General features: G+C 72.7%; 44 protein-coding genes (1 of these 44 only partly in view). 23 read left to right on the top strand and 21 right to left on the bottom strand.

Features of this window, described 5'->3' with window-relative positions:
• The 3 genes from ACWDRR_RS27715 to ACWDRR_RS27705 form a co-directional block, all read right to left on the bottom strand.
• Positions 1-228 (bottom strand): hypothetical protein (locus ACWDRR_RS27715; RefSeq protein ID WP_449774953.1); only part of this gene is annotated, 228 nt, incomplete at its 3' end.
• The gene (locus ACWDRR_RS27710; RefSeq protein WP_449774952.1) at positions 216-473 is read right to left on the bottom strand and encodes a hypothetical protein; all 258 of its coding nucleotides are present in this window, start codon (positions 471-473) and stop codon (positions 216-218) included. The genes ACWDRR_RS27710 and ACWDRR_RS27715, both read right to left, overlap by 13 nt.
• Positions 470-850, bottom strand: coding sequence for an ATP-binding protein (locus ACWDRR_RS27705; protein ID WP_449774951.1), 381 nt, complete (start codon positions 848-850; stop codon positions 470-472). The genes ACWDRR_RS27710 and ACWDRR_RS27705 overlap by 4 nt, the downstream gene beginning before the upstream one ends.
• A 331-nt stretch (positions 851-1,181) precedes the next feature.
• Here ACWDRR_RS27705 and ACWDRR_RS27700 point away from each other — a divergent pair, with 331 nt between their 5' ends.
• The 12 genes from ACWDRR_RS27700 to ACWDRR_RS27645 all read left to right on the top strand — a co-directional run bounded on the left by ACWDRR_RS27700 (position 1,182) and on the right by ACWDRR_RS27645 (position 9,309).
• The gene (locus ACWDRR_RS27700; RefSeq protein ID WP_449774950.1) at positions 1,182-2,045 is read left to right on the top strand and encodes a helix-turn-helix domain-containing protein; all 864 of its coding nucleotides are present in this window, start codon (positions 1,182-1,184) and stop codon (positions 2,043-2,045) included.
• Entirely contained in the window at positions 2,038-2,232 is a 195-nt protein-coding gene (locus ACWDRR_RS27695) for a DUF397 domain-containing protein (RefSeq protein ID WP_449774949.1), read from the top strand. Before ACWDRR_RS27700 ends, ACWDRR_RS27695 begins: the two co-directional genes overlap by 8 nt.
• 40 nt (positions 2,233-2,272) lie before the next feature.
• A complete protein-coding gene (locus ACWDRR_RS27690) occupies positions 2,273-2,467 on the top strand; it encodes a DUF397 domain-containing protein (RefSeq protein ID WP_449774948.1) in 195 nt (64 codons plus the stop codon).
• Between the two features lie 40 nt (positions 2,468-2,507).
• The gene (locus ACWDRR_RS27685) at positions 2,508-2,702 is read left to right on the top strand and encodes a DUF397 domain-containing protein (RefSeq protein WP_449774947.1); all 195 of its coding nucleotides are present in this window, start codon (positions 2,508-2,510) and stop codon (positions 2,700-2,702) included.
• 272 nt (positions 2,703-2,974) lie between these two features.
• Positions 2,975-3,166: a hypothetical protein gene (locus ACWDRR_RS27680; protein WP_449774946.1), complete on the top strand. Its 192-nt coding sequence runs from the start codon at positions 2,975-2,977 to the stop codon at positions 3,164-3,166.
• Positions 3,150-3,677, top strand: coding sequence for a DUF6879 family protein (locus ACWDRR_RS27675; RefSeq protein WP_449774945.1), 528 nt, complete (start codon positions 3,150-3,152; stop codon positions 3,675-3,677). The genes ACWDRR_RS27680 and ACWDRR_RS27675 overlap by 17 nt, the downstream gene beginning before the upstream one ends.
• A complete protein-coding gene (locus ACWDRR_RS27670; protein WP_449774944.1) occupies positions 3,674-4,507 on the top strand; it encodes a helix-turn-helix domain-containing protein in 834 nt (277 codons plus the stop codon). The genes ACWDRR_RS27675 and ACWDRR_RS27670 overlap by 4 nt, the downstream gene beginning before the upstream one ends.
• Before the next feature lie 92 nt (positions 4,508-4,599).
• Positions 4,600-5,502 (top strand): phosphotransferase, encoded by a 903-nt coding sequence (locus tag ACWDRR_RS27665; RefSeq protein WP_449774943.1) that lies wholly within the window; start codon positions 4,600-4,602, stop codon positions 5,500-5,502.
• Positions 5,503-5,536: 34 nt separating this feature from the next.
• On the top strand, positions 5,537-6,532 hold the full coding sequence (locus ACWDRR_RS27660; protein WP_449774942.1) for a nucleotidyltransferase domain-containing protein: 996 nt from the start codon (positions 5,537-5,539) through the stop codon (positions 6,530-6,532).
• 10 nt (positions 6,533-6,542) lie between these two features.
• Complete coding sequence (locus tag ACWDRR_RS27655; RefSeq protein ID WP_449774941.1) at positions 6,543-7,214, top strand: histidine phosphatase family protein; 672 nt, start codon at positions 6,543-6,545, stop codon at positions 7,212-7,214.
• 9 nt (positions 7,215-7,223) lie between these two features.
• On the top strand, positions 7,224-8,369 hold the full coding sequence (locus tag ACWDRR_RS27650) for a hypothetical protein (protein WP_449774940.1): 1,146 nt from the start codon (positions 7,224-7,226) through the stop codon (positions 8,367-8,369).
• Positions 8,370-8,454: 85 nt separating this feature from the next.
• Entirely contained in the window at positions 8,455-9,309 is an 855-nt protein-coding gene (locus ACWDRR_RS27645; protein WP_449774939.1) for a hypothetical protein, read from the top strand.
• Between the two features lie 106 nt (positions 9,310-9,415).
• Here ACWDRR_RS27645 and ACWDRR_RS27640 read toward each other — a convergent pair whose 3' ends face one another.
• From ACWDRR_RS27640 to ACWDRR_RS27625, 4 genes are all read right to left on the bottom strand, one after another.
• Entirely contained in the window at positions 9,416-10,789 is a 1,374-nt protein-coding gene (locus ACWDRR_RS27640) for an FAD-dependent oxidoreductase (RefSeq protein ID WP_449774938.1), read from the bottom strand.
• Between the two features lie 120 nt (positions 10,790-10,909).
• A complete protein-coding gene (locus ACWDRR_RS27635) occupies positions 10,910-12,412 on the bottom strand; it encodes a protein kinase domain-containing protein (RefSeq protein WP_449774937.1) in 1,503 nt (500 codons plus the stop codon).
• Between the two features lie 571 nt (positions 12,413-12,983).
• The gene (locus ACWDRR_RS27630) at positions 12,984-14,102 is read right to left on the bottom strand and encodes a hypothetical protein (RefSeq protein ID WP_449774936.1); all 1,119 of its coding nucleotides are present in this window, start codon (positions 14,100-14,102) and stop codon (positions 12,984-12,986) included.
• A complete protein-coding gene (locus ACWDRR_RS27625; protein WP_449774959.1) occupies positions 14,099-14,899 on the bottom strand; it encodes an RNA polymerase sigma factor in 801 nt (266 codons plus the stop codon). Before ACWDRR_RS27625 ends, ACWDRR_RS27630 begins: the two co-directional genes overlap by 4 nt.
• Positions 14,900-15,476: 577 nt before the next feature.
• Here ACWDRR_RS27625 and ACWDRR_RS27620 point away from each other — a divergent pair.
• From ACWDRR_RS27620 to ACWDRR_RS27610, 3 genes are all read left to right on the top strand, one after another.
• Positions 15,477-16,250, top strand: a complete 774-nt coding sequence (locus ACWDRR_RS27620; protein WP_449774935.1) for a hypothetical protein — start codon at positions 15,477-15,479, stop codon at positions 16,248-16,250.
• 161 nt (positions 16,251-16,411) lie between these two features.
• A complete protein-coding gene (locus ACWDRR_RS27615) occupies positions 16,412-17,155 on the top strand; it encodes a VC0807 family protein (protein WP_449774934.1) in 744 nt (247 codons plus the stop codon).
• Positions 17,156-17,351: 196 nt separating this feature from the next.
• Positions 17,352-18,122: a tyrosine-protein phosphatase gene (locus tag ACWDRR_RS27610; RefSeq protein ID WP_449774933.1), complete on the top strand. Its 771-nt coding sequence runs from the start codon at positions 17,352-17,354 to the stop codon at positions 18,120-18,122.
• A gap of 115 nt (positions 18,123-18,237) precedes the next feature.
• On the opposite strand, the gene ACWDRR_RS27605 is transcribed toward ACWDRR_RS27610, so the two are convergent.
• On the bottom strand, positions 18,238-18,810 hold the full coding sequence (locus ACWDRR_RS27605; RefSeq protein ID WP_449774932.1) for a GNAT family N-acetyltransferase: 573 nt from the start codon (positions 18,808-18,810) through the stop codon (positions 18,238-18,240).
• Between the two features lie 44 nt (positions 18,811-18,854).
• On the opposite strand from ACWDRR_RS27605, the gene ACWDRR_RS27600 reads away from it, so the two are divergent.
• The 3 genes from ACWDRR_RS27600 (at position 18,855) to ACWDRR_RS27590 (ending at position 20,928) form a co-directional block, all read left to right on the top strand.
• The gene (locus tag ACWDRR_RS27600; RefSeq protein ID WP_449774931.1) at positions 18,855-19,301 is read left to right on the top strand and encodes an N-acetyltransferase family protein; all 447 of its coding nucleotides are present in this window, start codon (positions 18,855-18,857) and stop codon (positions 19,299-19,301) included.
• Positions 19,302-19,379: 78 nt separating this feature from the next.
• A complete protein-coding gene (locus tag ACWDRR_RS27595) occupies positions 19,380-20,087 on the top strand; it encodes a class I SAM-dependent DNA methyltransferase (RefSeq protein ID WP_449774930.1) in 708 nt (235 codons plus the stop codon).
• Between the two features lie 91 nt (positions 20,088-20,178).
• Positions 20,179-20,928 carry a Clp protease N-terminal domain-containing protein gene (locus tag ACWDRR_RS27590; RefSeq protein WP_449774929.1) on the top strand — a complete coding sequence of 250 codons (750 nt, stop codon included), beginning with the start codon at positions 20,179-20,181 and terminating at the stop codon, positions 20,926-20,928.
• Positions 20,929-20,998: 70 nt separating this feature from the next.
• Here the strand turns inward: ACWDRR_RS27590 and ACWDRR_RS27585 are convergent, their stop codons facing one another.
• Together ACWDRR_RS27585 and ACWDRR_RS27580 are read right to left on the bottom strand one after the other, a co-directional pair.
• Complete coding sequence (locus ACWDRR_RS27585) at positions 20,999-21,490, bottom strand: NUDIX domain-containing protein (RefSeq protein WP_449774928.1); 492 nt, start codon at positions 21,488-21,490, stop codon at positions 20,999-21,001.
• A 145-nt stretch (positions 21,491-21,635) separates the two neighbouring features.
• Positions 21,636-22,073, bottom strand: a complete 438-nt coding sequence (locus ACWDRR_RS27580) for an SRPBCC family protein (RefSeq protein ID WP_449774927.1) — start codon at positions 22,071-22,073, stop codon at positions 21,636-21,638.
• 221 nt (positions 22,074-22,294) lie between these two features.
• Here ACWDRR_RS27580 and ACWDRR_RS27575 point away from each other — a divergent pair, with 221 nt between their 5' ends.
• Positions 22,295-22,624 (top strand): STAS domain-containing protein, encoded by a 330-nt coding sequence (locus ACWDRR_RS27575; protein ID WP_449774926.1) that lies wholly within the window; start codon positions 22,295-22,297, stop codon positions 22,622-22,624.
• Here ACWDRR_RS27575 and ACWDRR_RS27570 read toward each other — a convergent pair.
• The 5 genes from ACWDRR_RS27570 to ACWDRR_RS27550 form a co-directional block, all read right to left on the bottom strand.
• Entirely contained in the window at positions 22,535-23,509 is a 975-nt protein-coding gene (locus ACWDRR_RS27570) for a sigma-70 family RNA polymerase sigma factor (RefSeq protein ID WP_449774925.1), read from the bottom strand. The genes ACWDRR_RS27575 and ACWDRR_RS27570 overlap by 90 nt on opposite strands.
• Positions 23,510-23,634: 125 nt before the next feature.
• On the bottom strand, positions 23,635-24,876 hold the full coding sequence (locus ACWDRR_RS27565; RefSeq protein WP_449774924.1) for a serine hydrolase domain-containing protein: 1,242 nt from the start codon (positions 24,874-24,876) through the stop codon (positions 23,635-23,637).
• 244 nt (positions 24,877-25,120) lie between these two features.
• Positions 25,121-25,393 (bottom strand): hypothetical protein, encoded by a 273-nt coding sequence (locus ACWDRR_RS27560; RefSeq protein ID WP_449774923.1) that lies wholly within the window; start codon positions 25,391-25,393, stop codon positions 25,121-25,123.
• A gap of 147 nt (positions 25,394-25,540) precedes the next feature.
• Positions 25,541-25,807 carry a UBP-type zinc finger domain-containing protein gene (locus tag ACWDRR_RS27555; RefSeq protein ID WP_449774922.1) on the bottom strand — a complete coding sequence of 89 codons (267 nt, stop codon included), beginning with the start codon at positions 25,805-25,807 and terminating at the stop codon, positions 25,541-25,543.
• Between the two features lie 99 nt (positions 25,808-25,906).
• Positions 25,907-26,749: a helix-turn-helix transcriptional regulator gene (locus ACWDRR_RS27550; RefSeq protein WP_449774921.1), complete on the bottom strand. Its 843-nt coding sequence runs from the start codon at positions 26,747-26,749 to the stop codon at positions 25,907-25,909.
• 185 nt (positions 26,750-26,934) lie between these two features.
• Between ACWDRR_RS27550 and ACWDRR_RS27545 the strand changes: the two genes are divergently transcribed.
• Together ACWDRR_RS27545 and ACWDRR_RS27540 are read left to right on the top strand one after the other, a co-directional pair.
• Complete coding sequence (locus ACWDRR_RS27545) at positions 26,935-27,696, top strand: SDR family oxidoreductase (RefSeq protein WP_449774920.1); 762 nt, start codon at positions 26,935-26,937, stop codon at positions 27,694-27,696.
• 64 nt (positions 27,697-27,760) lie between these two features.
• On the top strand, positions 27,761-30,451 hold the full coding sequence (locus tag ACWDRR_RS27540; protein ID WP_449774919.1) for a lysylphosphatidylglycerol synthase domain-containing protein: 2,691 nt from the start codon (positions 27,761-27,763) through the stop codon (positions 30,449-30,451).
• A 99-nt stretch (positions 30,452-30,550) separates the two neighbouring features.
• On the opposite strand, the gene ACWDRR_RS27535 is transcribed toward ACWDRR_RS27540, so the two are convergent.
• Positions 30,551-30,745 carry a hypothetical protein gene (locus tag ACWDRR_RS27535; RefSeq protein ID WP_449774918.1) on the bottom strand — a complete coding sequence of 65 codons (195 nt, stop codon included), beginning with the start codon at positions 30,743-30,745 and terminating at the stop codon, positions 30,551-30,553.
• Positions 30,746-31,014: 269 nt separating this feature from the next.
• Here ACWDRR_RS27535 and ACWDRR_RS27530 point away from each other — a divergent pair, with 269 nt between their 5' ends.
• Positions 31,015-31,656, top strand: a complete 642-nt coding sequence (locus tag ACWDRR_RS27530; RefSeq protein WP_449774917.1) for a class I SAM-dependent methyltransferase — start codon at positions 31,015-31,017, stop codon at positions 31,654-31,656.
• A complete protein-coding gene (locus tag ACWDRR_RS27525; protein WP_449774916.1) occupies positions 31,653-32,234 on the top strand; it encodes a TrmH family RNA methyltransferase in 582 nt (193 codons plus the stop codon). Before ACWDRR_RS27530 ends, ACWDRR_RS27525 begins: the two co-directional genes overlap by 4 nt.
• 76 nt (positions 32,235-32,310) lie before the next feature.
• On the opposite strand, the gene ACWDRR_RS27520 is transcribed toward ACWDRR_RS27525, so the two are convergent.
• From ACWDRR_RS27520 to ACWDRR_RS27500, 5 genes are all read right to left on the bottom strand, one after another.
• Entirely contained in the window at positions 32,311-33,369 is a 1,059-nt protein-coding gene (locus ACWDRR_RS27520) for an MDR family NADP-dependent oxidoreductase (protein WP_449774915.1), read from the bottom strand.
• A complete protein-coding gene (locus ACWDRR_RS27515) occupies positions 33,366-35,075 on the bottom strand; it encodes a phytoene desaturase family protein (RefSeq protein ID WP_449774914.1) in 1,710 nt (569 codons plus the stop codon). The genes ACWDRR_RS27520 and ACWDRR_RS27515 overlap by 4 nt, the downstream gene beginning before the upstream one ends.
• Positions 35,076-35,128: 53 nt before the next feature.
• Complete coding sequence (locus tag ACWDRR_RS27510) at positions 35,129-35,272, bottom strand: hypothetical protein (protein WP_449774913.1); 144 nt, start codon at positions 35,270-35,272, stop codon at positions 35,129-35,131.
• The gene (locus ACWDRR_RS27505; RefSeq protein WP_449774912.1) at positions 35,269-36,459 is read right to left on the bottom strand and encodes a cytochrome P450; all 1,191 of its coding nucleotides are present in this window, start codon (positions 36,457-36,459) and stop codon (positions 35,269-35,271) included. The genes ACWDRR_RS27510 and ACWDRR_RS27505 overlap by 4 nt, the downstream gene beginning before the upstream one ends.
• A gap of 127 nt (positions 36,460-36,586) precedes the next feature.
• Positions 36,587-41,303: the 3' portion of a non-ribosomal peptide synthetase/type I polyketide synthase gene (locus ACWDRR_RS27500; RefSeq protein ID WP_449774911.1), read on the bottom strand. It continues 4,883 nt past the right edge of the window; only the last 4,717 of its 9,600 coding nucleotides appear in the window; its start codon lies off the right edge, out of view; it ends in the stop codon at positions 36,587-36,589.

Genomic DNA, 41,303 nt, shown 5'->3' with positions numbered 1-41,303 from the left:
TCCGATGACGCGGTGGCCGAGGTGGGCGGCGAGGGTGTGGAGGAGTTCGTGGGCCTGGTCGTGGGTGAGGGGGAGGGCGAGCTGTTCGCCGGGGCGGGTGTGGATGTCGAGGTCGACGGCGAGGCGGAGCTGGACGGTGGCGTCGGGGGTGTGTTCGACGGTGAGGTAGGCGACGGTGGTGCGCTCGGTGTGGATCGCGTCGGTGATCAGGGGGATCAGGACTCCCACGGCTCGTTCCTCTCGGTGTCGCGGAGCAGGTGGAGGAGGTTGAGGAGGGTGGCGACGGGGGCGTTGCCGAAGTCGATGAGGATGCGGCCGTCGACGGTGCCGCCCAGGGTGGTGGCGGAGCCCCAGGCGATGCCGAACCGGGTTCCTCGGGTGTGGAGTTCGGTGAGGAGGGCGGTGATCTGGGCGTGGGTGTAGTCGCGCATGCGGGGGTCGTCGGGCGCGATCGGGGTGCGGTTGACGGTCACGCGGCGGCGTCCAGCTCGAACCAGACGGTCTTGCCGCCGCGCTTGCGGGGTTCGGTGCCGAAGCGGTGGGTGAGGGAGCGGACGAGGTGCAGTCCCCGGCCGGAGAGCTCGTAGGGGTCGGCGGAGGTGCGGGGTTCGGGCAGGACGGGGCTGTCGTCGGCGACGGAGACGCGCAGGGTGCGGCCGGCGTGGAGGACGACCACGACGGTGGGGGCGGGGGTGGCGCCGTGACGCCAGGCGTTGATGTAGAGCTCGCAGAGGGCGAGTTCGGCGTCGTGGATGAGGTCGTCCGGCCAGGCGGCGAGGGCGAGGGCGTCGCGCAGCTCCTCGCGGGCGGCGGACCAGTCGGGCGGTTCGGGCATGGTGAAGGCACACATCAGGGACCTCCGGACAGAGGAAGCGGTGGGTTCGTCGACCGGTGAGGGAGTCGTCGCCGTGAGCCAGGCCAGAACGGGACCGGGATGCCACGCGTGGCTGCTCTGCGGTGCGGGGGCAGCAGGCGCCTACTGCCCTGGAAACAGGCGTTACTGACGATCCATCGGATCGATGTGAGAACGACGATAGCGCACACCGCCACAAATTTAAGCTAGGTACCGAAGGGTTCCCCCTCAAGTGGGACAGCAGCCCGCGAGGTGGCTCGCCGAACCCGGATGGACCCCTTCGCAAGCTGCGCGGCACACTGGCCTCAGCACCCGCAGAGAGGACGCCATGGCCCTTCGTCCCAACCCAACCCTTCGGCAGCGCCGCCTCGGCGCCGAACTGCGAAGGATGCGCGAACAAGCCGGATTCGGAGGCAGCCAGCTCGCCCGCACACTCGGGGTGACTCCTGCCCAGGTGACCCAGATGGAGAACGGGAAGACGGGCGTAAGCGTGGAGCGCCTGCGCGCAATCGCGGCAGCCTGCATGTGCGGCAACGAAGCCCTGGTTAACGCACTCGCCGACATCATCGGAGAACGAGGGAAGGGCTGGTGGGATGAGTACCGCCCCAGCTTGACCACAGACCTACTCGACGTGGCCGAGATCGAGGGCTACGCCGAGAGGATCTCCACCTACACGATCACCTTCATTCCCGGACTGCTCCAGACGCCTGCCTACGCAGCTTCGGTATTCGCTCGCGCGATCCCGCCGCTGCCGCGCTCTGATATCGACCTCAGGATGGCCTTCCGTCTGCAGAGGCAGCACATCGTCCGATCGGGCACGACGCCCTACACGGCCTTCGTCCATGAGGCTGCACTCCGCATGCAGTTCAGCGGACCAAAGGTTCTTGCTGAGCAACTCGGCGCCCTCATCCGGGACTCCGAGAGCCTCGGGATCTCAGTCCGAGTCGTACCGTTCGATGTCGAGTCACTGCCGGGCCCCAGCGAGAACTTCACCTACACCCAAGGACCGGTCCCTGAGCTGGACACCGTACAGATCGACATCAGCTTCGGCTGCCCACTCTTTGATGCCCCTGCCCAACTGGCCAGTTACCGCGAGATCCTCGCCCGCATGGCGTCTGTAGCGCTCTCGGAAGAAGACTCACGAGACTTCATCCGATCCATCCAGAAGGAGATAGAGAGCAAGCATGGATAGCCCTGCATGGCAGAAGTCCAGTTACTCCGGCTCAAGCAATGCATGCGTCGAGGTTCGAACCGTGGACGGTCTGGTCGAACTCCGCGAGTCCGACGACGGCGACATCATCGTCCGCACCACCCCCACTAAGTTCGCCACCTTCCTCCAAGGCATCAAGGCCGGCGAGTTCGACCACCTCACCACCTGACCCGACATACACAGGAAGCCTCGTCACCTCGGGAGCCGCCATGTCCAGCACCAACTGGCAGAAGTCCAGCTACTCCGGCGCGAGCGACAACTGTGTCGAGGCGCGCGTGGTAAACGGGCTAGTCGAACTCCGCGAGTCTGACGACGGCGACATCATCGTTCGCACCACCCAATCCAAGTTCGCCACCTTCCTCCAAGGCATCAAGGCCGGCGAGTTCGACCACCTCACCACCTGACCCGACATACACAGGAAGCCTCGTCACCTCGGGAGCCGCCATGTCCAGCACCAACTGGCAGAAGTCCAGCTACTGCGCAGCACACGACGACTGTGTCGAGGTACGCGTGGTAGGCGGACTGGTCGAGCTACGCGAGTCTCACGACGGCGACATCATCGTTCGCACCACCCCCACCAAGTTCGCCACGCTCCTCCGAGGCATCAAGGCCGGAGAGTTCGACCACCTCACCGCCTAACCTGATGTCGGCCCCTCGCTCGCCCGAGCGAGGGGCCGACGAACAACCCGGGCCGACGAAGCACCTCTCCCCAACGCAACAGAGCTGCGGAGTGGGAAGTCGGACCCGCCGACTTCCCACTCCGGCCGCAACACCGCCCTTGGTGGGTTGTGAACTTCCGATCACTTGTCCGAAGTTGGTCCAGTTTCCAGTATCGGAAACGCGAACCTCTTGCCTGTACCCCGGTTGCCTCGGGAGCATCGTCGGGAGACCACGCGAGCGAGGAGGCAACAGTGGAGCTGACACGGCTTGTAGGTTCCTGCGATGAGGGCGAGTGCCCGACCCTGTACTTGACGGATCGGGGCACGCTCGCCGTTCAAGGCGAGCGGGTAAGCGAGCACGATCTCCGGATTCCCGCTCATGAGGCGCTGGTAGAGGTCCCCGTCGAACTCATTCGAAAGGCCGTCCATGACAACCTCATCTAGGACGCTCGGAGACTGCTTCTCGGAGTTCGGCCAGGAGGCGTTCCGACTGGAAACGCTGGACGACTACAGCCAGTCCGGTGGAGTGGACGCCTACCATGCTTTCCTCGCGGGCGAGGAGCAGCCCGCAGACTACAAGACCGCCGGGTGGGTCAAAACGGTGGCCGACGCCACGCGGGCCGGCAAGCGCATGTACCGGGTCCACATCCTCTCGCGCCCGCTCACCGACTATCTCCGGTTCGAGCTTGCATGGGGCTATCACCGGAACATGGCGGCCGGGGAGGAGTTCTTCATCCTCGACACCACCAGTCAGGAGAACCCGATTCCGGAGGCGCCGGACTTCTGGCTGTTCGACGACGAGACCGCGGCCGTGATGAGCTATGACGACAACGGAAGGTACCTCGGGGTCGAACTCCTTTCCGACAGCCGGCTCGCCGGATTCAAGACATACCGCGACACCGTGATGGCGCGGTCCGTGCCGTTCGCCGAATGGTGGGCAAAGTACGGCGAGTGAACAGGACACAGCTCGGGGCGGCGCTGCGGGAACTCCGGCAGGCTTCCGGAAAGGAAGCCAAAGCGGTGGCCCGTGGCGCCGTCATGTCTCCGAGCAAGTTGAGCAAGATCGAGACCGGCAAGGTGCCACCCACCGTCGTGGACGTGGAGCGCATCCTCACGGCCATAGGCGTGTCGGACGAGATCAAGGCCGAGTACATGGCTGCTGCGCGGGCAGAGGCCACCGAGACAACGGCGTGGCGGCTGATCCGACGCCTGGGCCACCATCGCAAGCAGCAGCAGATCAAGGCGCTGGACGACTCGACCCACCTGCTACGCCTGTTCCAGCCCTCCCTTGTCCCCGGACTACTCCAGACCCCGGAGTACGTACGGGCTGTGTTCGCGAGAAGAGATCTCAGCGAGGAGCAGTTGTCGCGTGCTGTTGCAGCGCGGCTCGCCAGGCAACAATCCCTCTACGACCCGACCAAGGCGCTGCAATTCGTCATCAGGGAGCCTGTTCTCCGGTGGCGTCTCGTGCCGGCCACGATGATGGCCGGACAGCTGGACCGCATCATCTCCATTTCGCGTCTGTCGCATGTAGACATTTGGATTGTCCCTCTGGCCGCATCGCAGACCGACGTTCCAGCACACTCCTTCGTCATCCGGGATGACCGCATGGTCACGGTCGAGACCGTCCACGCCGAGATCATGGTTACTGACCCGCGAGATGTCGAGGTGTACGTTCGCAAGTTCGATGGATTCGCAGCCATGGCTTTGTCCGGTGACGATATGCGTCGGATGGTCGAATATATCCGAGACGGGTTCTTTCGGGAACAGGAAACCGTCTCCTAGTGCTCCCCGCTGCCCATACCTTGGTTGCCGGGATCCGCCCGACACAACCACATCTGCGCCATGCCAATTCAGCGCTACGGAAGGATGGCTGGATGAGCGACTGGGAGTTCATCAAGGATAGAACCGCCACCGTAGGCGCTGTGTGGCGGTCGGTCGACGGCCTGCTCTACAAGCGGACCGGTGGCAAGGACCTCCTGGCAGAGACCGAGCTCCAGCAGCTGGCCGCCGGCCTGGGCTACCCGGTGCCGGAGATCGTCGACAGTGGCTCGGAGGACGGCAGCTACTTCGTCATCGAGCGAGCCATCGGCGAAACCTCGCTGCATGAGGAAGCGCGAGCCGATACCCAGCGCGACGGGCACGTCAGCGCCCAGGTGATCAGCAGGGCGGCCGCCATCGGATCAAGGCTCCTGCAGGCCCAGGCGCGCCACCCCCGGCCCGCCACGCCCTGGTTCGAGCAGGCAGCCTTCGCGGCCGAGGTCTTCGCAGAGAACCCGGACCTCGACACCCCAAGGGTCCACAAGGTGGTCAAGCACGCCCTCGACCGGCTGGACCGACTCCCGATGGTGCATGGGCATCTCGACTACGGCCTGCCCAACGTCTTTCAGGCGGGCGTCATCGACTGGCAGCACCACGGACCGGTCCCGCTCGGTTACGACGCCTACCCCGCGCTCGACATCGTGGCCTTCAAGGGCGGCGGCAAGGGCTACGCCATCACCCCCGAGCAGCGCGCCGCCTACACCGCCGCTCTCGACGAGACCACCGCCGCCCTGATCGGACAGCGAGTGAGCGAGTACCTGGGCGACTTCCTGCTGGTCAAGTGCTTCTTCTTCCTCGCCCTCATGCGACCCACTGACCCCGAACGGCACGACAAGCACATCAAGTGGCAGTACCGTCGCGCCCTTTTCACGATGGGACTTGATCAGTATGAGTCGTCCGACACGATCGACACCGGCACCTTCCCCACTCTGGAGCGGTTCGCCGCTGAACACCGGTAGCCCTGTCCCCGCCGTCCGCGATCGCGACTACCTGATGGACCACCACGGCGTCGTCTTCAAGGTCATCGGCGACAGCCACCCCGGTAGCCACTACCTGGGCTACGTCAAGTACCACCCGGACGAGAAAGGCGACCGGCGGCTCTTCGACCGGACCTACCGCCAGAACAGCGTCGTATCGAAGTCCTTCGGCATCCTGGCCGGTAGGCCGGAGTGCTACGTCTACTCCGACACCCTCGGCTGCGTCATCACCGGCATCCCGCGCGAGGACGTGGCCGTCCATTACTCCTGCCGCCAGGCCCTCGCCGCCATCCACGAGGACCCCGGCGCGGTCGCCGACAACCCAGCCGGCAAAGACCTCCTGGCGATCACCGGGTGGATCACCGCGAACGACGCCCAGGGCCTGATCGGCGTCACCGGCTCCTTCCTCGTCGGCTGCTTCAACGAGCGCTCCGACATCGACCTCGTCTGCTACGGACCCGAGGGCTACCAGACCGCACAGGAGCTCTTCCAGCAGACCGACCTGATCCGGCCGTACGACGGAGATGACCTCACCCGGCTGTACATCCGACGCGCCAAGTACATGGAGGGCAGCTCATTCGACGCCCTCATCAAGCAGGAACGCCGCAAGCTCCAAGGACTCACCGCCACCGCCGGCGCGCACATCAACTGCGAACCCATTCGCTCCGACCGCGACAAGACCTTCGCCCGGATCTCCTCCAAGGAGATCGGCGAGATCTCGCTCCTCGCCAAGATCACCGACCACGCCGAGGGTCTCACCACCCCGGCCGTCTACGGGATCAAGGTCAAGACCATCCTCAGCTCGACCATCGACGAGGCCGACTCCTTCGCTCGCCGGATCACCCACATGCGCTCCTACCTCGGCGCCTACACCGGCGCCTTCAGGTCCGGCGACACCGTGCACCTGTCCGGCAAGCTCGTCCACACCCAGGACGGCGAACACAGCGGCTTCGGCGTCGAACTCACTCCCTGGACCGTCAGCGGTTCCTACGTCGCCAACCTCGCCGGATAGGAGCCTCGTCTTGCCCCTGCTCGTCATCCGACACGCCGAGTCCGTCGAGAACGCCGACAAGTACAACGGCTTCTACCAGGACCCCCGCCCCTTCAGCGGAGCCGCCGCCCATGCCATCTCCCGCGCCATCGTCGGCCTGACCCCGCGCGGCTTCCGGCAGGCCCGGTGGCTCGCCGGCGTTCTGCCGGAGCTCGCCGGCCCCGAACCGCACGTTTACACCTCGACCTACCGCAGGGCGATCGACACCGCCGCGATCGCCCTGCCGACCCTCCCCGATGGCTGGCCCCGGCAGACCGCGCTCCTGGACGAGCAGCACTACGGCGACGCCACCTACATGACCAAGCGCGAGCTGCTCGACAGCTACCCCGCACTCGCCGAGGACCGCCGCCTGCGCAAGCACATCTGGACCGCGCCGGGTGGCGGCGAGTCGCTCGCCGAAGGAGTGCTCAAGCGGGCCGCCGAGTTCGCCGCCCTCGCCCAGGCCGAACTTCAGGAATCGCGCACCGTTGTCGCCTTCACCCACCAGACCGCCGCAGTGGCCCTTCGATCCCTGCTCGAATCCTGCACCTTGACCGAGATCCTCGCCGAGGAGCGGAAGGGCAAGATGCCCAACGCCGCGATCCTCCACTACGAACTGCGAAACGGCCGGTTCACCCGGACGGGAACCACCCCGCCGATCTAGGAGGATCCCGTGCGACACCTGTTCCTCAACGGGCCCGTCCAGAACGGACCCTTCACCTTCGCCACCCGCCCCGGCAAGGCCGTCGGCATCCGCCTCGCCGCCGCCCTCAACGCCATCCTCGGCTTACCGCCCACACCCCACCTCTGGAACACCGTCACCCTCGCCGGAGATCTTCGCCACCGCGAGGCCGACGGCCCGACGATCCCCCGCCAACGGTTCGAAGCCGACCTGATAACCGACAAATACCCGCCCGGACAGTTCCCGGTGGGCGGCATCATGACCGACACCGACGCCGAGGTCGCCCGCCTCGCGCTGGAGATGATCGAGAACAACCTCTGCGCCGGTACCCTCACGATCAGCCGCGAGACCGTCCCTTCCTGCCGGGCCTGCGGTCACATGACCGGTACTGGCAGCCACCCCTGCAACGCCTGCGGCAGCACCGACACCGAGGACCGCACGGGCCTCCACCTCGTCGCCGAACTCGCGAAGGACCGCCCCGTCCTCGACCGCTCGGACATCCACGCCAGCCACCGCCAGCAGCCCAGGCACCTGCAGAACACCGCCGGCAACGTCGCCGAGCGGCTGATCCTCTCCCGAACCCGCGACCACGGCATCGACCTCTCGCCCCACGGCCTCGACGGCCTCGTCCTCGACCCACGGGTCGGCATCCACGTCACGGTCCTCGCCGCGGCCCGGCGGCACGAAGCGGACACGGCCGTCATGACCATCACCGAGAACGCGGCCAACCACATCGCCGCCCACGGCCAGCACTTTCGCGAACACGGCGGCGCTCGACTTCAATACGCCCTGCACGGCTACCTCCCGTACGACCACACGGCAAGCCTGCAACCGCTCCACGAGGCGTACCGAGCCACCCAGGCGATCAAGGAGAGCTTCGAAACGTGGTTCCTACCGCTCTTCTCCCTGAGGACCAAGACCGCGACGAGTCCGGAGCAACTGCCCGCGCTCTTCAAGCACTACATGCGGGCACACCTGGCTCAGCCTGCCGAGGTCAACGCAGCCGCCTTCAATGCCGTACAGCACGCGGTCGGTGCCGGCAATGTCAGTTGGATCACGAACAAGCAGGGACTGGCCAACGTGATGGCCGCTCGCCGTGCTCCCATCCCGTCGGCGGCTGGCCCCGCACATGGCTGAGCCTCTTCTCGGCCGGCCGTGAGCCCTCGGTGCTCGGGCTGACCACAACCGATCAGCCATTCGACGCACTGCTACGGTCACCGACATGACACCCCCGGTAGTCGGCGGCCGCGCCATTGGTTTGCGGGTCGAGCCGATCCACGAGGTGCTCGATCGAGTCGCGCGGACTCTTCAAGTCCACCTCGCCACGGACACGATGGTGCGCAAGCGACGTTCGATCGGAGCGCGGACGAACCGCGAAACCTGGGTCCGCATCGAGCGACGGCCGCTGCACAAGGTTCTCGGGCAAGGCTGGAACGGCACCGAGTGCGCCGAGGCTCTGACGGGCATCGCGAAGCCCGACTGGAAAGAGTCCGTAACCTGGCGCTCCGTCGACGCTGCCGTATGGCGGGCGGACGAAACCACCCTGCTGCCCGGGGCTCCCGTCGGCACCAGTGTCCTCGCCGCCGATCCGCGCCTTCCAGAGGCGTGGTGGAAGGAACTGGGCCGAACGCTGGACTCGCTCGCAGCACAGCAGACGAGGCGCATCGCGACACCGGACACCGAGCTGATCACACAGCCGCTCGTCACCGAGACGATCCAGGCCGCCTTCCCGAGCCGGGCCGACACGACCGTCCGCCACTGGGTGCCGGCTCACGCCGATCTCAACTGGGCGAACGTCACCGGTCCGTGCTTCTGCCTGTTCGACTGGGAGGACTGGGGTGACGCACCGCGCGGCCTTGATGCCGCCTCGCTGCTGGCAGCCTCCATGGCCGTCCCGGCTCTGGCTGAACGTGTGCGGTGGGAACGGCGCCACGATCTGGACAGCCGGGACGGCAAGGTGATGCAGCTTTTCGTGTTCGCGAAGTTCGCCGGTCCCGACGCCCATCCGGCCGATCCCCGGGTCGAGCCCGCGCGGCAGGAGGCCGCACGGCTGGTCGAAGACCTTCAGAGGCCGTAGAACCTGCACCCCTCATCTGCAGGCTCAATTGCACTGCCTCGCGCCTCGGAGTGGGAAGTCGGACCCGCCGACTTCCCACTCCGGAGGTGCGGTGCCGGGCGTGTGCTCAGCGCGCGACGGCGGCGTCCCACTGGTCGCGGGTCGGGCCGTCGTACTCCGGGGCGAAGTCCGGGTGGGCGGCCAGCCAGGCGGTGACGTGCCGGTCCACCTCGTCGGTGCCGTAGGCCTCCTGGGCCGTGCGCACCAGATGACGCACCTCGGCGCGGGCCCTCATGACGACCGGGTCCTCGAAGGCGCAGGCGGCCACCGCCGCGGCCCGCCGCTCCGGGGGCGGCGAACTCTCGGCGAGCCGCTGCCCGTTGGCCTGGTCGGACGTCACCTGCGCGTCGAACCAAGGGCGGAGGGCCTTGACGGTCCAGGCGTGGTAGCCGGTGGGGTCGGCGGCGATCTCGTCGACGTGGCCGGCGAGTTGCCGGCCCGCGAGCAGGCCGAGGGCCACGCCGTGGCCCAGGGTGGGGTTGGTGTGGATGAGGCTGTCCCCGATGTTGACCAGGCCGGTGACGACCGGCCCGTCGTCGTCGACGAGCGCCGTCCAGCGGTTGTCCAGGCCCGCCATCGCCAGGACGGGCGACTGCGGTTCGGGGTCCAGGCCGAGCCAGGCCGCGCAGGCGGGGAAGGTTCGGGCGACGGCCTCGAACACGGCGGGGTCGGTGAGCGCGCCGCGGGTCGGGTCCCCCGTGGAGAGCAGCAGGTTCACCGCGAAGGTGTCGTTGTCGGACGGGAAGACGCCGGCGAGCGCGAACGGTGCGGCCGAGCCGGTCTTCACCCGCCCGGGGTCACGGGGGCCGTCGGCGCGCAGGCGGTACCAGCGGCACAGGTAGGCGATGCCGGTGCGGTGGCTGTCGACCGCGGGCGAGCGGCAACCGGCCGCGACCAGCCAGGCGGGGACCGGCGAGCGGCGGCCGGACGCATCGACGACGAGGTCCGCCCGGTGCGTCTCCTCGCCGACCCGCACGCCGGTCACCCGGGCGGGGTCGCCCTCCTCGACGGCGAGGCCGGTCACCCGGCTGCCCCGCCGCACCTCCACGGAGGGTTCCCGCTGCACGGCCGCGGTCAGGGCGGCCTCCAGCACGATCCGCCGGGTCCGCAGGGTCACCAGCTCCTCGTCGCCGGCCCGGTGCGGCGGGTGCTCGTCGAACCAGTCGAAGTCGTGGTACTCCCGGGCTCCGCGCGCCAGCAGGTCCGCGTAGACGTCGGGGGCCTCGGCGCGCAGCACGGTGCGCACGGGCGCGAGGAACGAGTGGGGCTGGACGGCCTGCGGTATTCGGGGCCTGCGCCAGTGGAAGAAGTCCTGGTGGAGGTCGTCCCCGGCCTGCCGCGCGTCCTGCTCGAACAACGTGACCGGGTGGCCCCGCCGGCCGAGCATGAGCGCCGCCCCCAGCCCGCTGATACCCCCGCCGACCACCGCAACCCGCGCCATCGAGCTCTCCTTCGCGTCGTGTTGCGGAGTGAGCCTACTGCTCGGTGATCTTCGTTCGGGCGACGGCCTCGGCCGTCGCGGTGGGCGGGGTGGGGCGAAGCAGCGCCCCCGGTCGCCGGATCAGTCGTTCTGGTCGTGCTCGGCCGAGGCGTTGAGGGAGGTGATCAGCGCGGTGAGGCGGGAGTTCCAGTTCTGCGCCGTCTGCCCGTCGATCGCGTGCTTCTTGGCGAGGTCCCGGACTGTTTTCTGCGCATTCTTCAACTCCTGCGCGGCGTCCTCCTCCTTCCCCTGGTTGAGGCGCGCGGCGGCGTCGTCGAGGGTGTGCAGGAGGTCGAGCTGGCGGTCGCGCTCCCTGGTGATCTGGGCCTGGGCGACCACCTGGCGAAGAGCGTTGAGCTGCACGGCGGGGGTCTGACCGCGCGGCGGCGTCGCGGTGGCCGACGGGGTGGGCGTCGCCGGCGGGGTGGGGGTGCCCGGCGGGGTGACGGGGGTGGACGGCGTGGGCGTCGGGGTGGCCGAGGCCGTCCGGGCCGGTTTGGGCGGCGGGGCGGCCGCGGACGTGCCCGCGTCGTCGAAGGCGGTGAGCGCGAGCATCGCGGCGCCCGCGACCCCCACCAGGCCCAGCGCGCCGAAGATCAGCGGCTTGCGGCGGCTCTCCCGGACGGGCTCGTCCGCCTCGAAGGGCGCGGACGGGACGGGCGCCATCACCGAGGTGGCGGCGGGAGCGGACCGGGCGGGCACGGGCGGCAGCAGCTGGGTGGCCGCCCCGGTGGCGAGCAGCTCGCTGGTGGGGTCGGAGAAGGCCAGCCCCGGGATCGTCGCCAGCAGTTCGGCGCGCGCGGCCGCGCCGGTGCCGGGCCGGTCGGCCGGGTTCTTGGCGAGCAGGCGCAGCACCGCCGCGTCCAGCGCCGCCGGCACCCCGGCCCGCCGCGCCGACGGCGGCAACGGCTGCTCGGTGACGTGCTTGAACGCGATCGCCACCGGCGTCTCGGCGGTGAACGGCGGTGCGCCGGTGAGCATCTCGGTCAGCACGCAGCCGACCGCGTACAGGTCGGTGCGGCCGTCCAGCTCGGCGGCGGTGGCCTGTTCGGGCGACAGGTAGGCCGCCGTGCCGAGCACCATCGCCGCCTGGGTGAGGTTGCTGGACGAACCGGCCCGGGCGATGCCGAAGTCGACGACCTTCACCCCGCCGTCGTTCGTGATCATGATGTTGCCGGGCTTGATGTCCCGGTGCACCAGGCCCGCACCGTGCGCGACCTCCAGCGCCTCGCAGACCGCCGCGGCGATGCCGACGGCCCGCTCGACGGGCAGGCCGGGCTGCTGCGCCAGCAGGGCCGCGAGCGACCACCCCTGCACCAGCTCCATGACGATGTACGGCGAGCCCTGGTCCACCCCGGAGTCGAAGACCATGACGATCCGCGGGTGCACCAGCATCGCCGCGTGCTGGGCCTCGCGGCTGAACCGCTCGGCGAAGCGCGGGTCGTCGGCGAGCCCCCCGTTGAGGACCTTGACGGCCACCTGGCGGCCCAGCACGTGGTCCACGCCCCGCCAGACGGTGGCCATCCCGCCGACGCCGAGTATCTCGACGAGTTCGTAACGCCCGTTCAGCGCCCGTCCGATCACCTGGAAACGCTCCCCTCACGTGCCCTGCCCGCGGCCACGGACCGCCTCGTGCACGTGTGCACGATAGCCGCCGGGGCCGACCGCCTCCCCTGGTCCGCCCGCTCCGGCCGAACCCGGGGGCCGCGGGCGTCCGCGGCCCCCGGGGGCGCCGGACCGGACGGGCCGCCGGGAGAAGGCGGCCCGCCGGACGGGGTGGCGGCCGGGGAACCGGGCAGCGGTTCCCCGGCCGCCGGCTCGTGGTCGTGCCGGGTGCCGGCACGATCGGATCCAGGTCCGGTGCGGGCCTGGTGGGGCGGCGTGCGGCCCGCCCGATGCGGGCGGGCGGGCCGACGGGTTCGGCCCTGGCCGGGCCGGGGGCGCGTCCGGGGTGCGCCGTCCGGTCCGGCCGGGGCCGGCCGGGTGGACGGTTGGCACGGGGGAGCCGACCGGCCACCCGGGGTCTGCGGGTGGTGAGGGTGGAGCGGTCCTGCGGTGGAGCGGTCCTGCGGTGGAGCCGGTGGAGCGGGTGGTTCGGTCCGGATGAGCGACGAGCCCGGGGGGTTTCGCTCGCCGCTCATCCGGAGTTCGGGGGTTACCTCTTGGGAGAGGAGTCGGCGGACTGCCCGGAGCGGTCCGGCCTCGGCAGGGTGCCGGGGAGCGTCGGCAGCGCGGTCGGCAACGAGGTGGCCCCGTTCCTGCCGCCGCCGGAGCCGCCCTTCCCGTCGTCGTCCTTCCTGCCGTCGTCCTTCTTGCCACCGTCGGTGCGGCCACTGCCGGGGCTGCCGGTGCCGTCGCTGCCGGGGCGGGACGGGGAGCCGGGGCCCTGACGGTCGTCGTCGTCCTTGTGCCGCAGCACCTCCCCGCAGTACTCCTCCACCTTCTCCGGGCCGCCGGCCGCCGCGACCAGCGCGCCGAACTGCGGCTCCGCGACCAGCAGGCGCGGGCGCTCGCCCTTGCCCTTGCGGTCGGTGTAGCCCTGGCAGAGGGCGATCAGCACCGCCCTGGCCTGCGGGCCCCTGGTCTCCGCGGAGGCCGGGGGCGAGGGCTGGGCACCCGGCGACGACGGCTTCGCCGCGCCGGTGGACGGCGCGACGCCGGACGCCCCGCCGGTGGCGGCCCCGCCGGACGGAGCACCGGTCGACGGACCGGCGCCGGGGCGGCGGGCGGACGGGCTGCCGTCCGGCCCGGTCGAGGCGGCCACCGGGGCGGAGGAGGTGGTGGGCGCCAGCAGCGAACGCTTCGGCTCCTCGGAACCGCCGCCGAGCGGGGACGGCAGATTGCCCGTGCCGGCCGCGACCGCCACCCCGCCGAGCGCCGTGGCGCCGAGCACGACGGCAACGGCCTTCGTGCTGAAGGCCCTGGCCAGCGCGGCGGTTGCCATCGATCGTCTCCGGACGGGTGCGGGTACGGCGGGTACAGCGGGGGCGGGCGCGAGACGGGCCTCCCGGAACGCGGCCAGGGCCGCCTCCTCCCCGGCGAGTTCGCCCGCCGTCGCCGGAGCGGCGGCGGCGGCCAGCACGCGGGCCACCCGACCTCCCGGCCCGTCCTCGGGCAGGAGGGGCGCGGTGCGCCCGGTACCGGCGTCCGCTCCGGTGAGGGAGGCGTCTCCGGTGAGCGAGGCGTCCCGCCCGGCCGACGGTCCGCCCACGGCACCGCCGAGCAGGTGCTCGGCCGTGTCCTGGTCGATCCGGCGGGATCGGTTGGTGCTCATCTCATGTCCTTCAGCGTCGCGGCCCGGCGTTCTGTCACACCCTGCGGAGGAATTTCTTTCCCGACCGCTCCGGCCCCCCTCGGCACGGCCTGCTGCGCCGGGATCCCCGCCCCCGCCGCGAAGGACTGCTCCAGCAGCTTGGCGAGCCGGCGCAGCCCCCGGTGCGCCGCCATCCGGACGGTGCCGGACTTCTTGCCGAGCACCTGGGCGGCGCTCTCCGCGTCCAGCTCCATCACCACCCGCAGCAGGACGGCCTCGGCCTGGTCGGGCGGCAGCCGGGAGATCAGGGCCAGCGCGTCCGACGTGCCGACGGCGGCCAGCGCCGCGCCCGCCGTGTCGTCCCCGGCGGCCAGCTCGGCCAGGTACTCGAACGGCAGGTCCGCGACCGGGCGGCGGCGCCGGGCCCGCAGGTGGTCCAGCGCGCGGTTGCGGGCGATGGTGGCGGCCCAGCCCCGGAAGCCGTCGCCGTCGCCGGAGAAGCCGCGCAGGTCGCGGGCGATCTGCAGCCAGGCCTCGGAGGCGATGTCCTCGGCGTCCTGGACGTCCTCGGGCCGGCCGCCGACCAGCACCCGGAGGTAGCGGAGCAGACCCGGCTGGACGCTCCGGAACAGCAGCCGGAACGCCTCCTCGTCGCCGCCCTGCGCCGCCCGCACGGCCTCCGAGAGGTCGACGGGGGCGGTGGCCGCGTCCCGGGCCGGGGGTGGCGGCGGGCCGGACGTCCGTGCCGCCGGACCGGACCGGCCGACGGGGTTGTCGGTGCCCGCTCCGGGGCGCTCTGCACTCTGCACCCGCCACATCATGCGCCATGTGCGCCGTGCGCCCGACCGGCCGGGGGCCCGGGACGCGCTCCCGCACCCCCGCACTCCCCGCTCGCGGGCCGCCGCCCGCGCCCCCCGCTCGCCGGTGCGCCCCGGCGGGGCGCGGTCGGGTCCCGCCGAGGTGGTCGGCGCGCGGTCGGGGAGCGGTCGGCACCCGGGCGGGGAGCGGCCGGGGAGCCGTCGGCGCGCGGCCGGCGCGCGGCCGGTGACCGGTCGGGGGGCCGTAGGGCCGGTGCCGACCAAGGACGCAGGGCGCCGGGCCCTTGGTCCTGCGGGCCGCTGCCCTTCGCCCGCAGACCGGCCGCGCCCCGCCTGCGACCGTGGGAGGTGGGCAGGGCAGTCCCGGACCGACCCCGCCGGGACCTGCCCCCGCCCCGCCGGCCCGGCCGGGTCCGCGCGCGTCCACCCTGCGCGCGTCGCGCCCCACCGCCGGTCCCTCCGACACCCACCGCCGGACGCCGCTGCCGGGCTGCCATGCCCCGGGCCGCCCGGCCGGCACGCCCGCCGGGCGCCACCCGCACCCCGGCCACGACCCCCACGAGGGACAGAGAACGCCATGACGACTGCCCACGAGCTCTACGCGAAGGGCCTGCGCGACCACCTCGCGCCCGCGCTGCGCGCCCTGGGCCTGCGCGGGTGGCGCCGGACGTTCAGTCTCCCCGACGAGACCCACTGGGCCCTGCTCGGCCTGGTCGAGCAGGGCGGCCCGAGCGGCCCGGCGGTGCAGGGCGGTCAGGCCGGGCAAGCCGGCCAGGGCGTGCAGGGCGGTCAGGCCGCGCCCGCCGACGGCCCGGTGCGCTACACCTTCGACCTCAGTGTGGTCCGCAGGTCGGACTGGGCCGTCGCCGCCTTCCCCGGCCCGCGCCCCGACCCCCGCGCCGTCTACGGCATCGAGACCTGGCGGGCCCGGATCGGCGAGGTGCTGCCCGTCGGCGAGGACGTCTGGTGGGAGGTGCTGCCCGGCCCGCGCTGGCGGGTCGCGCTGGACGACTCGATCGCCGCCGTCCGCCACTACGGTCTGCCCGAGCTGCTGCGCCGGGTCGAGCGGGACCGCAGCGGCACCGGCGAGACCTATCTGGACCTCGCCGAGCTGGAGCAGGTCAACGCCGTCCTGCTGGCCGCCTCGGTGGCCCGGATCCAGCGCGCCGAGCTGGTCGACAAGGAGCTCGTCCTGACCGGCGCCTGGACGAGGGCGGACGCGGTCGCGCGGACCGTCCTGCACGGCGTCGCCGACGGGTTCCTCTCCGCCGGGGACGAGCGCTTCCACGCGGTCCGCTGCCTGGACACCCTCGGCCGCGAGCTCTGGACCGTCGACCCGGGCGCCGAATGAACGCGCAGGTCGGAGGCACTGTCACGGCGTGCGCCGTGACAACTGTCATGCGGATCCCGCAACGGACGACACTGCTCTGACGGAGGGTCGGCTCGGGAGACTGGAGGCACGACGCGGGCACCGGCCCGCGGGCCGAGCACCAGTCCGGGGAGGAACCCACCATGAGCCAGATCCTCAGCACCCCTGCCGCTTCCACCGCCGCCGTCACCGCGGGAACGGCCACCGCCGGGGCCGCCGGCACCAAGGCCCCGAACCCGCTCGCCGCCACGCTCCGCCCGCTCGCCCTGGACGTCGCCGCCCCGCTGGCCGGCTACTACCTGCTGCACTCCGCCTTCGGGATGAGCGAGTTCGCCGCCCTCGCCTGGAGCGGCGTCGTCCCGGCCGGGCGGACGGTCGTCGGCCTGGTCCGCGAGCGGAAGCTCAACCTGTGGGCCTCGATGATGCTCGGCGTGAACGCGGTCGGCCTGGCACTCACCACCGTCACCGGCGACGCGCGGCTGATGCTCGCCAAGGACGGCGCCCTCAGCGGCACCCTCGCGCTGGCGATCCTGGTCTCCACCGTGCTCGGCCGGCCGATGATGTCCCCGATGCTGATGCCCTTCCTGACCAAGGGCGACCAGGCCCGCTCCGCCGCCTGGCAGCGGCTGGCCGACGGCCGGGCGGCCCGCTCGCGCTCCTTCCGCCGCTACGAGCGACTGTTCTCGGGCATCTGGGGCACCGCCCTGCTGACCGAGTGCGCGGCCCGGGTGGTCGGCGCCTTCACCCTGCCGGTGTCGACCATGGCCTGGCTGTCCACCGTGTTCCTGGTCGGCGCGCTCGTCGCCGGATCGGTGCTCGGCCACCGTGCCGCCGACCCGATGGAGAAGCTGGTCCGCACCGAGGCCGCCGAGCCCACCGGCCGCTGAGGACACCCCCTCGCACCACCCGCAGGACCTGAATCCCCGCAGCACCCGCACCACCGCCCGAACCCGCACCACCTGGACCCACCCCACCCGGCTCCCTGCTGACGGCCGGTCGCACAGCCGAGGAACCATCGGGTCGACCCGGGAGTCCTCATATAACGAGGGGGTAACGGGCCCCCGGTGAGAAACGGGGAGCCTGATGAGCCGGACGCACGCGCTGACCACCACCGAGGACCGCACGCTGGCTTGGGACGGCTGCCTCAACGTCCGCGACCTCGGCGGCCTGCGCACCGTCGACGGCACCCGCACCGCCCACCGCGCGATCGTCCGCGCCGACAACCTCGACCGCCTCACCGCCGAGGGCTGGGACGACCTCCTCGACCACGGCATACGCACCGTCGTCGACCTGCGCAACATCGAGGAGTACCGGCCGCTCCTCCCGCTCCCCGACGGCATCGAGCTGATCCGCGTCCCGCTGGACGAACTCGCCGGACCCGCCTGGTGGGAGACCTACGGACGACTGGACGGCACCCCGCTCGCACTGCGCCCCTACCTCGACCACTGCCCGCGCGCCACCGCCGAACTCATCGCCACCGTCGCGGGCGCCGGGCCCGGCGGGCTGGTCGTGCACTGCGGCGCCGGCCGTGACCGCACCGGCCTGGCCGCCCTGCTGCTGCTCGCCCTCGCGGGCGTCGAGCCGTCCGAGATCGTCGCCGACTACCTGCTCAGCACGGCCAACGTCCGCCCGCTGTACGGCATGCTCGGCCTGCCGGACCAGTACCGCCGAATCGACGCGGTGCTCGCCGAGGCCGGCACCACCGCCGAGGCCGCCCTCCACGCCACCCTGGACGGCTTCGACCCGGTCGGCCACCTGCTCGCCGCCGGTGTCGACCCGGCGGACCTCGCCGCCGTCCGCGCCCGCCTGCTGGGCTCCCGGCCGACCGCCGGACAGTCCGTCACCCGCCGCTGACCGCACGGCACTGGCCGCACGGAACCGACCGGCCGACCCTGACCGCACGGCACCGACCGGCCGGCGCCGCACCCACCGACCGGCCGCCGGGTCCGGAGCGCCCCGGGCGACCCGGCTACCAGAGCCGGTCGATCTCGCCCGGATGAAGGGCGATCCGGCTGCCCGCGAAGTCCGCGCGGTGCCGGCGGGCCCGCTCCGTGAAGAAGCCGGCCATGGTCACCTTGTCGAAGCCCTCCTGGTCGCTGGGGAACGGCAGTCGGGGCGTCCCGCCGACCAGCACCGCGCCCGGCAGCCGCTCCCAGCCGGCGCCCTCGTAGAAGTGCTGGAGCACGCGGTCGCAGGTGAAGAGCCCGAGGTCCGCGCCGCCCTCCGCGACGACGCCACGCGCGGCCGCCACCAGCCGGCGCCCGTACCCGCGGCCGCGCTGCGCCCGGTCGGTGACCACGGCGCTCAACCCGCAGGCCGCGTACGTCCGCCCGGCGTGCTCCAGCCGCTTGGAGAGCAGGTCGAGCGCCGCGACCACCCGCGCGCCGTCCAGCAGCAGCATCGACACCGGGCGCAGCGCCGGGTCGTGCACCGGCGCGATGGACGGCGCCGGTGGACCGGGCCAGGCCTGGTCCTGCAACTCGGCGACCTGGAGCTTGAGTTCACCCGGCACCGCGGTCTCCGGCAGCGTGACTATGCGCATGCCCCTCCCAGGGTCGGCCCCGCCGGGTCTGGCAGACTCCGGGCGTGATCCTCCGTACCGCGACCCGCCAGGACCTGCCCGCCGTCATCGCGCTGCTCACCGACGAGGACGGGGTGACCGACCCCGCCACCGTCCAGGTCGACGAAGCCTACGCCCGCGCCTTCGCCGCCGTGGACGAGGACGCCCGCAACGAGTTGCTGGTGCTCGACGACGGTGCCGGCACCGTGCTCGGCTGCCTCCAGCTCACCTACATCCCCGGCCTCGGCCGGCACGGCGAGGAGCGCGCGCTGGTCGAGGCCGTCCGGGTGCGCGCGGACCGCCGGGGCGCCGGTCTCGGGCGCGAGCTGCTCACCCGGGCCGTCGCGCGGGCCCGCGCGCGCGGCTGCACCCTCGTCCAGCTCACCAGCAACAAGCGCCGCACCGAGGCGCACCGGTTCTACGCCTCGCTCGGGTTCGCGCGCAGCCACGACGGGTTCAAGCTGTCCCTCTGAGGGCCCGCCGGGGCGGCGCCCCGACCGGGCACGGTAAATCGTTCGCGGCCGTTCGGCCCCGGCGGAGATACTCGCGCAATGGTGGACTTCTCCGACTTCGACACGCGCAACTACCCGACCGTGGACGTCCGTACCGGCTACGCCCAGTGGGTCGGGACGTACGAGAGAACGGTCGAGGACGCCATGGACCTCGCCGTGCTGGACCGGCTCGCGGCCCCCGACTGGGCGGCGGTGACGCGCGCGGCCGACCTCGGCTGCGGCACCGGCCGCACGGGCACCTGGCTGCGCGGGAAGGCCGCCGCCGGCCTGGTCCTGGACGGGGTGGACCTCACCCCCGAGATGCTGGCGGTCGCCGAGGGCAAGGCCGTCCACGACAGCCTCACCGAGGCCGACGTCGCCGCCACCGGGCTGCCGGGCGGCGGCTACGACCTGGTGATCTCCTCGCTGATCGACGAGCACCTGGCCGACCTCGGCCCGCTCTACCGCGAGGCCTTCCGGCTGGCCCGCCCGGGCGGCCGCTGCGTCCTGGTCGGCCTGCACCCGTACTTCATCATGGCGGCCGGCATGCCGACCCACTTCACCAGCACCGCCGGGGACGACATCGCCATCACCACCCACGTCCACCTGGTCTCCGACCACCTGACCGCCGGGCTGGCGGCCGGCTGGCGGCTGGTCGAGATGGCCGAGGCGGTCGTGGACGACGCCTGGATCGCACTGAAGCCCACGTGGGAGAAGTACCGCAGCCACCCGGTCTCGGCCGCGTACGTCTGGGAGAAGACCGTCTGAGGGCAGGCCCGCGCGGGCCCCCGGAGACACAACTCGCACCATCGTCAACCGATGGTTGACGATCCTCGGGTCGACAACCTACGGTTGACGCATGGAGAATCCCGTTGTCCCCAAGACCACTCCCATGCGCCTCGACGACCTGATCGACGCGATCAAGAAGGTCCACACCGACGCGCTCGACCAGCTCTCCGACGCGGTCATCGCCGCCGACGCCCTCGGCGAGCTGGCCGACCACCTCATCGGCCACTTCGTCGACCAGGCCCGCCGCTCCGGCGCGTCCTGGACGGACATCGGCCGCAGCATGGGCGTCAGCAAGCAGGCCGCCCAGAAGCGCTTCGTCCCCAAGGACCCGGGCGCGCCCGGCGACCTCGACCCGAGCCAGGGCTTCAGCCGCTTCACCCCCCGGGCCCGGCACGTCGTGATGGCCTCCCAGGAGGAGGCCCGCACGGCCGGGAACGCCGAGATCGGCACCGTGCACCTCCTGCTCGGCCTGCTCGTCGAGCCGGAGGGCCTGGCCGTCAAGGCGCTGGCCGCCCAGGGCATCACCCCGGAGGCCGTCCGGGAGGCCTCGGCCCCCGCGCTGCCGGCCGCCGTCGAGGAGGTGCCCGGGCTCGTCCCGTACGACACCGAGGGCAAGAAGGTGCTGGAGCTGACCTTCCGGGAGGCGCTCAAGCTGGGCCACAACTACGTCGGCACCGAGCACATCCTGCTGGCACTGCTGGAGCAGGCGAACGGCACCGGCCCGCTGGCCGACCTCGGCGTGGACAAGGCCGAGGTCGAGACGTTCACCTCGGAGGCCGTGGCGGCCTTCATCGCGGCGAGCGCCGCCACGCCGGAGTGAACCCGCCGGTGTGAACCCGCCGGTGTGAACCCGCCGGTGTGGGCCCCGGCCCGCCGGGGCCCACGACCGCTCAGAAGCCCGACACGTGGGTGGAGATGATCCGCACCCGCCCGTCGGCGGCCGCCTCCATCGCCGCCCGGAGCCGCAACGAACGCGCCGGGCCGAGGAGTTCGAGCGCCTCCTGGTCGGTCGCCCAGCGGTGGTCGTCCAGCTCGCCGGCCGGGACGGTCACGGGGGTGCCGTCCGGGACGGTGCCGAAGTCGAACAGGAAGTGCTCGGCCGGGTGGTCGAGTTCGCCGGACGGGTGGGTCCAGGAGATGGCGAGCAGCTCGCCGGCCGGACGGACGATCCCGGTCTCCTCGGTCAGCTCCCGCGCGGCGCACTCGACCGGACCCTCGCCGAGGTCGATCGTGCCGCCGGGGAACTGCCAGTGCTCCCGGTACCCGGCCTTCACGATCAGGATCCGGCCGGACTCGTCCCGCAGCACGCAGCCCGCGGCCGCGTAGATCCGCGGCAGCGAGGCCAGCCACTCTTCGCGGGACTTCAACGGCTCAGCCGACACAGCGGGCCTCCTACGGCACGGGGATCTCTGGGCCCCCACTCTGCCACCCGCCCCGGGCCCGGGCCCTCCGGAGCCCTCCGGAGCTGCCCGGAGCAGTCCGGAGCAGTCCGGAGCAGGGCAGACCGGAGCAGCCCGGGACGGCCGGTCAGGCCTGGCCCAGGAGGTGCTCGACCAGCCGGTCGAAGCTGGAGTTGAGGCCGGCCTCGGCCTCCGGGCCGCAGTACATCGACGGCACCTCGGTCTGGTGCAGCACGGCCCTGGTCCGGCCGTCACCGAGGTCCGTCAGGGTCAGGGTGGAGCGCAGCCCGACGCTGTCCTCCTTGAAGGCCAGCAGCTCGCCCGGCCGGATGTCGGTGATCTCGCCCGTGACCGGGTAGCGGTCCCCGGTGGCCTCGATGACCATCGTGCTGTCGTAGCGCCCGCCGACCTCCGGCTCGATGGTCACCGTGTCCAGCGGGACGTGGGTGCCGACCGGGCCCCAGAAGCGGACGAACTGCTCGGGCTCGGTGTACGCCCGGAAGACGAACGCCGGGGCGGCGGGCAGCTCGCGGGTGATGGTCAGCTCGCCGAGGTTCTCGGTCATGGTGCGTCCTCCGTGGTGTGCGGTGCGGTGCGGTGCTTTCACATGGGTGGACCGGGGCCGGCCGCGAAACTCATCGCTCCACCGGAAGGTTCTTCGAGAACTTCTCCGAGGCCCTCCCCGCAGGGCTCCTCCGAGGCCCTCCCCGCGCGCTCCGCCGGGGTCTTCTGCGCGAACTTCGCCGCGGGCCGATGAGCCGGGGCCGCCGGAGCGGTCTGCCCCGCATGAACACGCCTGTGAACTCCGGCCCGAACCCGCGCCGGAAGCCCCCCACCGGTCCGGCACTGACCTGCGACGTCGGCGCCCTCACCGACCCCGACCTGGCCGTCGTCGACGCCCTCGCCCGGCTCCGGCTCGCGGCCGGGCGCCACGGCGTACGGGTCGTCCTGAAGAACGCGAGCAGCCCCCTGCGGGAGCTGCTCGCGTTCACCGGCCTGGCCGGCGCCCTGCCCGTCGAGGAGGTGCTAGCCGTCCAGCCGGGGCGGGAGGCCGAAGAGCGGGAAGAGGGTGTCGGTGTCCAGGAAGTTGGTGAGGCCGGTGATCCGGCCCGCTGACACCTCCAGCACGATCAGCGCCCACGGCTCGTGCCCGCCCGCCGGGCTCGGCCGGTACTGCCCGAACGCCGGGCTGCCGTTGGCCTCCACCGGAACGAGCCGCGAGCCCCGGCAACCGTGGCCCGGGCCGAGCATCCACTCCCGGATGTCGGCGAGCCCCGTCAGCCACAGCTCGTACGGCGGCATGTTGAGCGTGACGTCCTCGTGCAGCAGCGCGGCCAGCCCGTCCATGTCGTACGCCTCGAAGGCACTGACGTAGCGGGCCAGCAGCGCGCGGTGGTCGTCGTCCAGCGCGGGCGCCGGGCGGGTGGCCGAAGGGTCCGCCGCGAGCACCGCCCGGGCCCGCTGGAGCGCGCTGTTGACGGAGGCGACGGTGACCCCGAGCAGCTCGGCGACCTCGGCCGCCTTCCAGCCCAGCACCTCCCGCAGGATCAGCACCGCCCGCTGCCGGGGCGCGAGCCGCTGCAGCACGGCCACGAACGCCAGCCGCACGGAGTCCCGCTGGGCGGCGACGTCGGCCGGATCCCCCGTCTCGGGCAGGATCCGGCCGTCCGGCGCCGGCCCGATCCACGTCACCTCGGGCAACTGGGCCTCGGTGGCGGTGGCCACCGTGGACGGCCCGGCCAGATCCATCGGCCGGGCCCGGCCGTTGCGGCCGTTCAGCGCGTCCAGGCAGACGTTGGTGGCGATCCGGTACAGCCAGGAGCGCAGCGCCGCCCGGCCCTCGAACCCCTGGTGGCCGCGCCAGGCGCGGACCATCGTCTCCTGCACCGCGTCCTCGGCCTCGAAGACCGAGCCGAGCATCCGGTAGCAGTAGCCGGTCAACTCCCTCCGGTACCGCTCCAGCTGGAGCTCGACCGGCTCGTCCGTCATCAGGTCGGCCATCGCGCGCGCCCCCGTGTCCTAGCCCCGCCAGTGATCACGAGGAACGTACCGCAGGGCACCGACAACCGGGCGGCTCGGCCGGCCGCGCGCTCGCCGGGGGCTGCCGGATCGGCCGGAGCCCCCGGTCAGCCGGCCTCGGGGTACTCCTGGCCCGAGTCGAAGGAGGTGGTGACGATCTGCCACATCTTCGGGAACTCGGCACCGGAGAGGCCGGTCGGGTTGATCGAGTAGACCACCTTGCGACTGAGGTCCTTGGTGGCGAAGACACCGTTGGTGTAGCCCGGCCGGGAGCCGCTCTTGCCCCAGACCTGGGTGCCGTTGGGCAGGGTGACGCTCATCAGGCCCTTGCTGAAGCAGGCGTGGCCGGCGGTCGGACCGGTCTCGCAGTTCTTGTTGCGCTGGTTGGGCACGTCCGGCACGTCGAACAGCTCGGCCTGCTGGGCGGGCGGCAGCAGCCGGCCGCGCAGCAGCGCCGTCATGAACCGGTCCAGGTCGGCGGCGGAGGAGATCATGCCGCCCTCCGCCCACGGCCAGGGGCTCTGCTCGGTCACGTCCACCCGCCGCCGGACGCCGTCCGGGCCGGTGACGTCCACCGAGGCCGGCGCGTGCGGGCCGGGCAGGGCGAGGTCGTCGCGGTCCGGGACGACGGTGTCGCGCAGGCCGAGCGGGCGGGCGATCCTGCTCTGCACCTCCCGGGCGAAGGACCGGCCGGTGACCTTCTCGACCAGCATCCCGGCGATGAAGGTGTTGATGCCGTTGTACTGCTGCGCGGTGCCCGGCGCGAAGCCCATCGGCTGCGTGACGGCGTCCGCCACCACCTGGGCGGGCGTCCAGGAGTCGGCCTTGTGCGCGGCGAACCAGCTCTCCGTGCCGTCCCCGGAGGTCAGGGCACCGCCGCCCGGCAGCCCGCTGGTGTGGTCGAGCAACTGGCCCACGGTGACCGGCGGGAAGGACGCCGGCAGCAGCCCCGGCAGGTACTGCTGGACGGTGCCGTCCAGGTCGAGCCGGCGCTCGGCGGCGAGTTGGAGGACGACGGTGGCGGTGAACACCTTGGAGATGCTGCCGATCCGGAACCGGGCGTCCGCCGTCACCCCGTCCCCCGCCGTACCGGACCACTGGCCGCCCCGGCCGCCGACCCGGACCAGCGCGCCGGTGATGCCCCCGCTCGGCAGGTCGGCGAGCGTCCGCGCCAGCGCCGCGCCGTCCGGCCGTCCGGCCAGCCGGACGGCGACGGCGGCCGAACCCGCGCCGCCCGCCGGGCGGTCGTCCGCCAGCGCCGGGGTCGCGATGCCCGCGACCCCGGCCGCCAGGAGTACGCCGGAGATCGCGAAGGTGGTCCAACGGCGGTCGCGCACGGGGGTCTTCATCTGCTTGCTCTCCAACTGTGGCTCGTCCGGCGGGTGGTGCTCTGTCCGGGAACGAGTCTTGTGGGAGCCGGGCGCACCGCCCATCCGGGACGGACCCCCAACCGCCCCGGAGCCGACCCCGAGACGCCCCCGGGGTGCTCCCGGGCGCACGTCAGGGGGCGGGCGCCGCGATCGGCGCCCGCCCCCTGACGAAGGGCGACCTGCTCGGTACGTCTGCTCAGCGCACCTTCTCAGTGCGTCCCCTTCAGTGCGCGGAGTGCTTCTCCGCGCCGCGGTGGCGGTGGCCCTTGAGTTCGGCGTGCATCGCGGGGGCGGAGTGCATGGCCGCCGTCCCGGCGTCCTGGCCGCCGTGCCGGAAGGCGCCACCGGACCCGGCGCCGACGCCGGAGGCCCGTGCGGCACGGGTGCCGAGCTTCGGGGGCATCGGCTTGGGGCTCATCGCCATGCCCCGGCGCTCCAGCAGGTCCTGGGTGCCCCGGCGGAGCTTGTCGGTACTGCCCGGTGTTCGCTTGGTCATCGTCGACCTCCCTTCGGCGGTCACCGGCCACGGGGACGTCGACCGGGAGGCCGCACGGGCGTTATGTCCGGAATTCAGCCGGGTTACACCTCCCCGCGGCCGGAGACGTCGGGCCCGGGGTCCGAACGGGGCCCGGGGCAGGGCGGCTCAGCCCATGACCTCGTGGACGAAGCACCAGCGCCAGTCCTCCCCCGGCTCGTACGAGCGGATCACCGGGTGCGAGCTGTTGTGGAAGTGCGCGGTGGCGTGCTTCTGCGGCGAGAAGTCGCAGCAGCCGATGTGACCGCAGTCCAGGCAGAGCCGCAGGTGCACCCAGTCCCGGCGACCCGCGGCCAGGCAGTCGGCGCAGCCGTCGGTGGGCGGCAGGGGCGTGATGTCCTGGGGTGCCGCGGTGAGGTCTTCGCAGGCGCTCATGCACGCAGAGTAGTGACGGCCGCCCCGGCCGGACCTCCAAGACACGCCCGGGTGCCCCGGCTCGACGCCCCGGCGCAGCCCGGCCCGGCCGGCGCGGGCTCACTCCGCGACGACCGGCGCCTCCGGGGCCGTCCAGCTCGCCAGCATCGCGAGCTTCTGCGCGGTCGGCGAGCCCGGCCGCGCGGTGTAGGTGACCAGCACCTGGTCGGGGGAACCGTTGACGGCCAGGGTCTCGTAGCCGAAGTCGAGTTCGCCGACCAGCGGATGGTGGATCAGCTTGACGCCGTGGGTCTTCTGCTTCACCTGGTGGTCCGCCCAGAGCCGACGGAACTCCTCGCTGCGCACGGACAGTTCACCCACCAGTGCGGCCAGCCTGGCGTCGTCCGGGTACCGGCCGGCGTCCAGGCGCAGAACGGCCACCGTCTCGGCGGCGACCGCGTCCCACTGCGGGTAGAACGCGCGCGCCGCCGGATCGAGGAAGGCGTACCGGGCGGCGTTGCGCTGCTCCGGCGGGCTCGCGGAGAAGCCCTGGACGGCGTCGCCGAGGGCGTTCCAGGCGAGTACGTCCATCCGGCGGCCGAGGACGAAGGCCGGCACCCCGGCCATCAGGTCCAGCAGCAGCCGGGTGCCCTCCCGGACCGGCCGCCCGCCGCGCACCGGGCCCGCCGGGCGCGGCGGCCGGGCCAGCGCGTGCAGGTGGGCGGCCTCCACCTCGTCCAGCCGCAGCACCCGGGCCACCGCGGCCAGCACCGCGTCGGAGGCGCTGCCGCCCCGGCCCTGCTCCAGCCGGATGTAGTAGTCGACGCTGACCCCGGCGAGCTGCGCGACCTCCTCCCGGCGCAGGCCCTGCACCCGGCGGCGGCCGTGCGAGGGCAGGCCCACCTCCTCGGGCTGGATCCGGGCCCGGCGCGAGCGGAGGAAGTCCCCGACGGTGTTCTCCATGCCCGCAGGGTAGCCCCGGCTCCACGGCGCGAGGGTGGTACGGGCGTTCCCAGGAACCGCACACCTGGGAAACCCCTTCCCCGGCAGCGCTTTCCCAGGACATCCGCGGCCCTGGATGGCCCGCCCGAGCCCGCGCAGAGTGGTCCCCGTCAGCCCGACCGCAAGGATCACGAAAGCAGGACCTCATGAGCTACGCCGCCCTCGCCACCCGCACCGCCGTCGTCACCGGAGCCGCCAGCGGCATCGGCGAGGCCACCGCCCGCCTGCTCGCCGCCGGCGGCGCCCGGGTCGCCCTGCTGGCCCGCCGGACGGACCGGCTGGACGCGCTGGCCGCCGAGATCGTCGCGGCCGGCGGCCAGGCCCTCGCCGTCACCACCGACCTCACCGACCAGGCCTCGGTGGACGCCGCCGTCAAGACCGTCCACGACGCGTACGGCGCGGTCGACCTGGTCGTCAACAACGCGGGCGTGATGCTGCCCAACCCCCTCGCCGACGGCCGGCTCGACGAGTGGACCCGCATGATCGACACCAACCTCACCGGCGTGCTGCGGATCGTCCGCGCCTTCACCGCCGACCTCACCGCGGCCGGCGACGAGGGCCGCACCGCCGACCTCGTGAACATCTCCTCGATCGCCTCGCACATCGTCTTCCCCGACTACGCCGTGTACGGGGCCACCAAGGCCGCCGTCACCCAGCTCTCCAACGCGCTCCGCACCGAGCTGGGCCCGCGCGACGTCCGGGTCAGCGCCATCGAGCCCGGGCTGACCGCCACCGAACTGGACACGCACATCGACAACCCGGCGCTGCGCGAGCAGCTGGGCGGGATGTTCGCCGCGATCCCGCCGATGAGCGCCGAGGACATCGCCGACCTGATCGCCTACACGGTCACCCGCCCCCGCCACGTCAACCTCCGCCACCTGGTCGCCCTGCCGACCCGGCAGGCCTGAGCCCGGTCCCGCCCCGCCCGGGTTCCCCCACCGGCCGGCGGGCCGCCGTGGGAGCATGCCAACCGTGGCGATCGCGGCGGGGAGTACGAACAGCGACACCGGCGATGCCCGGGCGGACGGCCGGCCCGGGCCGGCCGGCGCACCCGGGCGGGCCGGTTCCGAGCTCCCGCCGGACATACCGGCGCCCCGGACCGGCACCCCCGGACCGGCACCCACCGGCCGGGTCCGCCAGCCGGTGGCCCTGATCCGGCTGCTCGTCGGCCTCGCCGCGATCACGCTGACCCTGCTGCTCGCCGACTACGCCCGGGCCACCACCAGCGGCATCGCCGCCGACGTCGCCCAGGCCGCCCGGCTGGTGCCGCGCCCGCTGGCCGGGATCGCGGGCGGGCTCTCCACCGCCGCCCTGCTGCTGGTACCGGTCTGGTCGGCGGTCCGCCGGCTGGTCTCGGCCGTGCCCGAGCGGCGGCGCATCCTCCAGCACCTCTCCGACGGCCTGCTGGCCGCCGTCCTCGCCTACGGCGCCTCCCTCGCCGTGGACCTCGGGGTCGACGAGCTCGCCCCCGCCTCACTGGTCGCCGCCATCACCCAGCCGCTGCCGGGCCACCTCCTCGCCCACACCGAACCGGTCTACGGCTACCTCGCCCCCGTGCTCGCGTTCATGACCGCCTCCGCCGCCCGCGAGCACCGGGTCCCCCGGATCGTCCTGTCCGTCTCCGCCCTCGCCGGGCTGGCCGCCGGCTACGCCACGCCGACCGCCCTGCTGCTCGGCCTGCTGATCGGCTGGACGGCCGCCCACGGCACCCTCTACGCCGTCGGCACCCCCGACCCCCGGCCCCGGCCCGCCCAGCTCCTGCAGAGCCTGCGCGAAGCGGGCCTGCGGCCCCTCGCCGCCCACCCCGCCGGCCCCGACCGCTACCTGGTCCGCCAGGAGGCCGGCCGCCCCGACCTGGACGTCCAGCTGCTCGACCGGCAGGCCGTCACCGCCGCACTGGTCCAGCGCGCCTGGCGCCGGCTGCGGCTGCGCACCGCCCCGCACCCCCGCGCGCTGCGCTCGCTGCGCACCGGGCTGGAGCACGAGGCCCTGGTCTCCTACGCCGCCGTCGCCGCCGGCGTCCGCACCCGCCGGATCGCCGCCACCGCCGGGCTGGGCCGCGACAGCGCCCTGGTCGCGTACGAGTACCTGCCCGGCCGCACCCTGGACCAGCTCGCCGGCGAGGAGCTGACCGACGGGCTGCTCACCGACGCCTGGTCCCAGCTCGCCCTGCTCCAGCGGCGGGAGATCTCGCACCGGGCCCTCGTCCCCTCCTCGATCCTGGTGGACCGGGCCGGCGCGGTGCACCTGGTGGACCTCGCGGACGGCGACATCGCGGCGAGCGAGCTGGTGCTGCGCTGCGACATCGCCCAGCTGCTCACCACCCTCGCCCTGCGGGTCGGCGCCGAGCGGTCGGTGCGCACCGCGGTGGCGGTCCTCGGCCCGGACGTCGTCGGCGCGGCCCTCCCGCTGCTGCAGCCGATCGCCCTCGCCCGCACCACCCGGACCGCGCTCAAACAGGCCGCCCGGGCCCACTGCGCCGCCCTCGCCCCGGCGGGCGACGGGGCCCGGGGCGGCGAGGACCGCCGGGCCGTCGAGGCCGCCCGGGTCGCCGGAGTCCCCGGGCCCGCCCGGACCGGGAGCGGTGCGGGCCCGGCCGACGCCACCGCCGTGCCGACCGCCACCGCCGTGCCGCCCGCTCCCCCGCCGCCCGGTGAGCTGCTGGACGCCATCCGCGCCGAAGTCCTGCGGACCCGGCCGCAGGCGCCCGTCCGCGCGGTGAAGGTGGAGCGCCTGCGCCCCCGGACCCTGCTGGCGGTGGCCGGCGGCGTGGTCGCCGGGTGGCTGCTGCTGCCCCAGCTGTTCGCCTCCGAGCAGAACCCGATCGCCGCCGTGGGCGACGCCGACCCGCTCTGGCTCGCGCTCGCCGTGCTGGCCGCGGCCGCCAGCCACTTCACCGCCGCGATGGGCTTCGTCGGCTTCGTCCCCGAGCGGCTGGACTTCCGCAACGCCGTGCTCGCCCAGCTGGCCGGCTCCTTCGTGAAGCTGGTCTCGCCCGGCGGCGTCGGCGGCGTGGCCCTGAACACCCGCTTCCTCCAGCGGGCCGGCATCCCGACCGCCCAGGCGCTGTCCAGCGTCGGCGTGGGCCAGCTCTTCGGGCTCGTCCTGCACCTGTTGCAGCTCGGCGCCTTCGTCTACCTGCTGGACCTCGAACCCGGCGGCTCCGAGCTGGACGCGCTGCCCGCCGTGGTGAGCGGGCTGGCCGGGGCGGGGGTGCTGCTGGCCGGGGTCTCCGCCGTGCCGCCGGCCCGCCGCTGGCTGGCCGCCCGGCTGCGGCCGCTGACCTCCGAGGTGCTGCCCCGGCTGCTGGAGCTGCTGCGCAGCCCCGGACGGCTGGCCGTCGGCGTGACCGGGCAGCTGCTGGTCTCGCTCTGCCTGGTCGCCTGCCTGTACTGCTGCGTCCGGGCGGTCGGCCGGGAGCCGGCCTTCGCCTCGGTGGCGGTGGTCTTCCTGATCGGCAACGCGGTCGGCAACGCGGCGCCGACCCCGGGCGGGGCCGGCGCCGTGGACAGCGCGCTGGTGACGCTGCTGGAGCACACCGCGTCGATGGAGGAGGGCGGCGCCCTGGCGGGCGTCGCGCTCTACCGCCTGCTGACCCTGGTGCTGCCGGTGCTGCCGGGCTGGGCGGCCTTCGCCTGGCTGCAGCGGCGCGGCGCGCTGTGACCGCCTGAGGCCGGGGCGGCGACGCTCCGCCGCCCCGGGCTGCGCCGGTCCTCGGGCTGCCGCCGGTGCTACCGGTGCCCGGCTGCTACCGGTACCCGCCTACTCCCGGTACTCGTCCTCGTCGAGCTCGACCACCCGGCTCTGCTCGGCGACGTCCGCGACCTCGGTGGCCGGATCGGCGCCGAGCGCCCGCCGCTCGGCCAGCTCGTCGTACTCGTCGCCCTCGCCGGCCTCGTCGTCCGGCTCCACCGCCTCGGCGACCTCGTCCAGGTAGTCCTCGTGATTCTGCGGCATGGCGTCCGTCCTTGCTGCTCGGAGGCTCCCACGGGGCCCGTTGGGGGTACTGGAAGTATCCGTCGGCGGCCGCTCCGACGCGATGCGCCGCCGGGCCTTCGGCGTGTTGTCCGGTCCCGGTCCGCAGGCCGCGGACCGCCTCCCGCCTGCCCGGCAGTCCGCGCGCAAAACGGGGCCCCGGCCACCGGGGGTACGATCAGTGCCGTACCAGCAGGGCTTACCCACACCCACCCGGTGGCCCCGAAGCCCTTACGAACGACGGGGAAATCATGTCCGGCTCGCACTACTTCACCGGTGCACCCGAGGTCGCCAGCGAGCGGCGTCCGATCACGGTCACCCTGCCGGACGTCACCCTGGAACTGACCACCGACGCCGGTGTGTTCTCCCGCAGCCGGCTCGACCCGGGCACCCGGATCCTGCTGGAGCACGCGCCGCCGCCCCGGGTGCGCGGCCCGATCCTGGACATCGGCTGCGGCTACGGCCCGATCGCGCTGACCTGGGCGACCAGGCGCAAGCGGCTGCCGGTCTGGGCGGTCGACGTGAACACCCGCGCGCTGGAGCTGGTCCGGCTCAACGCGGAGGCGCTGGGCCTCGGCAACGTGCAGGCGGCGCTGCCGGAGGACGTCCCCGAGGACCAGCGGTTCGCGGCGATCTACTCCAACCCGCCGATCCGGGTCGGCAAGGCGGAACTGCGCCGGCTGCTGCACCAGTGGCTCGGCCGGCTGACCCCGGACGGCTCGGCGTTCCTGGTGGTCCAGAAGCACCTGGGCTCGGACTCGCTGCAGAAGTGGCTGAACGACCAGGGCTACCCGACCACCCGCGTCACGTCGGTCAACGGGTTCCGGATTCTTGAAGCGCGGCCCCGCCCGGAGGGCGCGGGCCCCGAGAGTGGACGAGGTACGACGTCGTGAAGCAGCTCCGCGGGACCGAACTGAAGCGGCTGCACCGCCAGTGGCGGCGCAGCAACGAGTTCCGGCTCGCGCTGATCCTGGAGAACCTCCAGTCGCCGTTCAATGTCGGCTCGGTCGTCCGGACCGGTGCCGCGATGGGCGCCGAGAAGCTGTACCTCACCGGCGACACCCCGTCGGTGCGCTCCTCCGGTGCCCAGAAGGCCGCGATGGGCACCGACAAGTACCTCAAGGTGGAGCACTTCCCCACCGTCGCCGAGGCCGTGGCCGCCGCCAAGGCGGACGGCTTCAAGGTGGTCGGCCTGGAGCTGGCGGACGACGCGGTGCCGATGTTCGCCGCCGAGCTGACCCCGGCGGTGGCCTTCGTGCTGGGCCACGAGGACCGCGGGATCACCGCCGATGCGCTCGCGCTCTGCGACCAGGTGGTCTTCGTCCCCCAGCTGGGCCGGGTCGGCTCGCTGAACGTCTCCGCCGCCGCGACGGTGGCCTGCTACGAGGCGCGCCGCCAGGGGTACGCGATCAGCGGCACCCCGGACGGCAGCGACGCCGGCGGCCTGGACCTGGACCTCGACGACGAGTGACCCCCCGGGGGGAGAGGGCGGCTCGCCCTCTCCCCCCGGCGGCTCGCGCCGCCCCGGGCGCCGCCCTCGGCAGCCCTCACACCTCGACCAGCACCTTGCCCCGGTTCGCCTCCCGGTCCACGTAGAGGCTCCGGTAGGCCTTCGGGATCTCGTCGAAGCCCTTGTGGACGGTCTCGTGGTAGCGGATCTCACCGCGCCGGACCAGCCCGCCGAGGTCCTCGTGCATGGCCGCCAACTGCGGCTCGTCGAACCACTCCTGGGCGAAGATCCCACGGATCGTGGTGCGCGGGAACATGATGTACGGCAGCAGCCGGGGCCCGGTCAGCTCCCCGTTCACCGTCGTCGCCCACTGCCAGCAGACCGCGACCCGGCTGTCCACGTTGAGCATGGTGAACACCGCGTCGGTGACGGTGCCGCCGAGGTTGTCGAAGTAGCGGTCGACGCCGTCCGGGGCGGCGAGCAGCAGCGCCTCGCGGACCTTCTCCGCGTCGTCCGCCTGGTCGTAGAGCACCACCTCGTCGAAGCCGAGCTCCGTCAGGTACGCGGCCTTGCCCGCCGAGGCGGTGGTGCCGACCACCCGGCCGGCGCCCGCGCGCCTGGCCAACTGGCCCACCAGGGTGCCGATCGAGCCGGACGCGCCGCTGATCACCACGGTGTCGCCGGGCCGGACCTCCAGGAACTTCGTCAGCGTGCCCCAGGCCGTCATCCCGGGCGCGCCCATGATGCCGAGCGCCGTGGAGAGCGGCAGCCGCTCGTCGTACCGGGCCGGGTCCAGCCGGCGGTAGGCGGGGAAGACCATCGGGAAGGTGCCGGTCTTCCACAGCTCCTCGGCACCGTTGTGGACGACGTGGCTGCGCCAGCCGCCGAAGCCCTGGACGAGGTCGCCGACCCGGAAGGCGGCCTCCGGACCGGCCTCCAGCACCTCCATGATCGAGTCACCGCCCATGTGGTGGCCGATCGGCGTCTCCAGCGCGAGGCCGTTCTGGTACGGGTCGACCGAGACGTACCTGGTCCGGAAGAGCATCTCGTCCGGCCGGAGCCTGATCTCGACCTCCTCGACCACCTTGCGGTAGATCCGGTTGACGTCCGGCACCCCGTCGAGGTGCTCGCGGACCACCCACTTCTCGATCTTCATGCCAGGGCCCCTGTCGAAACGGTGGTGGTGGACGGGATCTCCTCGACCGGCCCGGTCGGCTGCTTCGGCGGCCGGCCGACGGGGAGGATCAGATGGGTGGGCGGCGGCGCGCTCAGGTCGATCTCGGCGTGGAACTCCCGCCCGTCGTCCCGGCAGATGAACTGCATCACGTGCCGGCCGGCGGCGGCCGCCCGGATCAGGCCGCCGATGGTGGCCCAGACCCCGGAGAGGTAGAAGTCCGAGAGCCCGGGGAGCACCGGACCGTTCTTCTTGATCTCCTGCTCCACCGTCTCGCTGCCCTCGACGAACGGGTTCCAGCCCGGGAAGGTGCCGTCGTAGACGCCGGTGTAGCGGACCTGGGTGAGCGGGGTCGAGACGTCCGCCACCGCGACGGCGCCCTTGAAGCCGGGGAAGCGCTCGTCCAGGAAGGAGACGATGCCGTTGCGGACCCTGCGCTTGGCCGCCGTGTACTCGCGGCCGTGCTTGACCGGCAGGGTGTGCAGCTCCTCGCCTCGCCGCACCCGGGAGGACTGCTCCGGGCCGTCGTGCAGCTCCCGCCAGGGGTCGATCTCGGAGAAGTAGGTGGCGAACACCACGGTGGACTCCCGGGGCGCCAGCTCCGGGTAGTGCCGGGTGCGGAACTGCACGTTCATGCTCGGGCAGCGGATGCCGGTGAGCTCGGCGGCCTGCCGCTCGTCCAGGAGGTAGGTGGTGCACGGGTCGCCCTCCGGGAAGGGTCGGCGCAGGCCCAGGAAGAGCGAGACGTAGCCGGGCGACAGCTGGCCCGGCTCGTCGATCAGCGAGGTGTAGAGCCGGCGGTAGGTGTCGTTCAGGTAGCGGCCCTTGAGCAGCTTCATCACCGTCGTGTGGCCGTCGGCGGCGGAGACCACGATGTCGGAGCGGAACTCCCGCCCGTCGCTCAGCCGGACGCCCACCGCCCGGTCGTCCTCGACCAGGATCTCCTCGACCTTGGCGTTGTACATCACCTCGCCGCCGAGCTCGCGGTAGCGCTGCTCGATCGAACGGGCCAGCCCGAGCGAACCGCCCGCCGGCACCCCGGCGGCCTGGTTGGCGTGCGAGGCGAGCTGGAAGTAGAAGGGCAGCACCGGGAAGGCCGGGTGCTTCTCGTAGAGGATGAAGTTGAACGCCTCGCGCAGCAGCGGGTCGCGGAACCGCTGCGAGTAGTCGGTCATCAGGACGGTGATCGACTTCCGGATGGTGGTGAAGTACGGGAGGAACGAGGCCAGCATCCGCCAGCGCTCGATCCGGCCCATCAGCCCGACCGGCTTGAGGAACGGGTAGACCGCCAGCGCCTTGCGGAACGTCCGGATGCCGTCGCAGAACTCCCGGACCGGCGCCGCGTCGGCCGGCGAGATGCCCAGCAGATGGGCCTCCAGCCGGTCGGGGTCCGAGTAGAAGTGCACCGCCCGGCCGTCCCGGCCGCGGACGATGTTGAACACGTCGAAGTGCCGCATCTCCTTGCCCTGGAGGGCGCCGAGCTCCAGCCAGATCTGGTACATCTCGTTGCCCGGGCCGTTGCCGAGCAGCCAGCTGATGCACCAGTCGAAGGTGAAGTCGCCGCGGTCCCAGCCGGTGCAGGAGCCGCCGGGGATCTCGTGCATCTCGAAGACCTGGGTGCGGTACCCGTTCATCCGGGCGTAGCAGCCGGTGGAGAGGCCGCCGAGGCCGCCACCCACGATGATCATCGATTCTCGTCGGCGCCCTGCCGCTGTGTGCCGTGCCAATGCCCTGGCCTTCCTCATGGTCGTGCCGTTGCGCTGTCGTTGCCGTTGCGCCTGCTGTTGCCGTCGCGCCTGCTGTTGCCGCTGCCATAGCGTTTGCCGCTGCCGCTGCCGCTGCGCCTGCCGTTCGGCGCCGCCGTCGCGCGCCTGTCGTCGCTCACCAGGCGATCGGGAGCGCCTGCAGGCCGTTCACCATCGCGTCCGCCTTCCAGCGCAGTTCGTCCTCGGGGACGGCCAGCCGCAGACCGGGCAGCCGCTCCAGCACCGTCTCGATCGCCACCTGGAGCTCCAGCCGGGCCAGATGGGCGCCGATGCAGTAGTGCACGCCGTGGCCGAAACCGAGGTGCGGATTGCCCTGGCGGTCCAGGACGAGGCGTTCCGGCTCCTCGAAGACCTCCGGGTCGCGGTTGGCCGCGGCGGTGGCGATCATCACCGCGTCACCGGCCCGGATCGTCACCCCGCCCAGTTCGACGTCGGCCGTGGCGTAGCGGGGCAGGCTGAAGCCGGTGAGCAGCGGCACGTACCGCATCAGTTCCTCGACGGCCTTCGGGATCAGCTCGGGCTTCTCCCGGAGGCGGCGCAACTCCTCGGGATTGACCAGGAGCTGGTGGAAGAAGTTGCCGATCTGGTTGGTGGTGGAGACGAAACCGGCGATCAGCAGGTCACAGGCGATCGAGAGCAGCTCGTCCTCGCTGATCAGCCGCTGCTCGCGGCAGGCCCGGACCAGCACGGTCAGCAGGTCCTCGCCGGGCTCGCGACCGCGCAGGTCCAGCACGCCGGCCATGTACTCGATGAACGCCCGGCCCTCCACGGCGAGCACCTCGCCGGGGGTGACGGCGGAGAGCACCGTCTCCGCCCACTGCCAGAGCATCCGGTGGTCCTCGGCGGGGATGCCGAGCACCTCGCAGATGATGGTGGTCGGCATCGGGATCGCGAAGTTCTCGACCAGGTCGGCCGGTTGACCGGCCGCGAGCAGACCGTCGACCAGCTCCTCGGCCAGCTCCCGGGCCCGGACGCGCAGCCGCTCGACCCGTCGGGCGCTGAACTCCTTGGCCACCAGCGAGCGCAAGCGGGTGTGCTCCGGCGGCTCGGTGGAGAACAGCCCGGCGCCGCTCCGGGCGACCGGACGCATCCGGGGCTGGTCGTGACCCATCGCCTCGGCGAGGCTGAAGCGCGGGTCGGCCAGCACCGTCCGCACGTCCTCGTAACGGGTGACCAGCCAGGCGCCGTCACCGTAGGGCAGCCGGATCCGGGCCAGCGGCTGCTCGCGCAGCTCGGCGTAGCGGGGGTGGAGGTCGAGGCCGAGCGACTCGAACGGGTACGACAGCGGCTGATGCTGCCTGAGCATGAGGTGGTCCACCTCTCGTGTGGGACTGCCGGGACTGCGGGAACTGCCTGGAATGCCGGGGCCGGTGGAGCTGCCGGGCCGGCCGGAGCCGCGCGGGCCGCCGGCCTCGGGCGGGAAGGTGCAGGTCTCAGGACGCATCGGCGGCGACCCCGGTGAGGATCTCCCTGGCCAGCCCGGCGTTGCGCGCGATGTACTCGTGGTCGAGCATCTCGGCGTGGGTGCCGAAGCCGCGGAACACCGCCGTACCGGTGGCCGAACTGCCGTGCCAGGTGCCGTGCTCGCCGGCCGCGTAGAGGGCCACCTTCGCGTCGTCGGAGATCACGCTGACCGGTGCGGCGACCACGCCGAGGTTGGGCGTGCGGCTGCAGAACTGCAGGTAGTCCCGGGCCTGTTCGCGGGTCTCCTGGGCGACGATCGCCGAACCGGTGTGCCGTTGCAGGTGCTCGGCCAGCTCCTGCTCGAAGGCCCGGACGTGCTCGTCGCCGAGCGCGAAGGACTCCGGGATCCGGTGCGAATCCATGATCACCACATTGGGCACCGCCCGGCCGCGCCGCTCCAGTTCCTTGGCCACCTCGAAGGCGAGGTTCCCGCCGAGCGAGTAGCCGAGCAGGGCGCACGGCCCGTCCGGCTGGACGGCGTCGATCAGATCGGCGTAGCGGGTGACCTTGTCGTCCCCCGGGACGTAGTTGAACGCGACCATCCGGTACTCCGGCAGGTGCGCCGCGAACTGCCGGTAGACCAGCCCGTGGCCGCCGGCCGGCGGGAAGCAGAAGACGGTCTGCTGCTGCTCCTGGTTGAACCGGAGGTACGGCTGGGCGCCGTCGAGCCGGCCGGTGATGATGTGCTCCAGCGTCCTGGCCATCCCGTGCAGGGTGGTGACCCTGAACAGCTCGCTGACCGGGATGCTGATGTTGAACTCGCCCTGCAGGCCGTGGATCAGCTCGATCAGCTTGATCGAGCTGCCGCCGGACTCGAAGAAGTCGTGCTCCAGGCCGAGTTCCTCGACCCCGAGCAGCGCCCGCCAGTGTTCGGCCATCCGGATCTCGTAGAGGGTGACCGGCGGTTCGGCGGCCCGGTCGCCGGCCTCCGCCCGCGGCGCGGGCAGCGCCGCGACGTCCACCTTGCCGTTGGCGGTGAGCGGCAGCGCGGGCAGGTCGGCGAAGTACGTCGGGATCATGAAGGTCGGCAGCGAGCCGGCCAGGTGGCGGCGGAGCCCCCGGCGGTCGACCGTCCGCCCGGGAGCGGGGACGCAGTAGGCGCAGAGCACGTCCTCGCCGCTCCGGTCGGACCGGACGGTGACCACCGCCTGGGCGAGCTCGGGCCACTCGGCGAGCCGGGTCTCGATCTCGCCGAGCTCGATCCGGTGGCCGCGCACCTTGATCTGCGAGTCGGCCCGGCCGAGCAGGTGCACCCCGCCCCGGGCGTCCCAGCGGGCGAGGTCGCCGGTGCGGTAGAGCCGGACCGGCTCGGTGCCGTCGGCCCCGCCGAGCGGCAGGGTGGCGAAGCGGCGGGCGGTCTGCTCCTCGTCACCGAGGTAGCCGAGGGCCACCCCGGAGCCCCCGATCCACAGCTCCCCCGGCACCCCGGGCGGGACGGGCCTGCCCTGCTCGTCCAGCAGGTAGAAGGCGCTGTTCGGGAAGGGCCGCCCGATCGGGACCATCCGGCTGGGCTCCAGGCCGTCGGTCGGACCCTCGAAGTAGGCGCTGTCGATGGTGGCCTCGGTGAGGCCGTAGGAGTTGATCAGGCGGGTCCGCGGGCCGCAGAGCGCACTCAGCCGCTCGTACTCCTCCACCTTCCAGACGTCCGAGCCGACCACCAGCAGCCGCATGAAGTCCAGCTTCAGACCGGACCGTTCGCAGTGGCCGATCACGGTGCGCACCACCGCCGGCACGAACTCGGCGGCGTCCACCCGCTCGGCCCGCATCACCTCGTAGAGCCGGGCGGTGTTGAACAGCAGCTCCCGGCCGACCAGCACCAGGGCGCCTCCCGAGCAGAGCGCGCGGACGTAGTCCCCGGTGAAGACGTCGAAGGCGGGGCCGGCCATCTGGAGGTGGACCCGGACGTCGGTGTCCAGCCGGTACTCGGCGTGCCAGGCCTGGTAGGCCGAGGCGAGGTTGCGGTGCGAGACCCGGACGGCCTTGGGCCGGCCGGTGGAGCCGGAGGTGTAGACGACGTACGCCGGGCTGTCGGGGTCCACCGGTTCGTCGGTGAACCCGCCGTCCGCCGCGACGGGCCCGTCCGGCCCGACGGTCCCGGCCTGCCCCGCGAGTTCGTCCGGCCCGACGGTCCTGGCCGGCAGCCCGCCGAACCGCTCCGGGTCGCCGACCAGCAGACCGGCCCCGGCGTGCTCGACCATGTACGCCAGCCGGTCGACCGGGTGGCCCGGGTCCAAGGGGAGGTAGGCCGCGCCGGTGCGGAGCACCGCCAGCAGGGCGACGACCAGCTCCGGCGACTTCTCCAGGCAGAGCGCCACCACCGCACCCGGCCCGGCACCGAGGGCCCGCAACCGGGCGGCCGCGACCCGGGAGCGCTCCTCCAGCTCGCCGTAGCCCAGCCGGGCGGTCGGGCCGGACTCCGCCGGCGCGACCACCGCCGGGGCGTCCGGATCCGCGGCGGCGGCCCGCAGGATCAGCTCGTGCACCGGCACCTCGTGGGCCACCCGCCGCTCGGCACCGCTCCACTGCCGGAGCACCCTGGCCCGCTCCGCCGGACCGAGCAGCTCCAGCCGGGTGACCGGCTGCTCGGCTCCCGCCCCGGTCAGCCCCTCCAGCAGGTTGACGTAGTGCCCCGCGAGGCGGGCCATCGTCTCCGGCAGGAAGAGGTCGGTGTTGTACTTGAGGACGCAGTGGAAGCGGCGCTCCGCCTCGTCCTCGTAGGCGGACAGCGTGAGGTCGAACTGCCCCTCCTCCTCGGGGAGTTCGATGTACTCCAGGTGATAGCCGTACTTCTCGGTGGCCACCTTGTGGTGCAACAGGATGAACATCGCCTGGAAGACCGCCGAGCGGCTCGGGTCGTGCTGCAGCCCGAGCTTCTCCACCAGCAGCACGAACGGGTACTCCTGGTTGTCCAGCCCGCCCAGCACGGTGGTGCGCACCTGCGCCAGCAGCTCCGCCACGGTCGGCGCCCCGGCCAGCGAGGCGTGCAGCGGCAGCGGGTTGACGAAGTAGCCGTAGACGGAGGCGAACTCCTCGTCGGTGCGGCCGGTCACCGGGCTGCCGACGATGATGTCGTCCTGGCCCGAATAGGCGTGCAGCAGCAGGTAGTAGGCGCTGAGCAGCACCATGAAGACGGTGACGTTGTGCTCACGGGCCAGCGCGTGCACCCGGGCGCTGAGTCCCTCGTCCAGGACGAAGAACTCGGAGGCGCCGTTGTGCGTCTGCACCGCCGGCCGCGGCTTGTCGGTGGGCAGGCTGAGGACCGGCACCTCGGCGGGCAGGTGCGAGCGCCAGTAGTCGAGCATCCGCGGCGCCTCGCGGCCGGCCAGGAACTCGTTCTGCCGGTTGAGGAAGTCCAGGTACCGGGCGGTGACCGGGGGCAGCCCGGGCGCCCGGCCCTGCCGCAGCCCCTCGTAGACGGCGAGCAGCTCCTCGATGAAGGTGAAGGTGGAGATCGCGTCCGAGATGATGTGATGGACGGCCTTCATGATCACCCAGTGCTCCGGCCCGCGCTTGAACAGCCGGAACCGCACCAACGGGTCGCGCTCCAGGTCGTACGGCCTGCGGTACTCACGGACGATCAGGTCGTGGACCTCGGACCACTCCAGGCCCTGGACGTCGAAGACCCCGAAGTCCGGCTCGACCTCGGCGCGGACCTTCTGGACCGCATGGCCGCCGTCCAGCACGAAGTTGGCCCGCAGGCTGGGGTGGCGCCCGACCATCGTCCGGAAGGCGGCGGCCATCAGCTCCGGCTCCAGCTCCACCCGGACCTCGACGGCACCGCCGATGTTGTAGGCGAAGCCGTCCGGGTTGAGCTGCTTGAGGAACCACAGCGCCTTCTGGTTCTGCGTCAGCGGGTGGTGCGCCTCGTCCTCGTACCGCTCGACCTCGGCCCCGCCGGTGCCACTGCCGTCGTCCTCGATCAGTTCGGCCAGGCCGGCGTGCAGCTGGGCCACCAGCTCGGCCACCGGAGCGTCGGAGAGCAGCGCCACCACCGGAAGGGCGGTGCCGAGCTCGGTGTTGAGCCGGGCCCGCAGCTCCATCGCGAGCAGCGAGTCCAGGCCGAGACCGCTCAGACCGGTGCCGGGGTCGATCTGCTCCGCGGGCACCCGCAGGACGGCGGCGGCCAGCGCGCCGAAGCGCTCGGTCAGCAGCGCCAGGCGCTCCTCCTCACCGGCCGCCCGCAGCGCCTCCAGCACGCTGCTGCGCCGCGGCGCCGGCGCGTTCTCCCGGGCGGCGGCCGCCAGGTCGGCGACCAGCGGCGGCGGGGCCGGGTACCAGGAGAGGAAGACCGGCCAGTCGACCACGGTGGCGACCAGCAGCTGGGCGCGGTCCTGGCCCAGGACCCGCTCCAGCACGGCCATCCCGCTCCCCGGCGCCAGCGAGCTCATGCCGCGGCTGGTGCGGTAGTGCTCGATCAGGCCGAGCTCCTCGATCATGCCGGTGGCCCAGGGGCCCCAGTCCAGGCTGAGCGCGGGCAGACCGAGTGCCCGGCGGTGGTGCGCCAGCGCGTCCAGGAAGGCGTTCCCCGCCGCGTAGTTGGTCTGGCCGGCGGTGGTCAGCAGCGAGGCGATCGAGGCGAACAGCACGAAGTGGTCGAGCGGTTCGTCGGCCAGCTGCCGGTGCAGCGCGAAGGCTCCCAGCACCTTGGGGCCGTGGACGGCGTCGAACACCTCGCGGTCCAGCTCC

The sequence above is a fragment of the Kitasatospora sp. NPDC003701 genome (assembly GCF_053587085.1).
Note: the sequence above shows the minus strand (reverse complement) of the source record. Positions and strands in the feature narration are given on the sequence as shown.

What these genes read in the sequence shown, in the direction of transcription:
- ACWDRR_RS27705 (WP_449774951.1), bottom strand. Translation starts at nt 850, where the DNA reads ATGTGTGCCTTCACCATGCCCGAACCGCCCGACTGGTCCGCCGCCCGC.
- ACWDRR_RS27700 (WP_449774950.1), top strand. Translation starts at nt 1,182, where the DNA reads ATGGCCCTTCGTCCCAACCCAACCCTTCGGCAGCGCCGCCTCGGCGCC.
- ACWDRR_RS27695 (WP_449774949.1), top strand. Translation starts at nt 2,038, where the DNA reads ATGGATAGCCCTGCATGGCAGAAGTCCAGTTACTCCGGCTCAAGCAAT.
- ACWDRR_RS27690 (WP_449774948.1), top strand. Translation starts at nt 2,273, where the DNA reads ATGTCCAGCACCAACTGGCAGAAGTCCAGCTACTCCGGCGCGAGCGAC.
- ACWDRR_RS27685 (WP_449774947.1), top strand. Translation starts at nt 2,508, where the DNA reads ATGTCCAGCACCAACTGGCAGAAGTCCAGCTACTGCGCAGCACACGAC.
- ACWDRR_RS27675 (WP_449774945.1), top strand. Translation starts at nt 3,150, where the DNA reads ATGACAACCTCATCTAGGACGCTCGGAGACTGCTTCTCGGAGTTCGGC.
- ACWDRR_RS27665 (WP_449774943.1), top strand. Translation starts at nt 4,600, where the DNA reads ATGAGCGACTGGGAGTTCATCAAGGATAGAACCGCCACCGTAGGCGCT.
- ACWDRR_RS27660 (WP_449774942.1), top strand. Translation starts at nt 5,537, where the DNA reads ATGGACCACCACGGCGTCGTCTTCAAGGTCATCGGCGACAGCCACCCC.
- ACWDRR_RS27645 (WP_449774939.1), top strand. Translation starts at nt 8,455, where the DNA reads ATGACACCCCCGGTAGTCGGCGGCCGCGCCATTGGTTTGCGGGTCGAG.
- ACWDRR_RS27640 (WP_449774938.1), bottom strand. Translation starts at nt 10,789, where the DNA reads ATGGCGCGGGTTGCGGTGGTCGGCGGGGGTATCAGCGGGCTGGGGGCG.
- ACWDRR_RS27630 (WP_449774936.1), bottom strand. Translation starts at nt 14,102, where the DNA reads ATGAGCACCAACCGATCCCGCCGGATCGACCAGGACACGGCCGAGCAC.
- ACWDRR_RS27625 (WP_449774959.1), bottom strand. Translation starts at nt 14,899, where the DNA reads ATGTGGCGGGTGCAGAGTGCAGAGCGCCCCGGAGCGGGCACCGACAAC.
- ACWDRR_RS27620 (WP_449774935.1), top strand. Translation starts at nt 15,477, where the DNA reads ATGACGACTGCCCACGAGCTCTACGCGAAGGGCCTGCGCGACCACCTC.
- ACWDRR_RS27615 (WP_449774934.1), top strand. Translation starts at nt 16,412, where the DNA reads ATGAGCCAGATCCTCAGCACCCCTGCCGCTTCCACCGCCGCCGTCACC.
- ACWDRR_RS27610 (WP_449774933.1), top strand. Translation starts at nt 17,352, where the DNA reads ATGAGCCGGACGCACGCGCTGACCACCACCGAGGACCGCACGCTGGCT.
- ACWDRR_RS27605 (WP_449774932.1), bottom strand. Translation starts at nt 18,810, where the DNA reads ATGCGCATAGTCACGCTGCCGGAGACCGCGGTGCCGGGTGAACTCAAG.
- ACWDRR_RS27595 (WP_449774930.1), top strand. Translation starts at nt 19,380, where the DNA reads ATGGTGGACTTCTCCGACTTCGACACGCGCAACTACCCGACCGTGGAC.
- ACWDRR_RS27590 (WP_449774929.1), top strand. Translation starts at nt 20,179, where the DNA reads ATGGAGAATCCCGTTGTCCCCAAGACCACTCCCATGCGCCTCGACGAC.
- ACWDRR_RS27580 (WP_449774927.1), bottom strand. Translation starts at nt 22,073, where the DNA reads ATGACCGAGAACCTCGGCGAGCTGACCATCACCCGCGAGCTGCCCGCC.
- ACWDRR_RS27575 (WP_449774926.1), top strand. Translation starts at nt 22,295, where the DNA reads ATGAACACGCCTGTGAACTCCGGCCCGAACCCGCGCCGGAAGCCCCCC.
- ACWDRR_RS27570 (WP_449774925.1), bottom strand. Translation starts at nt 23,509, where the DNA reads ATGGCCGACCTGATGACGGACGAGCCGGTCGAGCTCCAGCTGGAGCGG.
- ACWDRR_RS27565 (WP_449774924.1), bottom strand. Translation starts at nt 24,876, where the DNA reads ATGAAGACCCCCGTGCGCGACCGCCGTTGGACCACCTTCGCGATCTCC.
- ACWDRR_RS27560 (WP_449774923.1), bottom strand. Translation starts at nt 25,393, where the DNA reads ATGACCAAGCGAACACCGGGCAGTACCGACAAGCTCCGCCGGGGCACC.
- ACWDRR_RS27555 (WP_449774922.1), bottom strand. Translation starts at nt 25,807, where the DNA reads ATGAGCGCCTGCGAAGACCTCACCGCGGCACCCCAGGACATCACGCCC.
- ACWDRR_RS27550 (WP_449774921.1), bottom strand. Translation starts at nt 26,749, where the DNA reads ATGGAGAACACCGTCGGGGACTTCCTCCGCTCGCGCCGGGCCCGGATC.
- ACWDRR_RS27545 (WP_449774920.1), top strand. Translation starts at nt 26,935, where the DNA reads ATGAGCTACGCCGCCCTCGCCACCCGCACCGCCGTCGTCACCGGAGCC.
- ACWDRR_RS27535 (WP_449774918.1), bottom strand. Translation starts at nt 30,745, where the DNA reads ATGCCGCAGAATCACGAGGACTACCTGGACGAGGTCGCCGAGGCGGTG.
- ACWDRR_RS27530 (WP_449774917.1), top strand. Translation starts at nt 31,015, where the DNA reads ATGTCCGGCTCGCACTACTTCACCGGTGCACCCGAGGTCGCCAGCGAG.
- ACWDRR_RS27520 (WP_449774915.1), bottom strand. Translation starts at nt 33,369, where the DNA reads ATGAAGATCGAGAAGTGGGTGGTCCGCGAGCACCTCGACGGGGTGCCG.
- ACWDRR_RS27515 (WP_449774914.1), bottom strand. Translation starts at nt 35,075, where the DNA reads ATGATCATCGTGGGTGGCGGCCTCGGCGGCCTCTCCACCGGCTGCTAC.
- ACWDRR_RS27505 (WP_449774912.1), bottom strand. Translation starts at nt 36,459, where the DNA reads ATGCTCAGGCAGCATCAGCCGCTGTCGTACCCGTTCGAGTCGCTCGGC.